Consider the following 48711-nt stretch of genomic DNA (forward strand, 5'->3'; position numbering starts at 1 on the left):
GGCGGGTCCGGGGCCCGCCGATCTCTCTCTGCGCGTCAGCGCGTTCGTTCACGAACCACCAGTGACGACCACCGCCAGAGCCGCGAAAGCTGCCAGAGCCGCCAGAGAGAGAAGAGAACAAACGAGCATGCCCAACGACGTCATCAACAGCTTCAATCAGCAGATCATCGAGGAGTTCCGCGCCAACCGAGGCCGCGTCGGCGGCCCCTTCGAGGGCGCCCGGCTCATCCTCCTCACCACCACAGGCGCCCGCTCGGGCGCCGAGCACACCACCCCCGTCGCCTACCTCCCTGACGGCGCCGAGCGCATCCTGGTCATCGCCTCCGCGGGCGGCGCCCCCAGGCACCCGGCCTGGTACCACAACCTCCTCGCCCATCCCCAGGTCACCGTCGAGAGCGGCGCGTTCACCTACCAGGCGCGGGCCGAGGTACTGGAGGGCGAGGAGCGCGACCAGGCCTTCGCGCGGGCCGTCGAGACGGACGCGGGCTGGGCGACGTACCAGGAGAAGGCGGGGCGGGTGATACCGGTCGTGGCGCTGTACAGCATCGCCGGCGGCGGCCCGGGGGACATCAACGCCGGTTCCATGGGCGAAGCGCTCAAGGTCGTTCATGATGCTTTCCGGCGCGAACTCGCCCTCATCCGGCAGGAGATGAACAAAGCGACGCAAGGCAGCGGCTCCCTCGCCGCTCAGCTGCGCGTCAACTGCCTCACCTTCTGCCACGGCCTGCACAACCACCACACCGGCGAGGGCCTCGGCCTGTTCCCCTTCCTCGCCGACCGCCACCCCACGGCCGCCCCCGCCGTCGAACGCCTCCGCGAGGAGCACGAACGCATCGCCGCCCTGGTGGAGGACCTGCGCGCGGCGGTCGCGACGGAGGACCCGGTCACCGCCCGCACCGAGGTCGAGCGCCTCACCGCGGAGCTGGAGGCGCATCTGACGTACGAGGAGGAGCAGTTGATCCCGCTGCTGGACGCCACCGCCTGACACGCAACAGGGCTGCAGCACGCGCGCGTACGCCCGTCAGAACGGCAGCACGCGCGCGTGCACCACCTCCAGCCGCGACACCGCCCGCGTCAGCACGACGTACAGCCGGTGCAGCCCCCGCCCCTCCGCCTGCTCCCCCGCCACGATCGCCGCGGGCTCGACGGCGACGACATGGTCGTACTCCAGCCCCTTGACCACACTCGCCGGCACCACCGTCACCCGCGCGCCGAGTTCCTCCGGCCCGGCGGCACCGATCCCGGCCGCCGTGAGCGCCTCCCGCACCCACCCGGCGTCCGCGTCCGCCGCGACGACCCCCACCGACCCCTCCCGCTCCAGCGCGTCGCGTACGGCCGCCACGACCGCGCCGGGCAGATCACCCGCCGCTTCCCGGATCCGCAGCTCGCCGTCCGCGCGCAGCGACCGCGCCTCCGGCACGTCCACGTCCAGCCGCCGCAGCAGCCGGTTCGCGAGCGCCACCACCGCCGCCGGCACCCGGAACCCGGTGGTCAGCGGCACCACCACCGCCTCCTGCTTCCCCAGATGCCGCAGCTGTACGTCCCACCGTCGCGCCGCCCACGGCGTGGTGCCCTGTGCGAGGTCGCCGAGGACGGTCAGCGAGCCGAAGGCCGAACGGCGGGCGATGGCGCGGCACTCCATCGGCGAGAGGTCCTGCGCCTCGTCGACGACGACATGGCCGTACCCCTCGGGGTGTGCGAGGAGCCCGGCCACCTCGTCGAGGAGGACGAGGTCGGCGGCCGACCAGCGCGCCGACTTCCACGACCGCGGCGGCCTCGCCCACAGCAGCGCCTTCTGCTCGTCACCGTCGAGCACCCCGTCGGCGTACCGCGCCAGTGCCTCCGGATCGGTGAGCAGTTCGGCGACGACCTCCTCCGGCCGCACGCGCGGCCATACGACGTCGAGGTACTCCCTGATCGTCCGTGATCGTTCGATCTGCCGAACCCAGGCGTTCGTACAGTGAGCGCCTCGCCGCTCGGCCTGAGCCCGCACCCGCGCCACGACCCGCGCCCGGACCCGCTCCCTCCCGACCTCGTACGGCGGCTCCTCCGCCCGCACGCCGCCGACGATCGCCCGCAGCTCATGGGCGGCGACCTGCCACCGGAGCGACCCGTCCGGTACGGCGAGACCGTCGTCGCCGTCGCCCCGCACGCGCGCGTACAGGGCGCGTCGCAGCACCTCGGCCATGCGCACGTCGTGCTTCACCTCGGCCGTGCGCACGTCGTCGGCGCCGGTGACCGGGTGCCGCGCGATCTCCTCGGCCAGGGTCGACTGCCGTACGCCGGTCTCGCCGAGGGCCGGGAGGACCTGCGAGATGTACGACAGGAAGGTGCGGTTGGGGCCGAGGATCAGCAGGCCGCCGCGCCGGATGCGCTGGGGGTGGGTGTAGAGCAGGTAGGCGGCGCGGTGCAGGCCGACGGCGGTCTTGCCGGTGCCGGGGGCGCCCTGCACGCACACGGAGACACCCAGGTCGCCGCGTACGAGATCGTCCTGCTCGGGCTGGATGGTCGCGGCGATGTCCCGCATGGGGCCGATGCGGGGCCGTTCGATCTCCCGGGCGACGATGTCGCTCGGCGCCGACTCGCTCCGGCCGAGGTGCTCGTCCTCCAGGGAGGTGAGGTCGGCGGAGTCGCCCCGGCTGCCGGGCGCCCAGCCGAAGCGGCGGCGGACGGCGACGCCCTGGGGGTCGCGGGCGCTCGCCTGGTAGAAGGCGCGGGAGACGGGGGCGCGCCAGTCGACGACGAGGGGTGGGGCGGCGGGGCGCTCGGCGATGCGCAGCCGGCCGATGTGCAGCGGCTGCCGATCGGTCTCCGGGCCCTGGTCGTCGCCCCGTCCGTCGAAGTCCAGCCGGCCGAAGAACAACGGCCCTTCGGGCAGTTCCCGCAGCTCCTTGGCCCGGCTGCGCAGCCGATAGCCGAGGACTTCGGCGTCGGCGCCGGACGCGGAGACGTCCTCGCCGGTGACGACGTGGTCCTGGGCGCCGTCGATCATGGCGGCGAGCGCGGCGCGGCAGGTGTCGTGGTGGGCGCGTTCCTGGTGGAGGGCGTGGTCGAGTGCCGTCATTCCGGCGAGCGTACCGGAATAACGTAACCGAGTCATATTTTTTACTCAGTCGCGAGAGTCGCGCGGCTCCGCAAGTTGCGGCTCCGCAAGCTGCGGCTTCGCGAGCCACGGCAACCCCGCTGCCAGCAACCCGAACGCCCGCTCCGCCGCCGCGACGGCCTCCCCCCGGACCGCCACCGCCCGCTCCCCCGCCGCCATCCGCCGCCAGTTCTCGTGCGCGAGCACCCGCTGTACGGCGATGATCTGCCCGGCGGCGAGCCGGGCGTCGAGACCCCCGCCCAGCGCCTCGGCCAGCGCCTCCTCCGAGCGCTCCAGGAACGGGTACAGGCGCGCGACCAGGGCCGGAGTCCCGTACAGCAGCGAGTGGAAGGCGAGCACGCCCGGCTCGTCGTTCAGCCCGGTGACCGGATCGAACCGCTCCAGCCCGTCCAGGAAGTGCCGCCGCAGCGCGACGAGCGGCGCCTCGGCCGCCGCGGCGACCACTCGCGCCGCCTCGCCCTCGTGATCGGCGATCTGGTGCAGGACGAGGTCCTCCTTGGCCGGGAAGTACCGGAACAGGGTCGGCTTGGAGATCTCGGCCGCGGCGGCGATCTCGGCGACGGAGACCGCGTCGAACCCCTTCTCCAGGAACATCCTGGTCGCGAGGTCCGACACCACCTGGTACATCCGCTGCTTCTTGCGCTCGCGCAGCCCGATCTCTGCCATGGGTCGAGCCTACGGGCCGGTCCCCGGACGTCGCCGCCGTCCCGGCCCCGCGAGGGCGCTCACCAGCAGGGGGTTGGCTTTCGGCAGCCCGAGCGAACCCGTCGCCGCCTCCAGGGTCATCGCGTACGAGTCCACCGCACGGCGGACGTTCGGGGCGTCCAGGCTCGCGCCGGTCACCAGGCGGTCCAGATCCACGTACGCCGACCGCACGATCTCGATCCACCGGTAGACCCGCCAGTCCTTGCGCCAGTCACGGGTGTACTCGGGGTCCAGCCGGCTCTCCCAGCGGCGGAACATGCGGTCCCGGATCTCCGGTCGGGTGCGGGTGAGATGCATGTGCCGGACCAGGTCGTACAGGGGGTCGCCGACCAGCGCCATCTCCCAGTCGATGATCGTCAGCGCCAGCCGGTCGGGGCGGCGTACGAGGTTCCACGGGTTCAGGTCCCCGTGCAGCAGGGCGGGCGCCCGGTGGGTCACCTGGTTCCGGGCGAGGATCTCGCGCAGGCGGGAGGCCTCGGGCAGGCCCAGCTCCCTGGCGAGCCGCCGCAGCTCCTGCGGCAGGTCGCGCACCAGCGCGACGAGCGACTCGCACAGCCAGGCGTGGAATCCTCCCTCGCCGGCCAGCGGGTCGACCCGCTTGTAGTCCACCCTGGTCAGCTCGCAGAGCTGGTCGACGAGCCCGTCCGCCTCGTGCGGCAGCAGGCCGTGCTCCGGGTGCCGGGGCGGCTCGTCGATGTCGTGCGAACCGACGTAGGTGTGGATGGTGAAGCGCTCCCCCTGGTGGTCCCGGCCCAGCGCGAGGGCTCTGGGGGCCGCCACCTGGACCCGCGACTCCTCGATGGCGCTCAGCACGGCGTGCTCGCTGAGGTAGCGCGGCTCGCGTGGGCACACGTTCGCCACCTTGCGGCGCACCACCACGGGGAAGTCGACGCCGTCCACCAGGACCACGGAGTTGAGGTGCGCGGTGCCCTTGAACACCCGACCGGCCGGCGCCGCGCCCTCCTCGCGCAGGGCCTCCGCCACCGCCTCGCGAGGGAAGTCGGGGCGCTCCGGCACCCGCTCGTCCGGCTTCCAGCGGAAGGCCCTCGGCACCCGCCCCCGGCCGCGGCGGGAGGCGCGCCACCGGTACAGGATCGACTCGATCTCGGAGACGCCCGGCGGGTTCATGAGCCGCAGGGGTTCGGCCGCCGCCGTCAGGGCCCGGTGCACCGACGCTGTCGCATCGTCCAGGCTCTTCTGGTCGAACGTGTCCTCCAGCCCGTTCACGGCTCGCATCACGTCGGGATAGACGGACTGCGCCCGTTCGAAGTCGACGTAGTGGCGCAGGTCCTTGGCCAGGCCGTTGACGGCCGACGGGCGGACCGCCCCCATGGCCTCGGCCCACGCGTCGATCACCTCGTCCCACTGGAAGGACGGGTACCGCATGCGCACCAGATGGGTCGCGAGGTCGTGCAGGGGGTCGCCGTATGTGGCCAGCTCCCAGTCGACGCAGATGAGCGGCGGGTCCCCGTCGTACGACACGATCAGGTTGTCGCGGTGCAGGTCCGCGTGGAGCAGGCTGTAGGGCCGCCGCGCCATGGCCGGCACCCGCTCGCCCAGCCGGACCAGGGCGTCCTCCGGGATGCCGAGAGCCTTGAACAGCCCACCGAAGGCAGTCCAATTGGACTGCCGGATCTGCCGGTCCGCGAGGTGGACGAGGGTCTGGAGGAAGGCCTGGCTGTCCGTGTCGTTGCCGGGCCAGTGCCCCGGCAGCGGCGGCAGCGCTCCGCGCCGTACCTGAGCCGTCTGCGCGACCAGCCGGGCCAGCTCTCTTATGAGCAGCGCGTCGACCGGCTTGTCGTTTCCGCAGACGCTGGAGAGCGGCACACCCTCCACAAAGCTGTGGATCGCGAAGCCGTTCCCCTGGGCCAGGCACTGAGGCACATGGGGCAGGACCCCGCGGATGGCATCGAGAATCTGCGCCTCGCTCTGCCAGGTCCTGATCACCACGGGCAGCGCGTCGCGGCGCCGGACCCGTACGGTCACGAGCGTGCCGGCCTCGCGGTTCAGCAGGATCGCCGGCTTCTCCGGCAGCGGCACCAGGTAGTTGCGGTTGTGGTGCCCGCTGATCATCTGCCCGTGCGCCTCGGCGTACGCCACGAGCTCCGTGACGGCGGCGTCGGGTGAGCGCTCCCCCCGAGCAGTACGAGGATGAGGAGGTGCGCCCACTGGCCGCTCCGGGGATCATTCACAGGATGGATGGGTACGGCAAACGCTAGAGGTCAGCAGACACCCGTACGACCTGGGCCGCGCGTCGAGTGGGCACAACGGGTGGTGTGCCGCTCGTCTGCGGGAGGCCGCTGGCGGGCCGGTTCGCCATGCCATACGGATGTACGAGAGCGATTGCTCATACGGTGCGGGCATGCTAGCGCACCGGTCAGCCCTACTCGGTGAGGTGGTCCCACACCGAGTCGAACCACGCCTGCATGCTGCCCACGAACACCGATCCCGGCGAGCCCGGATCCGCGTCCTTGACGTGGTGCGTCAGCGTGGCGCCGAGGCCCAGGACGTCCAGGGCGGTGACCTTCCGGCCGTCCCCCAGATCCAGCTGACGCTCCATCACCTCGTACGGGCCGTGCAGTGCCTCGGTGCCGTTGAAGAGATACAGCTTGAACACCGGCGTCAGCGGTACGTGGCGGATCTGCACGTCGACGGCCGGCACCAGACCCTCCGTCCGCAGGTCCGCCAGCACGCCCCGCAGTGACCCGGTGTGGTGCTCCGTGATGGCGTTCAGACGTGCCCGCATGCGCGGATCGTCCGTGTCGCCCTTGACCGTCGGATAGGGCAGCGGCAGCGCCCTGGAGGGCAGGAGCATGCGCAGGGCGATGCGCTGGGGTGCGATGAAACCACCGCGGATCCGCTCCGCCTGAAGGCGGATGTGCGCGTCCAGGGTCTCGGACGTCAAGGTGAAGACGTCCATCGACACCTGCGGCTGCTCGAAGGCCTCGCTGATGAGCGGGCCGAGGGTGACGCCCCGGCGCGACCTGGTCGCCCTGGCCGTCGAGGACTGTATGCGCTGGGTCTTCACAACCCGCGACCCGCTGCCCTGCTTGGACTCGATCCAGCCCTCGTCGGACAACTCCCGCAGGGCCCGCTGGACGGTGTCCCGCGAGACCCCGAACTCGTCCGCGAGGTTGCGCTGCGAGGGCAGGAAGGAGCGCAGGGGGTACGTCCCGTCGGCCATCCGGGCCCGCAGCTCGTCGGAGACCCGCTGGAACTCCCTGCCACCGCCGTCGCCCGCTCGGGGCTGCCGAACGCTCACGCGTCGACCGTACCGCCTACCGCATCCGGTCCACCAGCCCACCAATTTCGGTCAACTGGTCGACCGGAACGGTGGGTTGGTTAAGCGATCAGACGAGCCGGGGAGACCCACATCAGGCAACCAGTCCAATTGGACTGCCAGTTGATCGCTTGACTGGAAGCGGAGGGGGTGAAGGGGATGTGGATGCTTCTGTTCCAGACATTGCGGGGACTCCTGGAAGTCGGCGTCGGTCTGTTGGCACAGGCGCGGCTCGGCGTGGTGGGTGTGGCGCTGCTGTTCGTGATCGGCGTGGGCATACGCGCGCGCCACAGCGGACTGGCCGTGGGCGCCGTCGTGGTGCTGGCGCTGATGATGACTCAGGCCTGACGCCGGACCGCCTTCAGCACCGTCTCAAGCGAGTCGACGACGTCCGTGGCACCGGCGTCGCGCAACTCTGTCTCCTTGGCCTTGTTACGCGCGTAGCCGAGAAACGGAACGCCGGCCTTCCGCGCGGCCTCCAGGTCGGAGGGTGTGTCGCCGATCATCAGCGCCGCCGACGGAGCCGCGCCGAGGGCGTGCAGGGCGCGGTTGAGGCAGTGCGGGTGGGGTTTGAGGTGGTGGAGGTCCTGGGTGCGGCCGTAGATGTGCGGTGCGAAGCAAGCCAGGAGGCCGCGGCTCGTCAGGTACTCGCGGACCACGCGGGGGGAGTTGTTGGTGGTGATCGCCAGCCGGGATCCCACGGCCGTCCAGGTGCGTATCAGCGGGTCGGCGTACGCGGTGGGCATCGCCAGGGGCGCGGCCTTCAGTTCCTCTTTGGTGAGACGTTCCTCCAGCTCTGCCACCAGGTCACTGCCGCGCTGCCGCCGGTCTACGGCGCGCAGCACGGCGTGCGGGTCCAGGGACTGGCGCTCCCGTTCCGTCAACAGCCCCCGCAAACCTCTCCCCTCCAGCCACTCCACGAGGTCGCTCGCCACGCCCTCCGCCGAGTGGCCGGCGAAAAGCCGGCAGATCGGGCCGTCGAAGTCCCACAGAACTACGCGCGCGTCCGCGATCAGGGCCCGCAGTCTTTCCGTGTCGTCGCGGGTCTGTGAGGTCGCCGATGTCACCGGGCCAGTCTGCGTCGCATCAGAAGTCACTCAAAGAGTGTCAGGTCCGTCGTGATGGTTTCCCAGAGGGCGTCGAACCACAGCTGCGATTGCTCCACGAACGCGGCGTCCCGCCGGCCCGCCTGCCGTTCGAAGGAGAACAGGAGGGACTCGGTGCCCAGGACGTCGTACATGTCCAGGGTGCCGCTCGGGTCGTCCTCCGCGCGGCGCGTGACCATGTAGTACGCCATCAGCGCCTCCGCGCCGTTGAGCAGGTAGAGCTTCACCGGCGGGGTGAACGGCAGCGCGCGGAAGGTGACGTGTACGTCGATGCCGTGCGAGGTGCGCAGGGCGCGCAGGTTGTGCTGGAGGACCTGGCCCTGGGCGTTGCGCTGCGCGAGCCAGCGCTGATGGACCGGGTCCTCGTCGCCGCCACCCTCGACCGAGATCGGAAAGGCGAGGTTGATCTCCCGGGAGGGCAGCAGGATGCGCACGTCGATCGACTGGGGATGGACGCGGCCCTCGTGGATCGCTCGGACCGGCTCGCTCAGGGCCAGCATCAGGGTCTCGGCGGTCAGGCAGGCGGCGTCGATGCGGACGTGGGGGACGGCGAAGGCCGCCGTCAGGCGGGGTGCGAGGCCGACCATCGTGGGCTGGGGCTCGCCGCTCGGCAGGGCGGGTTCCGCGATGCGTGGCGGGCTGCCCTTGCTGACGTTGCTGAGCAGGCCGTCCTCCTGGAGGACGCGCAGGGCCTGGCGGACGGTGCCGCGTTCCACGCCGAACTCCTCGGCGAGCTCGGCCTGGGTGGGCAGGCGGTCGCCCGCCTTCAGGTCGCCGCTGCGGATGCGGTCCCGCAGGGTGTCGGCGATCTCCCGGGGCGAGAGTTTTCTGCCGCCGTTCACTGCCACGTTCTCCTGGGTCACGACCAAACGCTACAACTCAAAACCATCTGGCGGAAGTTGCTCACGAGTTGTTTATGGACATCTGCCAAGTGGGGACAACCTAATCAAAGTTGGTTGCCAACTTTCAAGTAACTCGCCCGAGTTGGCGGAAGGTTTGCCTCCCCGGCAGCCAGAAGGGGGAACCACCATGCCAGCCCTCGCTCTCCTCTCCGCGGTCTTCGTCATCGGCTTCGAGCAGATCGTCGCATGGCAGTACGGCGCGACCGGCGTGGTCGGCCTGCTCCTGCTCACCATCGGAATCAAGGCGAAGAGCCCGGCCGTCAGCTCCATCGGGGCGGTCGTGCTCGCGCTCCTGGTCACCGGCCCCGTCAGGTGACCGACCCGCAACCCCGGGAGGCGTCAGTTCGTGAGCACCAACTCCGAACTGATCGTCTCCCACAATGCGTTGAACCACAGGTGCGACTGCTCCACGAACGCCGCGTCGCGCGGCCCGGCGCCCTGCTCGAAGGCGAAGAGCATCGACCGGGTGCCCTCGGCGTCGTACAGCTGGAGCTGCTCGTCGTCGATCTCCTGCTCGCGGCGTCTGAGCGTGTAGTACGCGAACAGCGCCTCGGAGCCGTTGACCAGGTACAGCTTCACCGGTGGCGTGAACGGCAGGGCGCGAAAGGAGACCTGCACGTCGATCCCGTGCGTGGAGCGCAGCGCCAGCAGATTGTGCTGGAGCACCTGTCCCTGGGCGTTGCGCATCGCGAGCCACCGCTCGTGCAGCCGGTCGGCGTCCGCCGGGTCCACCGGTGCCGGGAAGGCGAGGTCGATGTCCCGGCTGGGCAGCAGGACACGTACGTCGACCTTGGCCGGTTTCAGCTCACCCGCGTGGATTCGGCGCAGTGGCTCGCCCATCGAGAGCGTGAGCGATATCGAGGTCAGGCAGATGGCGTCGATCGCCACGTGCGGGGCCGCGAAGGCGGCCGCTATCCGCGGGGCGAGCGCCACGGTGGTGGGCTGTGGCGGGGCTCCCGGGCCGGCCGGCGCCCGGTCGGGGGCGGGGGCCACTGTCGCCGGGCTCCCTTTGGACACGTTGGTGAGCAGCCGCTCCTGCTGCAGGATGCGCAGGGCCTGCCGGACCGTCCCGCGATCGACGCCGAACTCCTCGGCCAGCTGGGCCTGGGTGGGCATGCGCTGGCCCGGCTGCAGGACCCGGCCCCTGATCCGGGCGCGCAGCTCGTCGGCCACCTCGCGGTGTGACATCTGTGGCGGCTGTGGCCTCTTCCGTCCATTGACGGAGACGTGTTCCCGGTCCACAACCAAACACTACAACTTCCCGCCATCTTCCGGCAGTTCTGAAGTAGGTGGTTATGAGACGCTTCCAAGTGGAGATAAGTACAGAGGAGTTGGTCACCAACTTCGGCAACCTGGTCAAGCGTTCCGAGGGTTGGCTTGGGCCGACCGGGCTCCCTTCCGGAGGGGAGCCGGGAGCTCGGTCTGTCGGCACAGTCACAACCGAACAACGCCAACTGAACAAGCAGAGGGATCAGCCACAACTGAAGAGCACGCTACGGATAGCGGAAACACCCACCCGTCACCGGCAGGAGGGAGCACTCAGAACAGGTCCGGGCACCAAGGCCGCCTGGACGTGCGCAGCAGGGCGTCGGCCGAACGGGCGGCGCCCGCTCGTTCTTCCCGCACCCGGCCCAGCGCCCCCAGCCGCACCGCCGACTCGTCGCCCAGCCACAACGCCGCCAGATCAGCCACGTCCAGCGTGAGGTCGGCGCTCTCGGTGCTCGGCGCACAGGACGCCCCCTGCGCCGACGCCTCCAGCCGGTACCGCCCGCCCGCGAGCCCGCCCGCGTCGACGACCTCCAGCACCAGCGACCCCTCCCCCTCGTACGTCCGCGCCTGAAGCGCCCGTACGACGTCCAGGATCCGCACCCACAGCCAGTCGGCCTGCGCGGTGACACGGGCGGCACGCGGGTCCGGCAGGTAGAACGGCAGCAGGTCGTCCGGGGCCCGCCAGCCGGTCTTCACCTGGGTGATCCAGTCGATCGAGCAGAGGTAGTGCCACAGAGCGCGCTCGGCGGCCGGGGTCACCGCGATCAGCCAGTTCACGTCGGCGGTGTTGTGCGGCTGCTTGCCGTGCCAGTTGTCGTCGGCCTCGTAGGACACCATGCCCTCGACCTCGCCGGTGGCCGAGCGGTGGACGGCGTAGAAGGGCTCGGTCCAGGACCCGTTGTAGCGCAGGGCGCCGGTGTTGTATCCCCACCACCGATCGTTGCGGCTGACCGCGCCGGGCTGGGCGCGGCGCAGCCGTTCGTGCAGTTCGGGGCCGAGCTTGCGGATGTCCTCGCCGTCCACGACGTCGATCCGGCCGCCGTCCTCCGGGCCCGACCAGCGGGGGTCGAGGCCGGTGCGGGGCACGTCGATGGTCCACTCGGTCGTCCAGGTGGCCGGTCCGAAGCCGTAGCGGCCGTAGATCGGGTACTCGGCAGCGATCAGGGTCGCGACGACGTCCCCGCGTTCCTTCGCCGCCGCCAGGTCCTGGGTCATCATGCGGCTGAGCAGGCCGCGGCGACGGTGCGTGGGGGTGACGGTGACATTGGATATGGCGTCGGCCGGCACGGCCGCGCCGCCCACGACCGTGAGTTCCTGCGCGAAGGACCGGAACGTCGCGACACACCGCTCGCCGTCGAACGCACCGAGCAGCCTGCCCGGCACGAACTCGTGACGGCGGGCCTGAAGTTGCTCTTCCGTCAGCGTCGGCTCCCGCAGGAAGCCGACGTTCAGGGCCCGATGCCAGTCCTCGAACTCGGCTTCGATGATCGGGCGTACGGGCAGCTCGTCGCGACGCGTCATACCAGCACGGTAGGCCTACGACGGGGCAGGTGTCGCGGGGTTTTCACCGGCGCCGACACCGCCACATCAGCACGCCCTTGTCACAGCAGCAGGTCTTCGACCTGCGCCTCCCCCTCCCGATACCGCCGCGCGATCTCCGCGCTGCACTCGTCGGTGGTCCGCTGCAGCCGCTGCCGTCGCCGGGACACCTGCTGCTCGTACCGCACGAGCCGCCCCATCGCGGTGGTCAGCTCCAGGTCGGTACGCGCGTCCAGCGCGGACAGTTCGACCTCGGCCAGCATGTCCGCGGCCAGCCGCCGGTACTCCTCGTTGTGCGGGGTGCCCAGCGTCACATGGCGCGCGGAGGAGCGGTACCGGGCCGGGGCGTCCGTGAGGATCTCCGGCAGCCGCTCCACCACCGAGGCCTCGGCCGTGTCCGTGTCCACCGGGGACGCCGGTCCCCGGCGCGCCAGCTCCGCCCGCAGGATGTCGATCCGTCCCTGGAGCAGCCGTCGTACATAACTGAGATCCGCCTCGTCGCGCTGGGCGTCCCGGCGCAGGGTGCGCAGTTCGGCCAGGCTCAGCGCGGTCAGATCGGGCGCGGGCGGATCGGGCGGCAGCTGTGGGCTGTCGGTGCGCTGCACGGGCGGGCGGAGTGAGTCCTGGGCTCCCGCATGGGTCAACGAGACAGCCCCAGGCGGCTGCCCGGTACTCGGTGTTCTCATGTGCCTCTACCGTCCCCTCGACCGACTGTTGCAACATCGTGCCACCCCAAGTGGCCGCAATGTGACCGAGTGCCCCCGAACAGCCCCAGATGGGGGGTTAGGGCCTGTCGTCTGGATCAACTGGATCAAAAAGAGTGCTGGCCCGGACCACCCCGAAGCCCGGTGGCGGCGCCCGGCATGATGGTCGTATGCGTGCAGTGGTGCAGAGGGTGGACGGCGCGAGCGTCGTCGTTGACGGCGAGACCGTCGGGGAGATCATCGGCGAAGGGCTGTGCGTCCTGGTCGGTGTGACGCACGAGGACACCAAGGAGAAGGCGGCCCAGCTCGCCCGCAAGCTCTGGTCGCTGCGGATGCTGCACGACGAGAAGTCGTGCAGCGACATCGACGCCCCGCTCCTCGTGATCAGCCAGTTCACCCTCTACGGCGACGCCCGCAAGGGCCGCCGCCCCACCTGGAACGCGGCCGCGCCCGGCGACGTGGCCGAGCCGCTGGTCGACGAGGTGGTCGCGCAGCTGCGCGCACTGGGCGCGACAGTGGAGACGGGCCGGTTCGGCGCGAGGATGCGGGTGTCCCTGACGAACGACGGCCCGTTCACGGTCCTCATCGAGGTCTAGGGCCTGCCCTAGGGCGCTACGACGACTTCCTGAGCCGCGGCCGTCGTGTCCGCCACCAGCGGCGCGTCCACCGGCACGTTCCGCTTCACCAGCGCCAGCGCCACCGGACCGAGCTCGTGGTGCCGTACGGACGTCGTCACAAAGCCGATCTTGCGGCCGTCGGGGCCCTCGTCCGCGAGCCGGAGTTCGGTGCCGTGCGGCGGCAGATGCACCTCGCTGCCGTCTAGGTGGAGGAAGACCAGCCGGCGCGGCGGCTTGCCCAGGTTCTGCACCCGGGCGACCGTCTCCTGCCCCCGGTAGCAGCCCTTCTGCAGATGCACGGCGGTGCCGATCCAGCCCAGCTCGTGCGGGATGGTGCGGTGGTCGGTCTCGAAGCCGAGCCGGGGCCGGTGCTGCTCGACGCGCAGCGCCTCGTACGCCAGGATCCCGGCCGCGGGCCCGGCCTTCGCGGCGTAGGACTCCAGGTCGGCGCGCGGGAGGAACAGATCACGGCCGTACGCCGTCTCCCGTACGACGACACCCTCCGGCACCTCGGCGATGGAACCGGCCGGCAGGTGCACGACCCCGTAGTCTGCGGTGCGGTCGGCGACCTCGACCTTGTAGAAGAACTTCATCGACTCCAGGTACGCGATCAGCGCGTCCTGGGTGCCGGGTTCGACGTGGGCCCAGACGGTCGTGCCGTCGTCCACGAGGTAGAGCGCGTGTTCGATGTGGCCGTGCGCGGAGAGGATCAGCGCCTCGGTGGCCTCGCCCGCGGGCAGGTCGCTGACGTGCTGGGTGAGCAGCAGATGCAGCCAGCTCAGCCGGTCCTCGCCGGAGACGGCGATGACGCCGCGGTGCGAGAGGTCGACGAAACCGGTGCCGTCGGCGAGGGCACGCTGCTCGCGGAACAGGTCGCCGTAGTGCGCGGCGACGCCTTCGTCGACCCCTTCGGCGGGGACGGCGCCGGGCAGGGACAGCAGGGGGCTCTTCATACGCACAAGCCTACGACTCGGTAGCTGAACCCCCGGCCGTCGAACCCTTGTTGCCCTCGCTGCCCTTGTTGGTCGAACCCTTGGCCGCCGTACAGTCCTTGCACCGGCCGAAAATCGCGAAGTGCTTCATGTCGGTGTCGAAGTCGAACGTCTCGCGCAGCTTGGCGGTGAACTCGGCGGCGACGGAGACATCCGCCTCGATGACGTTCGTACAGTCGCGGCAGACCAGGTGGAGATGGTGGTGCCGGTCGGCGAGGTGGTACGTCGGCGCCCCGTGCCCGAGGTGCGCGTGGCTGACCAGCCCGAGCTCCTCCAGCAGCTCCAGCGTCCGGTACACCGTCGAAATATTGACCCCCGACGCCGTCTTCCGCACTTCCGCGAGGATGTCGTCGGGGGTCGCGTGCTCCAGGGTGTCCACGGCTTCGAGCACGAGTTGCCGCTGCGGCGTCAGCCGGTAGCCGCGCTGCCGCAGATCGCTCTTCCAGTCGGTGCTCACCACACCGGCCAGTCTAGGACTACCTGAAGAAAGCGATCCCGTCGTCCGGCATGTCGTCCGGCAGGGCCTTCGCCCAGCGCTCGACGTCCTCCGGGGTGACGACCTTCTTCAGCTGGGCCGACATGTACGGCCGCAGCTCGACCTCGGGGGTCTGCTTCTCGCCGACCCACATCAGGTCGCCCTTGACGTATCCGTACAGCCGCTTGCCCCCGCTGTACGGGCGGGAGGCGGCCGTGCGCGCGACCGCGTCCGTGGCCAGGTCGATCTGCGGCTTCTGGTCGGCCAGCTCGCCGTACCAGATCTCGATGACACCGTCGTCGCGGGTCATCGTGACCTCGACCTTGCGGTCGGCGTCGATGCGCCAGAAGCCGTGCTCGGACTCCAGCGGCCTGACCTTGGTGCCGTCCTTGTCGAGCACCCAGGTGTGGGAGTGGTACTCCAGGAAGTCCCGGCCGTCGTGCGTGAAGGTGACCTCCTGCCCGAAGTTGCACTTCTCGGCGCCGGGGAAGTCGTGTACGCCCGCGCCCGCCCAGTTGCCGAGCAGGAAGGCGAGGGGGACGAGGTCCTTGTGGAGGTCGGACGGGATCTCGATCATGAGCAGCTCAGACGTCTCGTACGTGGGTGGGGGTCAGCGCTGGCCCTGGTACAGCTTCTTCACGGCCAGACCGGTGAAGGCGAGGACGCCGACGCAGACCAGGACCAGCAGAATTTCGAAGAAGAGGATCACGGAGTGCTCCTTGGTGAGCGGGGTGCGTGGTGCACAAGGCCGTGCTCCAGCTTACGCGGCTGGGGCACGGCCCTCTTTGTGAGGTACGCCCTCAGCGCAGCAGCTGGCTCTGCAGGACGACCGTCTGCTGGAACGGGACCGCCGGCACGCCGCCCTTGCGGGACTGCACGATCACCGCATAGACGTCGCCCGCGGACAGATACGCCTGACGGACCTGTTCGGCACCGTACGGCTTCGGCTCGGCGTAGGCGGTGCGGGCGATCCCGGCGACCGAAGCGGCCTCCGGGAACTTCTCGTCGTAGACGGCGTCGTGCGAGCCGCGCAGCGAGTACGTGGGCCAGGCGAACGCCACGGCATCGGACGCGATCTTCGTGTCCACGGTCTGCGCGGTGTCGAACTGGAGCAGGTAGATCCGGGTCCGGGTGCCGTCCGGTGTGGTCCACCCGCGTGCGGCGATGTGTCGCAGGCCGGTGTCGACCAGCTTCTGCCGCAGCGCCTCCCGGTCCTCCTCGACCTCGTACTCCGCCAGGTAGTCCTTCGTCGCCAGCCAGCCGTCCGCGCCGCGCAGCGCCTTGTCCTCCCGCGCCCCGGCGGGGGCAGGCAGCACGAGAGCGCGCAGATCGGCGTAGTGGGCGCCGGCCGTGTTGCCGTCGGCGAAGGGTCCGGGGCTGCCGGAGGGCAGCGGCGGCCTGGTCAGCTCGGGGTAGTCCCAGCGCCCGTCCGATTCGGTGGCCAGGCCCGGTACGTCCGTGCGCGCCATGCCCGTGATCCCGTACGCCGTGGCCGTGCCGACGGCCGCGAACACTGCCACGGCCGCGGTCCAGCGCGCCACGGCCCTCAGGACGCGGCGGTCACGGGGCGCCGGGGCCAAAGCCGCGGGCGGCTGCGTCGGCTCGGTGAGCGGCTCGCTGAGCGGCTCGGCCTCTGTGGTCCCGTCGGTCATATCGCCTTCCCCGGCTCGGCGATCCGGTCGAGTTGGGTGCGCAGGAGCGTGGCCACTCCGGCGCTGTCGAGCTTGTCGGTTCCGTACGCGCTGGCCATGACCAGGACGTCACCGACATGGGCGGAGCAGAACATCGCCGTGAGGTCCTCCTCGCTTCCCTCGGGTGCCCGGAAGCACTCGGCGTCCTTGTGGCCCTTGATCTTCGGCCCCTTGCGTGCGCCCAGCGCGCCGAGGAGCTCCCTCTGGAACTCCGAGACATCACGGACCGCGGCCCTGTTCTCCATCTGCGTCAGCACGATGCTCACCGTGTAGATCTCCTCGTTGTGGAGATACGGCTTCGCATCCCCACTGAAGTAGCTGCGCATCGCAATGCCCTTGGGCCGCTGCCGGTCGATCTCCTTCTCCAGCTCCTTGCGCGCGGAGCGGGACAGACCGCGCAGGGACTCCTTGCGCAGCGCCGTGGCCTGGGCGCCGCTGAGCTGCGCATCGGAGCCGAACTCCGCGTAGTCGGGTCCGCGGACCCAGCCGTCGGTCCCGTACGGCACGAGCATCCCGGCGAGCCCGGTGGGAGCCGGGGCCTTCTTGTCCTCGGCCGTGGCCTTCGGGAACTTCCAGCGCGGGGCGCCCGCGTCCCGGTCCGCGCCCCGCACGGTCACAACGGTCGCGCTCACGCCGGCGATCAGCGCTCCGACGAGCAGCAGGCCGCCTGCGGCGGCTGCCACACGCCCACGCCTTCCGGGCTTGCGAACTGCTGCGTCCGCCGGTGTGTCCGCCGACTCCGGCTGCGGCTCCGGCTCGTTCGTCTGCGACCGCTCCTGCGGTACTTCGGTTCCGCTCACAGCCGCTCCATCTGCCGCTCGGCCAGGTCCATGATCGTCTTCTTGGGGATCCGCCGGTCGCCGTAGACCCAGATCTCCATCGCGATGTCCCCCCGCGAGGCGTGCGCCTCGGCGCGGTACATCGGCTCGTAGCCGGGCTTGGTGTCCGGCGGGGTGTGGACGTAGGCCATGCCGTCGCCGGTGCCCGGGATGTTCCAGCTCTCGACGCCGTCTTCGCTCTCCGCCCAGTCCTGGAGGTTGCTGACGGAGTCGGCCGCCGCCAGGGAGTCCTCGTGACGGAACTGCACGAGTCGGATCTCCACGCTGTACGAGCTGCCGACCTCCCAGCCGACGACGGCGGCCCGGCGGAACTCGTCCGAGACGAGGGAGCTGAACGTGGCGCCCGGCTCGGTGAAGGTGTCGGCGTATGCCGCGATGTCCATCCAGCCGTCGGACGCGGGCAGCCAGTCGGCCTCCTTCGTTCCGGCCGGCCTCTTCAGCAGCAGCTTGCGCAGGTCGCCGTCGGTGCGAACCCTGCGGTCCTGCGCGGCCGACAGCGGCTCCGGGGCCGGACCGGTCGCCTGCGGCAGCACGGGCTGGGACAGCGGCGGCAGCGGAACGGGTTCACGGTCGGCCTGCACCTGGTATCCGACGCAGGTGCCGGCGACGACACCGAGGACGGCCGCGCCGGCGATCAGCAGCGCGGTACGGCCACGACGGCGGGGCCGCGTCGCCGTCGACTCCGGCGCGACCGGTCTTTCAGAGTCTTCCAAGACGTCCCCCACAGGATGTGAAGCGCGGGTTCCGGTACCGCGCCGCACAGGAGACTCATGGCCAACGCCCTGGGTTGCAAGGATCTTGATTACGATTCAACCATGGCGAAGAAGCTGGTGATCAAGGTGACGGCGGGGACGGATGCCCCCGAACGCTGCTCGCAGGCGTTCACGGTCGCGGCGGTGGCCGTGGCGAGCGGCGTGGACGTCTCCGTATGGCTGACCGGCGAGTCCGCCTGGTTTGCCCTCCCGGGCCGGGCGGCCGAGTTCGAACTGCCGCACGCCGCTCCGCTGCCCGACCTGATCGAGTCGATCCTTGCGGGCGGCCGCCTCACCCTGTGCACCCAGTGCGCGGCCCGCCGCGACATCACGGAGAAGGACGTCATCGAGGGCGTGCGGATCGCGGGGGCGCAGGTGTTCGTCCAGGAGACGCTCGCGGAGGACACGCAGGCGCTCGTCTACTGAGGCTGCTGAGGCTATTGAGGCGTCTCCGTCCAGAGGCAGAACGGGTGCCCGGACGGGTCGAACAGCACGCGTACGTCGTCCTGGGGCTGGTACTCGGCGAGCGTGGCGCCCTCGGCGACCGCCCGCGCCGTCTCCGCCCGAAGGTCGTCGACCTCGATGTCGAGGTGGAGCATCATCTGCTGGTCGCCGGGGTACCGGGTGGGCCAGACCGGTCGTACGTACTCGGGCTCCGTCTCGAAGGCCAGGGACGTGCCCTCGTGGCCGGGCGGAGGGCCGATGAGCACCCAATGGGGCTCCTCGCGCCGCACCTCGTAGCCGAGCAGGCGCAAGTAGAAGCCGGCCAGTTCATGCGCGTCATGCGCGTCGAGCACCACCGTGGACAGCCTCGCAGGCGACATGCCCGCTTTCCTACCGCGGCTTCTTCTTGCCGTCCAGCTCGTCCCACCACTCGTCCGACTGGGGGTCGCCCGACGGATCGTCCCACCAGCGGTCGTCCGGCCCCCGCCGGTTGGCGATCATCGCGGCGACGGGCGGGATCACCATGGCGACCACGCACATGGCCACGGCCGCCGGCGTCGACCACAGGCGTACGACTCCCCAGGCCAGGACGAACAACGCGATGCAGGTGCCCATCATGGCGAAGTAGACGTGCCGACGCCGCGCGTACATACCTCCAGCGTAGGTCCGGACACGCCAAAGGGCCGCGTCCCAGGTGTCCAACCCGCGGGACGCGGCCCTTCGTGCTCAGCTGCTCGCGCCGGATCGTCAGACCGCGATCGCGACCTCCGCCAAGCCGCCCTTCTGGGCGACGACCGTGCGGTCGGCGGTGGCGCCACCGGGGACGAGGGCGCGGACGGTCCAGGTGCCCTCGGCCGCGTAGAAGCGGAACTGGCCCGTCGCGGAGGTCGGCACCTCCGCCGTGAACTCGCCGGTCGAGTCCAGCAGACGGACGTAGCCCGTCACCGGCTCGCCGTCGCGGGTCACCTGACCCTGGATCGTGGTCTCACCGGGCTTGATCGTCGAGGCGTCGGGGCCGCCGGCCTTCGCTCCGCACATGTTGAACTCCTTGAGGGGTAAAGGTCGGGGCTTACTTGTTGGCGCCGAGCTCGATCGGAACGCCGACGAGGGAGCCGTACTCGGTCCAGGAGCCGTCGTAGTTCTTGACGTTCTGCACGCCGAGCAGCTCGTGCAGCACGAACCACGTCAGCGCGGAGCGCTCACCGATACGGCAGTAGGCGATGGTGTCCTTGGCGAGGTCGACCTGCTCCTCGGCGTAGAGCTCCTTGAGCTCGTCGTCCGACTTGAACGTGCCGTCGTCGTTGGCGTTCTTCGACCACGGGATGTTGCGGGCGGTCGGGACGTGACCCGGACGCTGCGACTGCTCCTGCGGCAGGTGCGCCGGGGCGAGCAGCTTGCCGGAGAACTCGTCGGGGGACCGGACGTCGACCAGGTTCTGGTTGCCGATCGCGGCGACCACGTCGTCACGGAAGGCACGGATCGAGGTGTCCTGCGGCTTGGCCTTGTAGTCGGTGGCGGCGCGCTCGGGCACCTCCTCGACCAGCTCGCGGGCGTCCAGCTCCCACTTCTTGCGGCCACCGTCGAGCAGCTTGACGTTCTCGTGGCCGTAGAGCTTGAAGTACCAGTAGGCGTACGAGGCGAACCAGTTGTTGTTGCCGCCGTAGAGGATCACCAGCGTGTCGTTGGCGATGCCCTTCTCCGACAGCAGCTTCTCGAAGCCGGCCTGGTCGATGAAGTCGCGGCGGACCGGGTCCTGGAGGTCCTTGGTCCAGTCGATGCGGATCGCGTTCTTGATGTGGTTCTTCTCGTAGGCGGTGGTGTCCTCGTCGACCTCGACAATGGCGATGCTCGGGTCGTCCAGGTGCTCCTGCAGCCAGTCGGCGTCGACCAGGACGTCGCTGCGGCTCATGCTCTTTCTCCTCCGGGGCAGTTGCGGCGGGGCGTGCGAGTGCGAGGGTGCGCTGGTGCCGGACGGCCGACGCGGCGCACGAGTGCCCTCAGCAGGGCAAGGGGTGAATGCGGAAGTCGAGGGCTTCCGCTCAGAAAGTGCGACAGAGCATGGCGGCAACGCGGCACAGGTCTACTGCCCGCCGCTTCGTGAGATCCGCCTGTCGCTTCATGGCGTCGAGCTTAGGGACGGTCGGGCGGGCGTGTCACCGGTGTGTCGGATCGTGAGACGGGATCGTCCAGGATGCGGGAACGCAGAAGCGCCCGGTACGCCGTGACACGGCCTCCGGGCGCTTGCGTACGCCGTCACATCTGCGGTACGGACGAGGTGTCTCGCCTGTCGGACAGCTTGCGTGGTCGGACAGCCGGATGCCGCTCCCGCCCGGTCCTACCCGGCCAGCTGCACGTTCGAACCCTTCACCGAGATCTCCACCCCGTTCTGCGCCGCCTCGACCTTGTCGAGCTTGACGCCGCCCGGGAGGTCGTCGATGGCCTGCTGGAAGTCGGTGATCTCACGGACCGAGCCCTCGGCGAGGTCCAGGCCCGCCAGGTCCGGCAGGGAGTCGGTGCGCACCTCGACGGTGTCGCCCTTCACGCTGACCGTGCTGAGCACGGACATCTGCCGGGTGCCGATGACGGGTGCCTCGATCTCCACCCCGACCTTGATCTTGCCGTTGCCGCCGTCGGAGAGGCTCACCACGCGGGCGGTGATGCCGGGGGCGACCTCCGTCGGCTCGGACTTGGCGGCCTTGAGCAGCTCGCCGTACGCGATGGTCGCCGTGCCGGTCGCGGAGGCGGCGGTGGCAGAGCTGAAGTCGCCGGAGAAGTCGACGCCCTTCATGTTCGCCCGCAGGTCGTCGATCCGGATCTGCTCGCCGTCGGCCGCGGCTGCCTCGTAGTCCTGGATGCCCACCTCGACGTCGTCCAGCGTGCCGCCGGCGACCTGGGTGAGGAACGGGAAGCCGTTGATGGACACCTCGGGGGTGGCGGACAGGCCCTCGGTGGTGCGCAGCCGGTCCGCGACCTCGCCCTCGGCGAAGTTGACCGCGAGCCGGTCGGCGGCCACGAACAGCCCGCCCAGGATCACAAGGACGATCAGAAGTATTCGCAGCGCGCGCATGTTTCCCCACCCAGGCGGTCAGTCACGGACGACGGTCACCGTAACCCCAAAGGGAACACCGACCACGAAATTGTCGATCACCTGTGACAGGCGGTACGTCAGACCAGCGCGCGCCCCAGCACCCACAGCACCGGCGCCGCCGCGCTCAACGGCAGGGCCACACCGGCCGTGAAGTGGACGAACCGGGAGGGGTAGTCGTAGCTCGCCACCCGGTGCCCGATCAGCGCACACGCTCCGGCCGCCGCGCCGAGCAACGCACCGCCGTTCCCCACGCCGGTCATGCCGCCCACCGCGATGCCCGCCCCGGCCGCCGCGAGCAGCGCGACGACCACGGAGGCCGGCGTGGGCAGCGGCAGCGCACGGGCCAGGACAGCCACGGCCACGGCGGCGGCGCCGACGGTGACCGCGTCCGGTTCGGCGGCCAGATGGCCGGTGGCGACGATCGCCAGCGCGGCGGAGACGACGGTCGCCATCAGGCCGTACATCCGCGTGTCCGGGTCGGCGTGCGAGCGCAGTTGCAGCACGAGCGTCAGCAGCACCCACACCCCGAGCGTGCCGAGGATCGCGGCGGGCGCCTGCTCGCGGCCCGCGACCAGCAGCGCCACATCGGCGGTCAGCCCGCCCGCGAACGCCAGCGCGATGCCCTGCCGGGCCGGCCACATCCCGTTCAGCCGGAACCAGCCCGCGGCCGTGACGGCCTGCAACAGGACCAGCGGAACGAGCAGGGCGTACTCGCCGAGCGCCGCACCACCGGCCAGCAACAGGCCGAGCACCGCGGTGAGCGCGGCGGGCTGCAGCCCGGGCTCGATGATCGGCGACCGCCCTTCGAGCCGGGCTCGCTGAGCGGCCGTGAGCGGCGCTTCAGGGGCGGCGGGAGCGGCCGGGGGCTCGGGGGCCGGCCGGGACCGCTCGTACTGCTGCTGCGCCCACTGCCCGCTCTCCGGGGACTGCTGCGGGACGTACGCCGGGGTCGGCTGGACCTGGGTGTCCCAGGTCTGGCCCTCCCACTGCTGGGTGTACTGGGCGGCGGGGTGCGGCTGCTGGTACTGCGGGGGCTGCTGGTACTGAGGTTGCCCCTGCTGGGGGTACGGGGCTTGTCCCTGCTGGGGGTACGGGGCTTGTCCCTGCTGGTACGGGTCGTACCCGCCGTCGTACATGCCCTCGTACGGCTGGTTGCTCATCGGTGTGGTCACCCTCCTGCGAACGGCGGGAGCACCTCGACCGTGCCGCCCTCGGCCAGCCGTACCGTCTCATGCCCGCGGGTGCCCACGGGGTCACCGTCGACGAGGAACGAGCATCGCTGCAGGACGCGCGCCAGTTCACCGGGGTGTCGCGCGCGCACGGCGGCGAGCGCCTCGGCGAGCGTGGCCGCGTCGAACAGCTCTTCGGCGACCCCGGCCGCGGCCTTCGCGGCCGCCCAGTAGCGCACCGTGACCTTTGCCATCTCGTCCTCTAGTCCATTAGTCCATCTGGTTCATCTGGTTCATCGCTGGGTCAGTCGGCAGAACCCGGCTGTGATGAACGTCAGGCTAGCCCGCCGCACCGACAGCCCAGTCCCCGATCCGGGCCAGGAGTTCGTCGGTGGCCGCGTGTTCGGCGTGGCCCATGCCGGGCTCCAGCCAGAGTTCGCCGTGGTCACCGGCGGCCGCGGCCAGCATGTGGGGGTGATCGACCGGGAAGTAGCCGTCGCGGTCGCCGTGGACTAGGAGCAGCGGCGTCGGCGCGATCCGGGGGACCGCCTCCACCGGCGAGAGCGGGACGGGGTTCCAGCCCCGGTGGTGGATCCGGGTGCGCAGGCCGTAGCGGCCGAGCAGGCGGCCCTCGGGGCGGGTCACCAGCCAGTGGACGCGGCGCATGGGGGCCGTACCCCGGTAGTACCAGCGGGCCGGGGCGCTCACCGACACCACCGCCTCCGTCTGCCGGCCGTGCAGCGCCGCGTGCCGCAGCACCACCGAGCCGCCCATGGAGAAGCCGACGGTCACTACGCGCGCGTGCCCCTGTTCGCGCGCCCACGCCACCGCCGCCGCCAGGTCGAACACCTCACGATCACCGACGGTCGAGCGCCCGCCGGACGCCCCGTGCCCCCGGAAGGAGAACGTGACCACGGCGCCGTACCGCGCGAGCACCCCGGCGACCCGGCGTACGTGCGGCTTGTCGGCATCGCCGGTGAAACCGTGCGCCACGACGAACGCCGGATGGTCGGAGGGTGGCGTCAAGGTTTCGTATACGGCCGCACCCGGTTCGTATACGGCGTCGATCCGCACACCGTCTGCGGTGTGCAGAAACGTCCGCAAAGGTGCGGGTCTGCTCGCCCCGGGCGTCTCATACTTCGGACGAACAGTGGTGGATCGTGCCACTTGACCTGCCGGACCGTTGCTCATGTGGGCTATTCTGCTGTGCAGAGGACTCGGGCAGCGTAGCCCCCGGGTCCTTTTGTGCTTTCGGAAGCGTTGTATACGAGGCGGAGAACCGCAGGTGACCGCAGGTGTACGGGCCCCGGGATCGCAGAGCAGTGCCGCACCGCACAACGTCCTCGCAGGGACCGAGGAGGAACCAGACGTATGAGTTCTCTGCTGCTCCTGACCAACGCCCTCCAGCCGTCGACGGAGGTGCTCCCCGCCCTCGGCCTGCTGCTGCACAACGTTCGTGTGGCCCCGGCGGAGGGGCCCGCCCTCGTCGACACCCCGGGCGCCGACGTCATCCTCGTCGACGGCCGGCGCGACCTCCCGCAGGTGCGCAGCCTCTGCCAGCTGCTTCGTTCCACTGGCCCCGGCTGCCCGCTCATCCTCGTGGTGACCGAGGGCGGCCTCGCCGCGGTCACCGCCGACTGGGGCATCGACGACGTACTCCTCGACACCGCCGGACCCGCCGAGGTCGAGGCACGCCTGCGCCTCGCCATGGGCCGGCAGCAGATCGTCAACGACGACTCGCCGATGGAGATCCGCAACGGCGACCTGTCCGTGGACGAGGCCACGTACAGCGCCAAGCTCAAGGGGCGCGTCCTCGACCTCACCTTCAAGGAGTTCGAGCTCCTGAAGTACCTCGCACAGCACCCGGGCCGCGTCTTCACCCGCGCCCAGCTGCTCCAGGAGGTCTGGGGCTACGACTACTTCGGCGGCACCCGCACGGTCGACGTCCACGTACGACGGCTGCGCGCCAAGCTCGGCCCCGAGCACGAGTCGCTGATCGGGACCGTCCGGAACGTCGGTTATCGATTCGTTACGCCGGAGAAGGTGGACCGCGCCGCGGACGAAGCCAAGGCCAAGGCCGCCCGGCCAAAGCCGGAGGATGCGGACGAGAAGGCCCCGCTGGGCGCCGCCGAGGTCGCGGCCGACGCGTAACGGGCGCGCGGGCGCGCCCCCAGGGGAGCGCCCGCTTGCGCTGCGGTGCGCACAAGGCACCGTACGCCCTGCCCAGAGTGGGTCCATCCGCGTAGACTCCGCGCGTGGCCAAGGTGACTCGGGATGATGTGGCGCGGCTGGCGGGGACCTCCACCGCCGTGGTCAGCTACGTCATCAACAACGGACCCCGGCCGGTCGCCCCGGCCACGCGCGAGCGTGTCCTCGCCGCCATCAAGGAGCTGGGCTACCGGCCCGACCGGGTGGCCCAGGCGATGGCCTCCCGGCGCACCGACCTCATAGGCCTGATCGTCCCCGACGCCCGCCAGCCGTTCTTCGGCGAGATGGCGCACGCGGTGGAATGGGCCGCGTCCGAGCGCGGAAAGATGGTGCTCGTCGGCAACTCCGACTACGTCGGCGAGCGCGAGGTGCACTACCTGCGGGCGTTCCTCGGGATGCGGGTCTCCGGGCTGATCCTGGTCAGCCACGCGCTGAACGACCTGGCCGCCGCCGAGATCGAGGCCTGGGACGCCCGGGTCGTCCTGCTGCACGAGCGCCCCGAGGCCATCGACGACGTCGCCGTCGTGACGGACGACCTGGGCGGCGCCCAACTCGCCGTACAGCATCTGCTCGAACACGGCTACGAGTACGTCGCCTGTATGGGCGGCACCGCCGAGACCCCGGCCGTCGGTGACCCGGTCTCCGACCACGTCGAGGGCTGGCGGCGCGCGATGGCCGAGGCCGGGCTGCCGACCGAGGGACGGCTCTTCGAGGCGCCGTACAACCGCTATGACGCCTACCGGGTGGCCCTGGAGATCCTCTCCGGCCCGAACCGCCCGCCCGCGATCTTCTGCTCCACCGACGACCAGGCCATCGGCCTGCTGCGCGCGGCACGCGAGCTGCGCATCGACGTGCCCGGGGAGCTGGCGGTGGCCGGCTTCGACGACATCAAGGAGGCGGCGCTGGCGGACCCGCCGCTGACCACGGTCGCGTCCGACCGGTCCGCGATGGCGCGCGCGGCGGTGGACCTCGTCCTCGACGACGGGCTGCGGGTGGCGGGGTCGCGGCGGGAGCGGCTGAAGGTGTTTCCGTCGCGGCTGGTGGCGCGGCGGTCGTGCGGGTGTGCGTGAGCAAGCCTTTGTGAAGGCTTGCTGAGAGACCTCGGCGACCTGCGAGAAGCGGCTTTATATCGGGCATACGAGGTTCTGCCGGGCTTCTCAGGCAGCACTCAGGGAGCTCTCATGGTCGGGCGACAAGCTCATGGACATGACCGAGAGCCTCCGCCGAGACGGCGAGTACGAGAACCACGGGAACCACGGGAACCACGAGAACCCGTACCAGGGCGGGCAGCAGCACGCCTCCTCTCCTGTCGACCCCGAGTGGCCGCCCCCGCCGCAGTACCAGCCGACGGCCCTCCTCACGGAGCCCGTGGCCGCGCCTCCGCACTCGAAGAAGCGGCGCCGGGGACCGGTGGCGCTGCTCGCCGCCGTGGCGATCGTCGCCGCGGCCGTCGGCGGTGGCACGGCGTACGGCATCCAGGAGCTGGCCGGCAACGACACGGTGGCCTCCTCCAGCACCAGCACGAACGTCGTGCCGTCCAGCCAGAAGGGCACGGTCGCCGGGGTCGCCAAGGCGGTCAGCCCGAGCATCGTCGAGATCAACGCCACCTCGAACGCCGGTTCGTCCACCGGCTCCGGCGTGATCATCACGAGTGACGGCGAGATCGTCACCAACAACCACGTGATCTCCGGCGCCTCCCAGATCAAGGTGACGACCAGCGACGGCAAGTCGTACACCGCGCAGGTCGTCGGCACCGACAGCGCCAAGGACCTCGCCCTGATCAAGCTGGAGGACGCCTCCGGCCTGACCGCGGCCACCCTCGGCAACTCCGACGGCGTGCAGGTCGGCGACGAGGTCGTGGCGATCGGCTCGCCCGAGGGGCTGTCCGGCACGGTGACGAGCGGCATCGTCTCCGCGCTCGACCGCGACGTGACCGTCGCCACGGACCAGGGTCAGCAGCAACAGCAGCCGGGCGGCGGCTGGCCGTTCGAGTTCGGCGGCCAGGAGTTCAACGGCGACACCGGGTCGTCCACGACGACGTACAAGGCGATCCAGACCGACGCGTCCCTCAACCCCGGCAACTCCGGCGGCGCGCTGATCGACATGAACGGCAACATCATCGGGATCAACTCCGCGATGTACTCGGCGGCGGGCTCGTCGTCCGACGCGGGCAGCGTGGGCCTCGGCTTCGCGATCCCGATCAACACCGTCAAGGCCGACCTGGCGAAGCTGCGGGCGGGTTCGAGCGACTAGGACTACGGGAGTACAGCATGATCAAGCAGGTTTCCCACGATGTGCCCGGCGCGGCGGCGACGGATCTCGATCTCGCGCTGGAGGTGGCGTACGAACTGCACGCGCCGACGGTACGAAGGCGGGCGCCCGAGGTGGCGACGCCCGCCGCGCGCCCGAGCGCGGCCCGCCGCCGCCGTACCGCACGGGCCTGAACCCCGATTCCCTCTGGTCTTTCCGGCACCGCCCGTAGACATGCGAGGCTGAGAGCGTCAGCCCCCGCCTCCCACCGCACCCGAGGAACCCGAGCATGAGCCCCGCCGAAGGCGACCGTGACCCCCAGCGCATCCTCATCGTCGACGACGAGCCGGCGGTGCGCGAAGCACTCCAGCGCAGCCTCGCCTTCGAGGGGTACGACACGGAGGTCGCGGTCGACGGCGCGGACGCCCTGGAGAAGGCGACCGCGTACCAGCCCGACCTGGTCGTCCTCGACATCCAGATGCCCCGCATGGACGGCCTGACCGCCGCCCGCCGCATCCGGGGCGCCGGCGACACCACGCCCATCCTGATGCTGACGGCCCGCGACACGGTCGGCGACCGGGTGACCGGACTGGATGCCGGGGCGGACGACTACCTGGTCAAGCCCTTCGAACTGGACGAGCTGTTCGCCCGCATCCGCGCGCTGCTGCGGCGCAGCTCGTACGCGGCGGCGGTGGCGGCGGCCGAGGCGCAGGAGGACGAGGCGCTGGTCTTCGCCGACCTGCGCATGGACCTCGCGACGCGGGAGGTGACGAGGGGCGGGCGGCCGGTGGAACTGACGCGCACGGAGTTCACGCTGCTGGAGATGTTCATGGCCCACCCGCGCCAGGTGCTCACCCGGGAGCAGATCCTGAAGGCGGTGTGGGGCTTCGACTTCGAGCCGTCGTCGAACTCGCTGGACGTGTACGTGATGTACCTGCGCCGCAAGACGGAGGCGGGCGGCGAGCCTCGTCTCGTCCACACGGTGCGGGGTGTGGGGTATGTGTTGCGGCAGGGCGGCGCGGAGTGAACAGGCTTTCCCGCCGCTTCCGCGCGCTTCCCATCCGCTCCCGTCTGGCGTTGCTGGTGGCGGCGGCGGTGGCGTTCGCGGTGGCCGCGGTCTCGGTGACGTGCTGGTTCATCGTGCAGGGGAAGCTGTACGGCCAAGTGGACGAGCAGCTCGACTCCGTCAGCTTCAGGCTGGGCGAGGACCAGCTCGCAGCTCTCCTGGCGACCTGCCCGCAGGACGTGACCGAGTCGCCCACCGACCTGCGGCCCAGGGACTACTACATGCAGGTCGTGAAGTCGGACGGCACCGCCTGCGTCTTCTCCAATTCCGCGGGTGTCCTGAAAGTCACCTCCCACGACAGGGACGTGGCGGAGGACCCCGACCTGAGCGACCGCGCCATCCACAACAGCACCGACACGGAAGGCAATGACGTACGGGTCCGAACCTCCCCCATCATGCTGGGCATCGGCCCTGCCGCTCAGGCCTACCCCGACGTCGCGCTGGAAGTCGGCGTACCCCTCAAGGAGACCCACAAGACCCTCAACGAGCTGGCCCTGCTCCTCCTCATCGTCTCCGGCATCGGAGTCGTGGGCGCCGGAGCCGCCGGTCTCGCAGTGGCCCGAGCCGGTCTTCGCCCCGTGGACAAACTCACGGAAGCCGTCGAGCATGTGGCCCGCACTGAGGACCTGACCATACGCATCCCGGTCGACGAGGACAGTGAGGACGAGGTGGCCCGCCTCTCCCACTCCTTCAACTCGATGACATCGGCGTTGGCCAGCTCACGCGAACTGCAACAACAACTCATCGCGGACGCGGGTCACGAACTCCGCACTCCGCTCACCTCCTTGAGAACCAACATCGAACTCCTCACCCGCAGCGAGGAAACCGGCCGCCCCCTCCCCGAGGCCGACCGCAAGGCACTGCTCGCCTCGGTCAAGGCCCAGATGACGGAACTGGCGGCGCTGATCGGCGACTTGCAGGAACTGTCCCGCTCGGAGGGGCAGCGGGGTGAGCGCGTCCAGGTGATCTCGCTGGAGGACACCGTGGAGACCGCCCTGCGCAGGGCCCGCCTCCGTGGTCCCGAACTGACCATCACCGCCGACCTCCAGCCCTGGTACGTCCGGGGGGAGCCGACGGCGCTGGAGCGCGCGGTGGTCAACATCCTGGACAACGCGGTGAAGTTCAGTCCTGAGGGCGGCACGATCGAGGTGCAGCTCGACGGCGGTGTCCTGACGGTCCGCGACCACGGCCCCGGCATCCCGGAGGACGAACTCCCCCACGTCTTCGACCGCTTCTGGCGCTCACCGAGCGCCCGCGCCCTGCCGGGCTCGGGCCTGGGCCTGTCGATCGTGGCGCGCACGGTGCAGCAGGCGGGCGGCGAGGTCACCCTGTCCCGGGCGAACGGCGGCGGCACGGTGGCCACCGTGCGGCTGCCGGGGGCGCCTACTGCTCCGCCTGAGGCGCCCCCGGGGGTGTTCTAGGCTCCCTGCCAGAAGACCAGCTCCACGATGATCTGCGGGTCTTCTGCGCGCGGCACGAAAGTGTAGGTGAGCCAGCCGTTTCCGTGGTCCAGGTACATCACGTGAGGGCCCTTGGGCTGGCTGGACCGTGCCGGCTCCACCCATATGCCGTCAGGCGCGCCGCGTCGACCATCTCACGAACGTGATCAGGCAGGGCGTCGCGTGCAGCGAGGGCATCAAGCCGCCAGTCCATCTGCCATGGCGGCCCCATGAACTCGTCGGTCACTCGCCGGGCTCCGTCCTCAGAGCCTTGTGACGAATCTTCGACGCCTCTTCGAGGAGGGCCTTGGCCTCGGCGATGTCGGTGGACTCCGCCGCCCTGTGCTCCAGGTCGTGCAGGTGAGCGTCGAGCTTGGGATCACGGGCAATCGCGTACTCGATCCACCAGCGGGCCACGAATGCCGGAACCGGGCGAAGGTCATACGTGTCGGCGATGGCCCGCTTCCAGTGCGCGTCGAAATCAGGGAGGAGTTCGGGAGCGTGCTCGGCGATGGCCTCACGCAGCGCCTTCGGGGTCCGCTCGGGCATGGGGGGGACGTACGAGTCACGATCCGCAGCGTGGGCAACCATGATCGATGTCCTCCTTCGACGCGTCGTGTCTACGACCATAACCGCCTCGTACTTTCACATCAGTCGTTCGCGCCGGGTTTTCGCCCTACCTGGATGGCTGGGCCTCTGAGGTGTCCCAGGCGCTCCAATTCATGGATGTGACTGGACTGGTCTGACAGGGCCCCATGCCCTCCAGTCCCTGCCCAGTCACCCTCCTCCTCGCCCACTTCCTGGCCGACCCCCGGGCACCCGGCTCTGCTGACGCAAGCCACAAGCCCACCGGCCGAAAGCCACCAATCCCACCCGGCGTGCCCCCACCCAGGGGTCGCCCACCCACCGGCCGAAAGCCGCCAACCCCACCCGGCGTACCCCCCACCCACGGACCGCCCACCCACCGGCCGAAAGCCGCCAACCCCACCCGGCGTCCATGCGAAACGCTCACGCGCCCCCACCCCGGCCAACCGCCCAGCCCACCCCACCGGCCGGCCGACCTGGGCCCCCGCCTTCCGGGCCGCTCGCTCGCTTCTTCCCCGTGCTGGAACGAGCCGAGTCAAGGGGCGGCCGAAGGCCGATCGGCGTAGCCGACGCGGAACGCAGCGAAGCGGAGTGAGCGCCCTTTACTCGGGTCGTGGAAGCACGACCCTGGCAAAGAAGCGGGCGGCCCGAACAGCGCGCCGGCCAGCCCGTCAATGAAGGCCGAGCACGCCGGACGGACAGCCGTCCTCGCGTTCCCTGAGGGTCCCAACGGGTCGACGTGGATTCCGGGAGATTCCGGGAGCCCGGCAACCATCCACGCCCCAGCGGCAACTCCCCACCGACCAACCCCTCCACGAAACGGACCCGCACATGAGTGCCGCCCGCAGCAAGCCCCGTCACCGTCGGCGCAGAACCGCCCTCCTGATCGGCGTACCCGCTGCCCTCGCCGCCGCCGCGACCCTCGCCTACGGCACGGTATTCGGTGTCTTCGGTGACGACGCGCAGCCCACAGCGCAGGCCGCCGCCGCCCCCTCCTGGGCCACCGACACCGCCGACGGCTTCGCCTCCGTCAACAGCCGTGGCCAGAACGGGACTTACGGCGGGCGCGACGGCAAGACCGTCACCGTCAAGACGCTCGCCGACCTGGAGAAGTACGCCACCGCCACCGAGCCGTACGTCATCGTCGTCGCCGGGACCATAAACATGGCCCCCGTCGGCAAGGAGATCAAGGTCGCCTCCGACAAGACCATCGTGGGATCCGGGACCGCCGGGCAGATCGCCGGCGGTGGGTTCTTCCTCGGCAACGGCGTGCACAACGTGATCATCCGGAACCTGACCATCCGGGACTCGTACCAAGGCGTCTGGAACGACAAGGAACACGACTTCGACGCCATCCAGATGGACGGCGCCCACCACATCTGGATCGATCACAACGACCTGCGGCACATGGCCGACGGGCTCATCGACGTCCGCAAGAACAGCACCAACATCACCGTCTCCTGGAACAAGCTGAGCGACAACAACAAGGCCTTCGGCATCGGCTGGACCGAGAACGTCGTCACCGACATCACGATCCACCACAACTGGATCCGCGAGACCGAGCAGCGCAACCCGTCCACCGACAACGCCGCCCACGCCCACCTCTACAACAACTTCCTGGAGGACACGGCAGGCACCGCCATCAGCTCCTCCTACGGCAACTACGCCCGCGGAAAGACCAGCATGGTCCTGGAGAACTCCTACTTCCAGGGCTTCAAGAACCCCGTCATCAGGGACACCACCGCCACCCTCGTCCAGCGCGGCAACGTCTTCTCCGGCACCAGCGGCCGCAACGAGAGCGGCGGCGGCAGTGGCTTCGACCCGAAGGGTTACTACGGCTACAGCCTCGACCCGGCCGCAGACGTCCCCGCACTTCTCAAGTCCGGCGCGGGCCCTCGTACGTCCATCGGTACGACCACCAGGGCAGCAGCCGCCACCACCCTCACCGTCGCCAAGGACGGCTCCGGCCAGTACTCCACCGTCCAGGCCGCCGTCAACGCCGTCCCGGCGAACAACCCCTCCCGCGTCGTCATCGCCGTCAAGCCGGGCACGTACCGCGAGACCGTCAAGGTGCCGTCCAACAAGCCGCACCTCACCATCCAGGGCACCGGCGGCAGCCGTAAGGACACCGTCATCGTCTACAACAACGCCGCCGGGACGCCCAAGCCCGACGGTTCTGGCACGTACGGCACCAGCGGCAGCGCCACCGTCGCCGTCGAGGCCGACGACTTCCAGGCCCGCAACCTGACCATCACCAACGACTTCGACGAGAGGGCGAACCAGGGCCTCAGCGGGCATCAGGCCGTCGCCCTGCGCACCGCCGCCGACAAGGTGTTCCTGGACAGCATCATCGTCAACGGCGACCAGGACACCCTCCTCCTCGACACCGCCGCCAAGGACAGGCTCGGCCGGGTCTACCTGACCAACTCCTACGTCACCGGCAACGTCGACTTCGTCTTCGGGCGGGCCACCGCCGTGATCGACCGGTCGATCCTCACGCTGAAGAAGCGGTGGGACGGCACCTCCGCCGGGTACATCACCGCGCCGAGCACCCCGGCCGACCGCAAGGGCTTCCTCATCAACCGCTCGACCGTGAACGGCGACGTCTCCGCCGCGAGCTTCTTCCTCGGCCGCAACTGGCACGCCGGCGGCGACGCGTCGCTCCGCCCCCAGACCACGGTCCGCAACAGCACCCTGAGCGCCGCAATCAAGCCCACCCCCTGGTCCGACATGGGCGGCTTCTCCTGGAAGAGCGACCGCTTCGCCGAGTACCGCAACACCGGCCCGGGCGCCGGTCCCGCGAGCACCAACCGCCCGCAACTCACCGACGCCCAGGCGGCACAGCAGGAGGTCGCGGACTGGCTGGGCGACTGGACGCCTACGGCGTCCTGACGGCCCCGTCCGCCGGGCGCAGATGACCGACGAGTGCCCGGACCCGGCGCCGGGCCTCGTCTCGGCGGGGCTACCGGTAGCGGGCGCCGCGACGGCGGAGACGTCCGTGGTCAGGGGGACGACGTCGGTGGTGGCGGCCTCGGCCGGCCACACCGTGCCGCCAGGACGGTGACCAGGCGCCCGGCGAAGGAGCCCGCGAGGCGTCCAGCCTCCGGGTAATCACAGTAAAGGGGGCGAGGCTCAGTCCGTCCTCATGCCCGTCACGAACGCCGTCCACGAGGCTGCCCCGAACACGAGCACCGGGCCGTCCGGGGCCTTGCTGTCCCGGACGGGAACTTTGCCGGGCTAGCCGTCGGCGACCTCGACGCAGTCGTTGTCTCCGCCTTCGCTGTAGCTCGACCTGCGCCAGGCGGCGGTGCTGAGATCGGCGATCACGCCGTCTCCTTCACGCCGCCCACGAACGCGGACCACGACGACGCCCCGAACACCAGCACGCGACCCTCCGGGACCTTGCTGTCCCGGACGGGGACTATGCCGGGGTAGCCGTCGGCGACCTCGACGCAGTTGTTGTCTCCCCCGTCGCTGTAGCTCGACTTGCGCCACACGGCGGCGCTGAGATCGGGGGTGTGCTTCATGATCTGTGCCCCTCCAGTACGTCCCTGACGAACGCGAGCGAGTCCGACGGGGACAATGCCAGGTCCCGGAGCCGATCGTAGGACAGTCGGTGCCGCAGAACGCCGTCCGGTTCCTCGGTCAACTCACCCCGGGTGTTGCCCTCAACGTAGGCAACACCACCTCCGTCCTTCTGCCACAGCAGGGTCAGCGATCCGTGCATGTGGTGATGGACCCCGGCGGCGAAGGGCAGCACCTGGAGCGTCACGTTCGGCCACATCGCGACGGCCTCGATGCGCAGCAGCTGGTTTTCCCAGGTCTTCGGGAGGGCAGCGGGGCGGCGGAACGCGTACTCGTCCATGATGATGCGGACGTTGGGCTCCGGCTTCTGCTGCAGCACGTATTGCCGTCCGATGCGGGCCGCTACCTGCTCCTCGCCCCAGTCGTCGTCCTCCAGTGTTGTCTGGGGGCCGGACAACGCCTCCCGCGCGAAGTCCTCAGTCTGCAGAAGTCCTGGCACACCCGGCGTGAACATCCACATGATGCGCGCCGTCGCCTCCAGCGCCATGAACTCCTTGTACTGGTCCTTGAAGGCGTCCAGCCGTGCCGCCTCCCAGTGGCTGATCAGTAAGTCGCCGCAGCCGTAGTAGCTGTCCAGGTCCTCCATGACCGCCACTTTGGACAGCCGCTCGCACGACTCCAGGCGGCTCAAGTAGCTCTTGTCGTACCCCGTCTCCTCGGCCAGTTGCCCCAGCGACTTGCCGGCCTTCTCCCGAAGGAACTTCCACGTCCGCCCCAGTACAGCCCGCCCCGACTGCCGCTCCCCGTCAGCCACTTCGGCCACGTCACCCCTCCTTGTTGCCCAGGGCCCGCAGACAACCCTCGCCCTCTTCCGAAGCGTACGGGCAAGCAGTGACGATCGAGGCACGATCGGTAATCACCGCTCGTCAAAGCCGCCGTGACCCAAAGGACTCCGTATGCCCCACCCTCTCCGCCTCCTCCCCTGGACCACCCCCGAAGGCAAGCCCTGCTACCTCAGCCCCGACCGCGGCCGCGGGCTTCTCTCCAGGCTCCCCGATGACATCGAGGAGGCTCAGATCAGCTCGGGTGAGCATGTGTTGGCCGGCGCCAGGGCCGTCCTCGCCGACCACCGGGCGGGCGAGCGCGCGGTGCGGTTCGCGCTCACGCGGGCCACCGAGTCCCTGGAGGACGTACTACGGGTCGCCGTCAGCCGGGGCGCGCGCATCGAGGTGGGCGAACAGCGACCCCGTCACGACACCCTGATCGAGTGATCCGAGGCCATCGCCCCCGGTCAGCCCTGTCGCCGTATCTACGTGATCGCGAGGAGGCGCCGCCATGACCGCTCGCGCGCAAGCGAGGCCCACCAGCGCAAGGGATGGATTCCTGATGTCCTGATCGCCCCAGAGGACCTGGAGCCGCACTGCGACGACGAGGAGCTGGGTGTGGCCGCTTCCGTTCTCTCCCTCATCGTCGAGGTGGTCTCACCCGGCAAGCGCAACCAGGACCGTGACCGCATCCGCAAGCGTCGCGAGTACACCGCGTCCCCTACGGCACCGAGGTCACGATCTCCGAAGGCCCCGCCAAGGGGTTCGTGATCGATGAGGCGATCACCGGGCCGAAGCGGAGTTAGAGAAAAGACGAAGTCAGCGAAAAGCGGGGCCCCGGATCCGCTCCGGGGCCCCGCTTCACGGCAGGGAAAGCAACCGTCAGCTCACGACCGTGATCCGGTCCGCCTTCGGCGGTGCGATCGGGTTCGTGGCCGAGGAGTTGGTCGTCAGGTACTTCTCCAGTGCCGTCAGATCGTCAGCGCCGACCAGGTCGTTCGTGCCCTGACCCAGCGTCGGGAAGCCGTCGCCGCCGCCCGCGAGGAAGCTGTTGGTCGCGACGCGGTACACCGCCGACGGGTCGATCGGCGCGCCGTTCAGCCTCACCGAGTCCGCGAGCACCCGGTCAGCGCCCGTCTTCGTCAGGTCCAGCGTGTACGTCAGGCCCGAGGAGATCTGCAGGATCTTCGGCGACGCCGTGTTCGCGCCGCTCACCTGCTCCTTGAGCACCTGAATCAGCTGCTCGCCCGTGAAGTCCTGCAGGTTGACCGTGTTGGCGAACGGCTGGACCGTGAAGCCCTCCGCGTACGTCACCACGCCGTCGCCCTCACCGGCCTTGGCCGCGTAGGTGAGCGGCGCCCGGATGCCGCCGGGGTTCATCAGCGCCAGATCCGTCTCCGGGTCCAGCTCCTTGCCGTACGCGAGCTGCGCGTCGGCGATCAGGTCGCCGAGCGGGGACTCCGTGCCGGAGTTGCCGATGTCGGCGGAGATGTGTCCGATGGCGCGGTTGCCGATGGGGGCGGCGAGGGTGTTCCACTTGCTGATCAGCTCGGTCATGTCGGGCGCCTTGGGGACGTCCCGGGTGACCACGTGGTTCGCCGACTTCACGGCCGTACGGGCGATGTCACCCGTCCACCGGTCGTACGTGAGGGTCGTGTCGGTGTAGAGGCGGCCGAAGGAGGCAGCCGACGTGACCATACGGGGCTTGCCCGACGGGTCGTTGATGGTGCACACGTACGCCGCGTGGGTGTGGCCGGTGACCAGCGCGTCGACCTGCGGGGTGACGTTCTTGGCGATGTCGACGATCGGGCCGGAGATGCCGTCGCCCGCGCCCGGCGAGTCGCAGTCGTAGTTGTACGCCGAGGAGGCCGGGAAGCCGCCCTCGTGGACCAGGGCGACGATCGACTTCACGCCCTGCCGCTGGAGGAGCTTGGCGTACTTGTTGATCGTCTCGACCTCGTCCTTGAACACCAGGCCCTTCACGCCCTCGGCGGAGACGATGTCGGGGGTGCCCTCCAGGGTCACGCCGATGAAGCCGACCTTGACGCCGTTCTTCTTCCACACCCAGTACGGCTTGAGGATGGGCTTCTTCGTCTTCTCGTCGAGGACGTTCGCGGCGAGGTAGGGGAAGTCGGCGCCCTTGAACCTCTTGTCCGTGTAGCAGCCGTCGGTGGGGTGGCAGCCGCCGTACTGCAGGCGGGCCAGTTCCCTGGCGCCCTCGTCGAACTCGTGGTTGCCGACCGCCGTGACATCGAGGTCGAGCTTGTTCAGCGCCTCGATGGTGGGCTCGTCGTGGAACAGGCCCGAGATCAGCGGCGAGGCGCCGACCATGTCGCCGCCGGCCGCAGTGATCGAGTACTTGTTGCCCTTGCGGGCCTCACGCAGGTGCGTGGCCAGGTACTCGATGCCGCCCGCGTCGATCGTCTCGGTCGTGCCGTCCTCGTGCACGTGCGTGACCCGGCCGGAGGAGCCGGCCGGCGGTTCGAGGTTGCCGTGCAGGTCGTTGAAGGACAGCAGCTGCACGTCCTGGTAGCGGCTCGGCCGGTGGCCACCGCGGTGGTCGTCGGCGCTCGCGGTCGACGGCAGCGCGGCCGCCAACGCACCGACGGTGGCGAGTCCGGCGGCTGCGGCGAGCAGCCGGGTGGTACGACGTCTGCGGTGCGGGTGCGGCTGGGATGTGGCCGGCATGTGCCCCCCTGGTGGGTCAGCTGAGGTTCGTGGGACGTGGCTCCCGTCCGGCCGCAGCCTAGAGTCAACGCGCGTAGCGCGACAGGGGGTTCATGGTTACATCCTGGTATCCGCACGGGCTTTCGTACCGGTTTCCCCCAGCGCTCCCCGTACCGCCACTTTGCCGCCCCCGCCCCGTACCCTCATAGGCATGACCAGCGACGACAGCGCACGGCCCGGCGGCCCCCTCGCCCGCTCCATCGAGACCCACGCCGCGCTCGACCCGGAGCAGACCGAGGCCGTACTCGACCTGCTCGCTACGGCCGCGCGCAGCGACGGCCAGCAGGCGGTGTCCGAGCAGGGCCGGCTCCAGATCCGCGGCGGCGCCCGTGAGGGCGTGTCCCATCTGCTGCTCATCGTCGGCGGCGAACTCGTCGGCTATGCCCAGCTGGAGGACACCGACCCGGTGGAGGCGCCGGCCGCCGAACTGGTCGTCCACCCCTCGCACCGCGGCCACGGACACGGCCGCGCCCTCGGCTCCGCCCTGCTCGCCGCGTCCGGCAAGCGGCTGCGGGTGTGGGCCCACGGCGGCCACGCCGCCGCCCGGCACCTGGCGCAGGTGCTCGGCCTCACCCTGTTCCGCGAACTGCGCCAGATGCGGCGGCCGTTGGCCGGACTGGACCTGCCCGAGCCGGTCCTGCCGCAGGGCGTGACCGTGCGCACCTTCGTGCCGGGCCAGGACGACGCGGCCTGGCTGGCCGTCAACGCCGCCGCCTTCGCCCACCATCCCGAGCAGAGCTCGCTCACCCAGCGGGACCTCGACGACCGCAAGGCCGAGCCGTGGTTCGACCCGGAGGGCTTCTTCCTCGCCTTCCGCGGCGACGAACTCGTCGGCTTCCACTGGACGAAGGTGCACGCCGAGGAACAGCTCGGCGAGGTGTACGTGCTCGGGGTCGCGCCGGGCGCCCAGGGGACCGGGCTGGGCAAGGCGCTCACCTCGATCGGCCTGCGGCATCTGGCGGCGCAGGCACTGCCGACGGCGATGCTGTACGTCGACGCCGACAACAAGGCGGCGGTGAGCGTGTACGAGCGGATGGGCTTCACGACGTACGAGACGGATCTGATGTACCGCACCGAGACGTGAGGCATATCCGTACATAACAGCCGAATGAGCGCGGCGATCTTGACGCCGCCCCCTCACTTGCACCACCCTTTCACTACTCAAATAGTGAAAGGGTGGTGTCCGAGTGGTCGAGTACCGCATCGACCGGCGCAGCGGCGTCGCCACCTACGTCCAGATCGTCCAGCAGACCAAGCAGGCCCTGCGGCTGGGCCTGTTGCAACCGGGCGACAAGCTGCCCACGGCCCGCGAGGTCGTCGAGGCCACCGCCATCAACCCGAACACCGTCCTCAAGGCCTACCGCGAGCTGGAACGCGAGGGCCTGGTCGAGGCGCGGCGTGGCCTCGGCACGTTCGTCCGGCGGTCGCTGGGCGCCGCCCCGGCCGACTCCCCGTTGCGGGCGGAGCTGGTGGCGTGGGCGGAGCGGGCGCGCGGGGCGGGGCTGGAGCGGGAGGACGTGGCCGCGCTCTTCACCGCCGTACTCGATGAGCAGTTCACGGAACACCAGGGGCACCAGGAGCACGAGGGGGACCGGGCATGACCGACACCGCCATCGAGGCGGCCGCGCTGGGCAAGAGGTTCCGGCGGCGGGGACGGCAGGCGCTGGACTCCTGCACCTTCCGCCTGCCCACCGGCGTCGTCTGCGCCGTCGTCGGCCCCAACGGCGCCGGCAAGTCGACCCTCCTCGCCCTCGCCGCCGGGCTGACCACCCCCACCGAGGGCACCCTCACCATCCTCGGCGGCACCCCCTCCGAGGCCCGCGAGCGCCTGGCGTACGTCGCCCAGGACAAGCCCCTGCACCCGCAGCTCACCGTCGGCGAGACCCTGCGCCTGGGCCGCGAGCTCAACCCCCGGGTCTGGGACGCGGCCGTCGCCGAGCGGGTCGTCGCGGGCGGCGAGCTGGACCCGGACGCCAGGATCAGCACCCTGTCCGGCGGCCAGCGCAGCCGGGTCGCGCTCGCCCTCGCGCTGGGCAAGCGGCCCGCACTGCTGCTGCTCGACGAGCCGATGGCCGACCTCGACCCGCTCGCCCGGCACCAGCTGATGGGCATGCTGCTGGCCGACGCCGCCGAGCGCGGCACCACGGTCGTGATGTCCTCGCACGTCGTCGCCGAGCTGGAGGGTTCCTGCGACCACCTGCTTCTGCTCGGCGCGGGCCGGATCCGCCTGTCCGGCCCGCTGGACGACCTGCTCGCCGCGCACACCCTCGTCACCGGCCCGGCGACCGGCGACCTCGGCCCGCACACCGTCGTCGAGTCCCGTACGACCGGCCGCCAGCTCACCGCCCTGGTCCGGCCGCGGGGCCCGGTCGGCGGCGACTGGGGGACGGCCGAGCCGTCCCTGGAGGAGCTGGTGCTGTCCCATCTGCGTTCCCCCGAGGCGCCGGAACTCCGCCTCGACGCCCCCGAGGAGGCCGCCGTATGACCGCCGTGACCCGTCCCCGAGGAGGCCGCCGTATGACCGCCGTGACCGTCCCCGCGCGCAGCGGCCGCCTGCACGGCCTGACCTGGGCGATGTTCCGTCTGCACCGCTCGGCGCTGTGGTTCTGGGTAATGCTGGTGGCCGTCGCCGCGGGCGCCCTGCTGTGGGCGTACGGGCCCGGCGTGACCGCGGCCGAGGAGGTGTACCGGAAGCTGGGCTGCGGCCAGGGGCTGTGCGGCACGAGCGACACCGCCTTCCAGCGCTACGAACTCGCCGCCACCGTCGGCAGCGGCCTGCTCACCGTGGCGCCGGTCCTCATCGCGGCCTGGGCGGGCGGCTCACTGATCGGCCGCGAGCTGGAGCAGGGCACCGCCCGGCTGGCCTGGACCCAGTCCGTGACGCCGGTCCGCTGGCTGGCGGCCAAGCTCGCCGTCCCCGCCGCCCTGATCACCGCGGGCACCCTGCTCCTGACCCTGCTGCACCGGCTGCTGTGGTCGGCCGACGGCACACTGCGCGCGGCGACCGGCACCCGCGACTGGTACGACAGCGTCGCGTTCACCGCCAACGGGACCCTCGCCACCGCCTACGCCCTGCTCGCGCTGGCCGTCGGCGCGCTCGCCGGCCTGCTCACGCGCCGCACCACGGCCGGACTCGGCGTCGGCGTGCTGGGCCTGCTGACCCTGACGGTGGCCGTGTCCGAGCTGCGCCCGCGGCTGTGGCCGACCGAGACGGTGACCGGCACCACCGGCTACCCCGCGATCGGCGGGGCATTCGTCGACGAGGGCGCGCTCACCTCCACCGGCGCCCGCGTCCAGGACCCGCTGTGCATCGACGACGCCCAGTGCCTCGCCGACCACGACATCGTCGGCTTCTACCGCGACTACCACCCCAGCTCCCACTTCTGGCCACTGCAGCTGGTGGAGACCGGCATCGTCCTCGCCGTGACCGCCCTCGCGGTCCTGGCCGCCTTCCAGCTGCTGCGCCGCCGCACCACGTGAGCGGCGTGCGGGCGGGCGGCGTACTGGGAGGGTGCTAGTACGCCGTCCCCGCCCCCGCGGACGCCGGGGGGCCGCCCCCCGCTATCCCGCACGTCATGTCTCCGTAACCATTGATTCAGCCAAGCTTGCGACGCTCGGCCAATGACGCCCGCTGTGCCACAGCCTTCGCCGCCCCCGGAGGGCCTCGCGGTGAACGGGGCCGTGACGATCCCGCCCGCTCGGTCCGACGCGCCCGTTTCGCCCCAGGCGCGGAACAATGGGGCCATGAGCCAGCAGAACGCCCAGGCAGAGGTCCAGCACGCACAGCCCTCCGTGGGCTCCATCGCCGCGCACCGCCCCCACACGGTCTCGGCCACGGTCTCCGACCTGGAACCCGACCTCGACGCCGACCTCGATGTGTACGAGGAGACCACGGTCGACGGCGTCCAGCTGCCGCAGGGCCGGTTCCTCGACCGGGAGCGCAGCTGGCTGGCGTTCAACGAGCGTGTCCTGGAACTCGCCGAGGACCCCAACACGCCCCTGCTGGAGCGCACCAACTTCCTGGCGATCTTCGCCAGCAACCTGGACGAGTTCTTCATGGTCCGGGTGGCGGGACTGAAGCGCCGTATCGCCACCGGCGTGGCCACCCGCTCCGCCTCCGGACTGCAGCCGATGCAGGTGCTGGAGATGATCTGGGCCCGCTCGCGCGAGCTGATGGCCCGGCACGCCGCCTGCTACCACGAGGACGTCGCCCCCGCGCTCGCGGAGGAGGGCATCCACCTGGTCCGCTGGAGCGAGCTGACCGAGAAGGAACAGGCCCGTCTGTTCACGCTCTTCCGGCACCAGATCTTCCCGGTGCTGACCCCGCTGGCCGTGGACCCCGCGCACCCGTTCCCGTACATCTCCGGCCTGTCCCTGAACCTGGCCGTCGTGGTCCGCAACCCGGTCAGCGGCCACAAGCACTTCGCCCGCGTCAAGGTGCCCCCGCTGCTCTCCCGCTTCCTGGAGGCCGCCCCCGGCCGGTACGTCCCGCTGGAGGACGTCATCGCCGCGCACCTGGAAGAGCTCTTCCCCGGCATGGAGGTGCTGGAGCACCACGCCTTCCGGCTGACCAGGAACGAGGACTTGGAGGTCGAGGAGGACGACGCCGAGAACCTGCTCCAGGCGCTGGAGAAGGAACTCATGCGGCGCCGTTTCGGCCCGCCGGTCCGCCTGGAGGTCGAGGAGTCCATCGACCGCGAGGTGCTGGACCTGCTGGTGCGCGAGCTGAAGATCAGCGAGGCCGAGGTCTATCCGCTGCCCGGCCCGCTCGACCTCACCGGCCTGTTCCGCATCCACAGCCTGGACCGGCCCGAGCTGAAGTACCCGAAGTTCATCGCCGGCACCCACCGCGACCTGGCCGAGGTCGAGTCCGCCTCAGCGCCCGACATCTTCGCCGCGCTGCGCGCCCGGGACGTCCTGCTGCACCACCCGTACGACTCCTTCTCCACCTCCGTGCAGGCGTTCCTGGAGCAGGCCGCGTCCGACCCGGACGTCCTCGCCATCAAGCAGACCCTGTACCGGACCTCCGGCGACTCGCCCATCGTGGACGCACTGATAGACGCCGCCGAGTCCGGCAAGCAGGTCCTCGTCCTGGTCGAGATCAAGGCCCGCTTCGACGAGCACGCCAACATCAAGTGGGCGCGCAAGCTGGAGGAGGCCGGCTGCCACGTGGTCTACGGCCTGGTCGGCCTGAAGACCCACTCCAAGCTGTCGCTGGTGGTCCGCCAGGAGGGCGACACGCTACGGCGGTACAGCCACGTCGGCACCGGCAACTACCACCCGAAGACGGCCCGCCTCTACGAGGACCTCGGCCTGCTCACCGCCGACCCGCAGGTCGGCGCGGACCTGTCCGACCTGTTCAACCGGCTGTCCGGCTACTCCCGCCGGGAGACCTACCGCCGGCTGCTGGTCGCCCCCAAGTCGCTGCGCGACGGCCTGATAGCGCGGATCAACAAGGAGGCCCAGCACCACCGTGCCGGACGTCCCGCCTACGTCCGCATCAAGGTCAACTCGATGGTCGACGAGGCCGTCATCGACGCCCTGTACCGCGCGTCCATGGCGGGCGTGCCGGTCGACGTCTGGGTGCGCGGCATCTGCGCGATCCGGCCGGGAGTGACGGGCCTGTCGGAGAACGTCCGGGTCCGCTCGGTGCTCGGCCGCTTCCTCGAACACTCCCGGATCTTCGCCTTCGGCAACGGCGGCGAGCCCGAGGTGTGGATCGGCAGCGCCGACATGATGCACCGCAACCTCGACCGCCGTATCGAGGCCCTGGTCCGCGTCGTCGACCCGGCGCACCGCGCCGCGCTCAACCGGCTCCTGGAGACCGGCATGGCCGACTCCACCGCCTCCTGGCACCTGGGCCCGGAAGGCGAGTGGACCCGGCACGCGATGGACGCGGACGGCCAACCCCTGCGGAACATCCAGGAGATGCTCATAGACGCCCGGAGGCGCCGGCGTGGCACAGCAACACCTTGACCCGACGGACCCGGTGGCCGGGCCGGTGACAGGAGACGCCCTCGCGGGCTACCTGCGCGCCCAGGCCACGGAGTTCCTCCGTGCGCTCCGGCAGCACCGGGAGACCGGTGCCGGGGCCAACAACCACAACGGCACGGAGGAGACCGTCGACGCGGCGCGCGCCCTGCGCCGCTCGGCCCGCCGCATGAGCGGCAGCCTGCACACGTTCCGTCCGCTGCTGGACACCGACTGGTCGGAGGGCATGCGCCCGGAACTGGCCTGGCTGTCGGGGACCCTGGCCCTGGAACACTCCTACGCGGCCCGCCTGGAGCGGCTGCTCCAGGCCCTGCACCGGTTGTCGGGGGCGACGTTCCCGACCCAGTCGGCGGCCACGGCGGCCGGCGTGGCCGCGGGCAGCCGGGCCGCCGGCGCGGCACGGGTGGAACCGGCGGCGCCTCCCACCGCCGGTCCCCCGGCGGCCCCGGAACGCGGCAACCTCACCGTCGGCGCGGCCAAGGCAGGCGCGCTGCTCGAACGCCAGCTCACCCTCGCCCGGACCCGGGCCCACTCCAGCGCCCTGCAGGCGCTCGGCTCCTCCCGCTTCCACGCGGTCGCCGACAAGGTCGCCGTACTCGCCAGCGAGGTCCCGCTCACCCCGGCCGCGGCCACCGCCGACCTGCGTCCGCACGCGGCGGCGGCCGAGGAACGCCTCACGGACGCGGTGGCCGCCCTGCCCCTGGTCACCGCGGGCCACCCGTACAACGCGGAGGCCCTGATCCACGGCCTCTCCCCGGACCCCGCCCCGCACCCGCAGGACGCCCCCTGGCACCAGGTCCGCCTGCTGCTGCGGCTGCACCGCTACGCCCGCGAGGTCCTCCTCGGCGAGGACGCCCCGGTCGACGTCCGTCTGCTGGCCGCGGGACAGGCCCTCAACCGGCACCGCGACGCCTCCGAGGCGGCGGCGGCAGCGGCGGCCGCGGCCCGTACGCCGCGTATCGCACCGGCGACGGCGTACGCGCTCGGCGTGCTGCACGCCGACCAGCGGCACGAGGTGGAGGCGGCCCGGTTCGAGTTCCAGCAGTCGTGGCAGAAGCATGCGGTAGGCACGTCCTGAGGGCCCGAGGGGGCGGTGAGCGGCGTTGACCGGTACCAGGGACACCCCGGTCCAGGCGGCCGGCTGCGTGCTGTGGCGCCGCTCCCCCGGCGGCGGGGGACTGGAGATCTGTCTGGTCCACCGTCCGAAGTACGACGACTGGTCCCACCCCAAGGGCAAGCTGAAGCGCGATGAGGACCCGCTGGCGGGCGCGCTGCGGGAGGTCGGCGAGGAGACCGGCTACACCGCGACGCCCGGCGCCGAGCTGCCCACGCTGCACTACCTGGCGAACGGCCGCCCCAAGCAGGTCCGTTACTGGGCGGCCGAGGCCACCTCGGGCGGCTTCACCCCGAGTACGGAGGTCGACCGCATCCTGTGGCTGCCGCCCACGGCGGCCCGGCTGCGCCTGACCCAGCCCCGTGACCGCGAACTGGTGGACGAACTACTGGCGACCATGCGCCACGCCTGAGAACGAGCGGGACCGTCGGGATTGCGCCACGCCGGAGAACGCTCGAGACCGTCAGGATCCGGCCACATGCCCCGCCGCGTCCGTCCGAGCCTGACTCCGCGCCCGGCGCGCGGGCCCACGCCAGCCGCAGACACAGCGGGCCACACAGAAGGGCCCCTGCTCAACGGTGTTGGTGCGATGCTCCGGACGGTCCTGACCTCGGACGAACCGATCCTGCTCTGTCACTCCGACGACGTTACCCAGGCCAGGTAAACAGCCGGCCAGCCGGGAGTAAGCGCCTTCTATGCACCGGCCCGGCCGCATCCGCGAACCGCCGTCGAACACGCCCCGCGCACCCCTCCACGACCCCGGGCTCCGCGTGACGGCTCAACCTACCCGTCGTTAACCGGAACAACAGGGGGCCCGAGACGAACGTACGGCTGGGGGTAGGCAGACGATGGCGGAGCAGTACGGCAGGACAGGCGGAGCGGTCGCGGCGGCAGGACTCACGGCCTGCGTCTGCCTTCTCGCCTCCGGATGCGCGGGCAGCGGCGCCGCCGCCGAGGACGCCCGCCCCGCCGACCCGGTCCGTACGCTGCACCAAGCCGCCGACACCCTGGTCGACGCGGGCACGTCCAAGGCCCGGACGTCGATGGAGATGGCGACCGGCGGCACCCGCGTCACCATCCGCGGCGAGGGCGTCTACGACTACACCCGCCAGCGCGGCCGACTGAAGGTCATGCTCCCGCAGGACCCGTCCGGCCAGACCGAGCACCGCCCGATCACCGAACTCCTCGCACCGGGCGCCCTCTACATGAAGAACCGGGGCGCCGGAGTCCCGGCGGACAAGTGGGTACGGGTCGACACCAGCACCCTCTCCGACGGCAACCTGGTCACCGGCGGAGCCACCGACCCCTACGCCGCCGCCGAGGTGCTGCGCGGCACCCGCACCGCGCAGTACGTCGGCCGCACCGAGATCGCCGGCACCGAGGTGAACCACTACCGGGGCACCGCCGACCTCACCGAAGCCGCCAGGACCGCGTCCCCCGAGGGCCGGGCGTCACTCGCGGCGGCGGCGAAAGGGTTCGCCAAGGCCGAAGTCCCGTTCGACGTATACCTCGACGACGAGGGCCGCATCCGCAAGATCAGGCACCGCTTCAGCTTCGTCAACGGCCGGCAGCAAGCCACCGTGGCGGTCGCGTCGACGACCCTGCTCTACGACTTCGGCGCCCCCGTCGACGTACGCCTGCCGCCCGAGGAGGACATCTACGCCGGCCGGATCGCCGAGGAGTGACCGGCGTGAACTAGCCCGTCCGTGCCATGCGCGTTGTGTAGGCCACTCCCTACTCTAGGAAGCCGGTGACGGCAGAGAAGAGGTGATGCACGTGGCTCCGGTCGGCGGTACGGCAGTTCAGGACCACGTGGCCCTCGCCGAGATCGAGCTGTGCGGAGAGCTGATCATCGCGGCCTCCGCGGCGGGCGAGGACCGGCTGAGCCTGGAGAGCATCGACGAGGTCCTGAGGGTGGCCGAGGAACGCGGGGACAACGCCCCCCGCACGTGAGCGAAAGCTCACGTCCGCAGCAACCGCCCAATGGCCTTCGTGGCCTCCTCGACCTTGGCGTCGACCTCGTCCCCGCCCTTCAGCGCGGCATCGGCGACGCAGTGCCGCAGATGCTCCTCCAGCAACTGCAGGGCAAAGGACTGCAGAGCCTTCGTGGAAGCAGAGACCTGCGTGAGTATGTCGATGCAATAGACATCCTCATCGACCATCCTCTGCAACCCCCGGATCTGTCCCTCGATCCTCCGCAGCCGCTTCAGATGCTCGTCCTTCTGCTTGTGGTACCCGTGGATGCCCCGGTCATGGTCGGTCACCACGCCCTCGCCGGCCTCGGTGGTCGTCATCCCGCACCCTCCATCCACATACCCCTACTGGGTATATCGTACCGAACTTTGCTGGGTATGGGCCCCTTGGCCCCTGCCCGAAGCCGGCCACCGAACCGCCCCCGTACAGATGCACGGAATTCATGGGCGACACTGGAGGACGGCCCATTAGCCGTGGCCGGATGATGCGCCTAGCATCAGCCTGACCGAAACCGAAGCACCCCGAGGACCCCACGTGCGCTTTCGTCTGACCCCCAGGGAGACGAGCTTTTACGACATGTTTGCCGCGTCCGCGGACAACATCGTCACCGGCTCGAAACTCCTGATGGAACTGCTCGGGGCGGACGCTTCCGCCCGGGCCGAGATCGCAGAGCGTATGCGGGCAGCGGAACACGCCGGTGACGACGCCACGCACGCGATCTTCCACCAGCTGAACTCCTCGTTCATCACGCCCTTCGACCGCGAGGACATCTACACCCTCGCATCGTCCCTCGACGACATCATGGACTTCATGGAGGAGGCCGTCGACCTGGTCGTCCTCTACAACATCGAGGAACTCCCCAAGGGCGTCGAGCAGCAGATCGAGGTCCTCGCCCGCGCAGCCGAACTGACGGCCGAAGCAATGCCGCACCTGCGCACCCTCGACAACCTCACCGAGTACTGGATCGAGGTCAACCGCCTGGAGAACCAGGCCGACCAGATCCACCGCAAGCTGCTCGCCCACCTCTTCAACGGCAAGTACGACGCGATCGAGGTCCTCAAGCTCAAGCAGATCGTGGACGTACTGGAGGAAGCGGCGGACGCCTTCGAGCACGTGGCGAACACGGTGGAGACCATCGCCGTCAAGGAGTCCTGACCCGTCCATGGACACCTTCGCCCTGGTCGTGACCATCCTGGTCGCCCTCTTCTTCACCTACACCAACGGCTTCCACGACTCGGCGAACGCGATCGCCACGTCCGTGTCGACGCGCGCCCTGACGCCGAAGGCCGCTCTCGCCATGGCCGCGGTCATGAACCTGGCCGGCGCGTTCCTCGGCAGCGGCGTGGCCAAAACGGTCAGCGAGGGCCTGATCGAAACGCCCAAGGGCTCCACGGGGATGGGCATCCTCTTCGCCGCCCTCCTCGGCGCGATCACCTGGAACCTGGTCACCTGGTACTTCGGCCTCCCGTCCTCCTCCTCCCACGCCCTCTTCGGCGGCATGGTCGGCGCGGCCCTGGCGGGCGGCACGCAGGTCTACTGGGACGGCGTCCTCGACAAGATCATCATCCCCATGTTCGTTTCCCCCGTCGTCGGCCTGATCGTCGGCTACCTGGTGATGACGGCGATCATGTGGATCTTCCGCCGAGCCAACCCGCACAAGGCCAAGCGCGGCTTCCGCATAGCGCAGACCGTCTCCGCGGCCGGCATGGCACTGGGCCACGGCCTCCAGGACGCCCAGAAGACGATGGGCATCGTCGTCATGGCCCTGGTCATCGCGGACGTGGAGGACTACGGCGACCCCATCCCCGTCTGGGTCAAAATCGCCTGCGCGGTCATGCTCTCCCTCGGCACCTACGCCGGCGGCTGGCGCATCATGCGCACCCTGGGCCGCCGCATCATCGAACTCGACCCCCCGCAGGGCTTCGCCGCCGAAACCACCGGCGCGTCGATCATGTTCACCACGGCCTTCCTCTTCAAGGCCCCCATCTCCACGACCCACGCCATCACCTCGGCCATCATGGGCGTCGGCGCAACGAAGCGCGTGAACGCGGTCCGCTGGGGCGTGGCCAAGAACATCATCCTGGGCTGGTTCATCACGATGCCCGCAGCAGCAGCGGTAGCGGCGTGCGCATTCGGGCTCGTACACCTGGCGTTCCTCTAAAACCCCGGCGTTGCAGCTGCCCCCCGGCGTCACGCACCCCGGCGCAACGGGGTGCCGCTGCGCCCACCCGTGCCGCCCAAGCGGCACGACTGCCCGCAGCTAGGCGCGCCCGCAGCCAGGCAGGCATGCTGAGGCCGCCACCACCGCGATAGCCGCACTCGCGTACGCACGG

General features: G+C 70.5%; 53 protein-coding genes and 1 pseudogene. 24 read left to right on the top strand and 30 right to left on the bottom strand.

Annotated elements, in window-relative coordinates:
• Window positions 1-127 precede the first annotated feature (127 nt).
• Window positions 128-985 carry a nitroreductase/quinone reductase family protein gene (locus SSP24_RS34300; protein WP_141313884.1) on the top strand — a complete coding sequence of 286 codons (858 nt, stop codon included), beginning with the start codon at window positions 128-130 and terminating at the stop codon, window positions 983-985.
• Window positions 986-1021: 36 nt separating this feature from the next.
• Here SSP24_RS34300 and SSP24_RS34305 read toward each other — a convergent pair whose 3' ends face one another.
• The 4 genes from SSP24_RS34305 to SSP24_RS34320 form a co-directional block, all read right to left on the bottom strand.
• Window positions 1022-3064 (bottom strand): HelD family protein, encoded by a 2043-nt coding sequence (locus tag SSP24_RS34305; protein WP_141313885.1) that lies wholly within the window; start codon window positions 3062-3064, stop codon window positions 1022-1024.
• A gap of 45 nt (window positions 3065-3109) precedes the next feature.
• Window positions 3110-3769 carry a TetR family transcriptional regulator gene (locus SSP24_RS34310; protein ID WP_141313886.1) on the bottom strand — a complete coding sequence of 220 codons (660 nt, stop codon included), beginning with the start codon at window positions 3767-3769 and terminating at the stop codon, window positions 3110-3112.
• A gap of 9 nt (window positions 3770-3778) precedes the next feature.
• Window positions 3779-5977: a phosphotransferase gene (locus SSP24_RS34315; protein WP_373306667.1), complete on the bottom strand. Its 2199-nt coding sequence runs from the start codon at window positions 5975-5977 to the stop codon at window positions 3779-3781.
• 214 nt (window positions 5978-6191) lie between these two features.
• Window positions 6192-7070: a winged helix-turn-helix domain-containing protein gene (locus tag SSP24_RS34320; RefSeq protein WP_229864912.1), complete on the bottom strand. Its 879-nt coding sequence runs from the start codon at window positions 7068-7070 to the stop codon at window positions 6192-6194.
• Between the two features lie 183 nt (window positions 7071-7253).
• Here SSP24_RS34320 and SSP24_RS34325 point away from each other — a divergent pair, with 183 nt between their 5' ends.
• Window positions 7254-7436, top strand: coding sequence for a hypothetical protein (locus tag SSP24_RS34325; protein WP_141313888.1), 183 nt, complete (start codon window positions 7254-7256; stop codon window positions 7434-7436).
• Here the strand turns inward: SSP24_RS34325 and SSP24_RS34330 are convergent.
• Both SSP24_RS34330 and SSP24_RS34335 read right to left on the bottom strand, forming a co-directional pair.
• The gene (locus tag SSP24_RS34330) at window positions 7427-8155 is read right to left on the bottom strand and encodes an HAD family hydrolase (RefSeq protein ID WP_141313889.1); all 729 of its coding nucleotides are present in this window, start codon (window positions 8153-8155) and stop codon (window positions 7427-7429) included. The genes SSP24_RS34325 and SSP24_RS34330 overlap by 10 nt on opposite strands.
• Before the next feature lie 26 nt (window positions 8156-8181).
• Entirely contained in the window at window positions 8182-9063 is an 882-nt protein-coding gene (locus tag SSP24_RS34335; RefSeq protein WP_141313890.1) for a GntR family transcriptional regulator, read from the bottom strand.
• A 160-nt stretch (window positions 9064-9223) separates the two neighbouring features.
• Here SSP24_RS34335 and SSP24_RS34340 point away from each other — a divergent pair, with 160 nt between their 5' ends.
• Complete coding sequence (locus SSP24_RS34340; RefSeq protein ID WP_141313891.1) at window positions 9224-9412, top strand: hypothetical protein; 189 nt, start codon at window positions 9224-9226, stop codon at window positions 9410-9412.
• Window positions 9413-9435: 23 nt separating this feature from the next.
• Here SSP24_RS34340 and SSP24_RS34345 read toward each other — a convergent pair whose 3' ends face one another.
• The 3 genes from SSP24_RS34345 to SSP24_RS34355 form a co-directional block, all read right to left on the bottom strand.
• A complete protein-coding gene (locus tag SSP24_RS34345) occupies window positions 9436-10344 on the bottom strand; it encodes a winged helix-turn-helix domain-containing protein (protein ID WP_141313892.1) in 909 nt (302 codons plus the stop codon).
• Window positions 10345-10635: 291 nt separating this feature from the next.
• Window positions 10636-11886: a GNAT family N-acetyltransferase gene (locus SSP24_RS34350; RefSeq protein WP_141313893.1), complete on the bottom strand. Its 1251-nt coding sequence runs from the start codon at window positions 11884-11886 to the stop codon at window positions 10636-10638.
• Window positions 11887-11966: 80 nt separating this feature from the next.
• Window positions 11967-12590: an RsiG family protein gene (locus tag SSP24_RS34355; RefSeq protein WP_141313894.1), complete on the bottom strand. Its 624-nt coding sequence runs from the start codon at window positions 12588-12590 to the stop codon at window positions 11967-11969.
• 188 nt (window positions 12591-12778) lie between these two features.
• Here SSP24_RS34355 and dtd point away from each other — a divergent pair, with 188 nt between their 5' ends.
• A complete protein-coding gene (gene dtd, locus SSP24_RS34360) occupies window positions 12779-13204 on the top strand; it encodes a D-aminoacyl-tRNA deacylase (protein ID WP_141313895.1) in 426 nt (141 codons plus the stop codon).
• An 8-nt stretch (window positions 13205-13212) separates the two neighbouring features.
• Here the strand turns inward: dtd and ygfZ are convergent, their stop codons facing one another.
• From ygfZ to SSP24_RS34395, 6 genes are all read right to left on the bottom strand, one after another.
• Window positions 13213-14178, bottom strand: coding sequence for a CAF17-like 4Fe-4S cluster assembly/insertion protein YgfZ (gene ygfZ, locus SSP24_RS34365; protein ID WP_141313896.1), 966 nt, complete (start codon window positions 14176-14178; stop codon window positions 13213-13215).
• Window positions 14179-14188: 10 nt separating this feature from the next.
• Complete coding sequence (locus SSP24_RS34370) at window positions 14189-14677, bottom strand: Fur family transcriptional regulator (protein ID WP_141313897.1); 489 nt, start codon at window positions 14675-14677, stop codon at window positions 14189-14191.
• A gap of 16 nt (window positions 14678-14693) precedes the next feature.
• Complete coding sequence (locus SSP24_RS34375; protein WP_141313898.1) at window positions 14694-15269, bottom strand: heme-binding beta-barrel domain-containing protein; 576 nt, start codon at window positions 15267-15269, stop codon at window positions 14694-14696.
• A 223-nt stretch (window positions 15270-15492) separates the two neighbouring features.
• The gene (locus SSP24_RS34385) at window positions 15493-16344 is read right to left on the bottom strand and encodes a hypothetical protein (protein WP_141313900.1); all 852 of its coding nucleotides are present in this window, start codon (window positions 16342-16344) and stop codon (window positions 15493-15495) included.
• Window positions 16341-17183 carry a hypothetical protein gene (locus SSP24_RS34390; RefSeq protein ID WP_229864911.1) on the bottom strand — a complete coding sequence of 281 codons (843 nt, stop codon included), beginning with the start codon at window positions 17181-17183 and terminating at the stop codon, window positions 16341-16343. Before SSP24_RS34390 ends, SSP24_RS34385 begins: the two co-directional genes overlap by 4 nt.
• Window positions 17180-17935, bottom strand: coding sequence for a hypothetical protein (locus SSP24_RS34395; RefSeq protein ID WP_167529789.1), 756 nt, complete (start codon window positions 17933-17935; stop codon window positions 17180-17182). Before SSP24_RS34395 ends, SSP24_RS34390 begins: the two co-directional genes overlap by 4 nt.
• A 102-nt stretch (window positions 17936-18037) precedes the next feature.
• On the opposite strand from SSP24_RS34395, the gene SSP24_RS34400 reads away from it, so the two are divergent.
• Window positions 18038-18400, top strand: coding sequence for a DsrE family protein (locus SSP24_RS34400; protein ID WP_141313901.1), 363 nt, complete (start codon window positions 18038-18040; stop codon window positions 18398-18400).
• Window positions 18401-18411: 11 nt separating this feature from the next.
• Here the strand turns inward: SSP24_RS34400 and SSP24_RS34405 are convergent, their stop codons facing one another.
• From SSP24_RS34405 to SSP24_RS34440, 9 genes are all read right to left on the bottom strand, one after another.
• Window positions 18412-18798 carry a VOC family protein gene (locus SSP24_RS34405; protein WP_141313902.1) on the bottom strand — a complete coding sequence of 129 codons (387 nt, stop codon included), beginning with the start codon at window positions 18796-18798 and terminating at the stop codon, window positions 18412-18414.
• A 10-nt stretch (window positions 18799-18808) separates the two neighbouring features.
• Window positions 18809-19069, bottom strand: a complete 261-nt coding sequence (locus SSP24_RS34410; protein WP_141313903.1) for a DUF3099 domain-containing protein — start codon at window positions 19067-19069, stop codon at window positions 18809-18811.
• A 96-nt stretch (window positions 19070-19165) separates the two neighbouring features.
• A complete protein-coding gene (locus SSP24_RS34415; RefSeq protein ID WP_039654704.1) occupies window positions 19166-19456 on the bottom strand; it encodes a DUF1416 domain-containing protein in 291 nt (96 codons plus the stop codon).
• Between the two features lie 31 nt (window positions 19457-19487).
• Entirely contained in the window at window positions 19488-20327 is an 840-nt protein-coding gene (locus SSP24_RS34420) for a sulfurtransferase (protein WP_141313904.1), read from the bottom strand.
• Between the two features lie 130 nt (window positions 20328-20457).
• The gene (locus SSP24_RS45365) at window positions 20458-20538 is read right to left on the bottom strand and encodes a putative leader peptide (RefSeq protein ID WP_350310325.1); all 81 of its coding nucleotides are present in this window, start codon (window positions 20536-20538) and stop codon (window positions 20458-20460) included.
• A 215-nt stretch (window positions 20539-20753) separates the two neighbouring features.
• Window positions 20754-21485 (bottom strand): LmeA family phospholipid-binding protein, encoded by a 732-nt coding sequence (locus SSP24_RS34425; protein WP_141313905.1) that lies wholly within the window; start codon window positions 21483-21485, stop codon window positions 20754-20756.
• A 98-nt stretch (window positions 21486-21583) separates the two neighbouring features.
• Window positions 21584-22666, bottom strand: coding sequence for a hypothetical protein (locus SSP24_RS34430; RefSeq protein WP_141313906.1), 1083 nt, complete (start codon window positions 22664-22666; stop codon window positions 21584-21586).
• Window positions 22667-22674: 8 nt separating this feature from the next.
• Entirely contained in the window at window positions 22675-22929 is a 255-nt protein-coding gene (locus tag SSP24_RS34435) for a MoaD/ThiS family protein (RefSeq protein ID WP_141313907.1), read from the bottom strand.
• An 85-nt stretch (window positions 22930-23014) separates the two neighbouring features.
• Window positions 23015-23866 carry an alpha/beta hydrolase gene (locus tag SSP24_RS34440; RefSeq protein ID WP_141313908.1) on the bottom strand — a complete coding sequence of 284 codons (852 nt, stop codon included), beginning with the start codon at window positions 23864-23866 and terminating at the stop codon, window positions 23015-23017.
• Between the two features lie 180 nt (window positions 23867-24046).
• On the opposite strand from SSP24_RS34440, the gene SSP24_RS34445 reads away from it, so the two are divergent.
• The 6 genes from SSP24_RS34445 to SSP24_RS34465 all read left to right on the top strand — a co-directional run bounded on the left by SSP24_RS34445 (window position 24047) and on the right by SSP24_RS34465 (window position 29620).
• Window positions 24047-24826 (top strand): response regulator transcription factor, encoded by a 780-nt coding sequence (locus SSP24_RS34445; protein WP_141313909.1) that lies wholly within the window; start codon window positions 24047-24049, stop codon window positions 24824-24826.
• Window positions 24827-24930: 104 nt separating this feature from the next.
• Window positions 24931-25953, top strand: a complete 1023-nt coding sequence (locus tag SSP24_RS34450) for a LacI family DNA-binding transcriptional regulator (RefSeq protein ID WP_141313910.1) — start codon at window positions 24931-24933, stop codon at window positions 25951-25953.
• 136 nt (window positions 25954-26089) lie between these two features.
• Window positions 26090-27136 carry a S1C family serine protease gene (locus SSP24_RS34455; protein ID WP_174864773.1) on the top strand — a complete coding sequence of 349 codons (1047 nt, stop codon included), beginning with the start codon at window positions 26090-26092 and terminating at the stop codon, window positions 27134-27136.
• 17 nt (window positions 27137-27153) lie between these two features.
• Window positions 27154-27327: a hypothetical protein gene (locus SSP24_RS43155; protein ID WP_167529790.1), complete on the top strand. Its 174-nt coding sequence runs from the start codon at window positions 27154-27156 to the stop codon at window positions 27325-27327.
• A 95-nt stretch (window positions 27328-27422) separates the two neighbouring features.
• Entirely contained in the window at window positions 27423-28160 is a 738-nt protein-coding gene (locus SSP24_RS34460; RefSeq protein WP_141313912.1) for a response regulator transcription factor, read from the top strand.
• Window positions 28157-29620, top strand: coding sequence for a HAMP domain-containing sensor histidine kinase (locus SSP24_RS34465; RefSeq protein WP_141313913.1), 1464 nt, complete (start codon window positions 28157-28159; stop codon window positions 29618-29620). Before SSP24_RS34460 ends, SSP24_RS34465 begins: the two co-directional genes overlap by 4 nt.
• A 261-nt stretch (window positions 29621-29881) precedes the next feature.
• On the opposite strand, the gene SSP24_RS34475 is transcribed toward SSP24_RS34465, so the two are convergent.
• Window positions 29882-30229 carry a DUF6247 family protein gene (locus tag SSP24_RS34475; protein WP_141313914.1) on the bottom strand — a complete coding sequence of 116 codons (348 nt, stop codon included), beginning with the start codon at window positions 30227-30229 and terminating at the stop codon, window positions 29882-29884.
• A gap of 825 nt (window positions 30230-31054) precedes the next feature.
• On the opposite strand from SSP24_RS34475, the gene SSP24_RS34480 reads away from it, so the two are divergent.
• Window positions 31055-33115: a pectinesterase family protein gene (locus tag SSP24_RS34480; protein WP_141313915.1), complete on the top strand. Its 2061-nt coding sequence runs from the start codon at window positions 31055-31057 to the stop codon at window positions 33113-33115.
• Between the two features lie 240 nt (window positions 33116-33355).
• Here the strand turns inward: SSP24_RS34480 and SSP24_RS34485 are convergent.
• The 3 genes and pseudogenes from SSP24_RS34485 to SSP24_RS34495 form a co-directional block, all read right to left on the bottom strand.
• Window positions 33356-33550 (bottom strand): annotated as a pseudogene (locus SSP24_RS34485) (DUF397 domain-containing protein).
• Complete coding sequence (locus tag SSP24_RS34490) at window positions 33547-33750, bottom strand: DUF397 domain-containing protein (RefSeq protein ID WP_141313916.1); 204 nt, start codon at window positions 33748-33750, stop codon at window positions 33547-33549. Before SSP24_RS34490 ends, SSP24_RS34485 begins: the two are co-directional and overlap by 4 nt.
• Window positions 33747-34571 (bottom strand): helix-turn-helix domain-containing protein, encoded by an 825-nt coding sequence (locus SSP24_RS34495; RefSeq protein ID WP_141313917.1) that lies wholly within the window; start codon window positions 34569-34571, stop codon window positions 33747-33749. The genes SSP24_RS34490 and SSP24_RS34495 overlap by 4 nt, the downstream gene beginning before the upstream one ends.
• 133 nt (window positions 34572-34704) lie before the next feature.
• On the opposite strand from SSP24_RS34495, the gene SSP24_RS34500 reads away from it, so the two are divergent.
• On the top strand, window positions 34705-35019 hold the full coding sequence (locus SSP24_RS34500) for a hypothetical protein (RefSeq protein ID WP_141313918.1): 315 nt from the start codon (window positions 34705-34707) through the stop codon (window positions 35017-35019).
• Window positions 35020-35454: 435 nt separating this feature from the next.
• On the opposite strand, the gene SSP24_RS34510 is transcribed toward SSP24_RS34500, so the two are convergent.
• On the bottom strand, window positions 35455-37260 hold the full coding sequence (locus SSP24_RS34510) for a bifunctional metallophosphatase/5'-nucleotidase (protein ID WP_141313919.1): 1806 nt from the start codon (window positions 37258-37260) through the stop codon (window positions 35455-35457).
• 190 nt (window positions 37261-37450) lie between these two features.
• Here SSP24_RS34510 and mshD point away from each other — a divergent pair, with 190 nt between their 5' ends.
• The 9 genes from mshD to SSP24_RS34555 all read left to right on the top strand — a co-directional run bounded on the left by mshD (window position 37451) and on the right by SSP24_RS34555 (window position 46357).
• On the top strand, window positions 37451-38383 hold the full coding sequence (gene mshD / locus SSP24_RS34515) for a mycothiol synthase (RefSeq protein ID WP_141313920.1): 933 nt from the start codon (window positions 37451-37453) through the stop codon (window positions 38381-38383).
• A gap of 103 nt (window positions 38384-38486) precedes the next feature.
• Window positions 38487-38900, top strand: coding sequence for a GntR family transcriptional regulator (locus SSP24_RS34520; protein WP_141313921.1), 414 nt, complete (start codon window positions 38487-38489; stop codon window positions 38898-38900).
• Window positions 38897-39784: an ABC transporter ATP-binding protein gene (locus tag SSP24_RS34525; RefSeq protein WP_141313922.1), complete on the top strand. Its 888-nt coding sequence runs from the start codon at window positions 38897-38899 to the stop codon at window positions 39782-39784. Before SSP24_RS34520 ends, SSP24_RS34525 begins: the two co-directional genes overlap by 4 nt.
• Before the next feature lie 32 nt (window positions 39785-39816).
• Entirely contained in the window at window positions 39817-40779 is a 963-nt protein-coding gene (locus tag SSP24_RS34530) for an ABC-2 membrane transporter-related protein (protein WP_141313923.1), read from the top strand.
• Between the two features lie 264 nt (window positions 40780-41043).
• The gene (locus tag SSP24_RS34535) at window positions 41044-43275 is read left to right on the top strand and encodes an RNA degradosome polyphosphate kinase (RefSeq protein WP_167529791.1); all 2232 of its coding nucleotides are present in this window, start codon (window positions 41044-41046) and stop codon (window positions 43273-43275) included.
• Window positions 43256-44368: a CHAD domain-containing protein gene (locus SSP24_RS34540; protein ID WP_141313925.1), complete on the top strand. Its 1113-nt coding sequence runs from the start codon at window positions 43256-43258 to the stop codon at window positions 44366-44368. Before SSP24_RS34535 ends, SSP24_RS34540 begins: the two co-directional genes overlap by 20 nt.
• Before the next feature lie 25 nt (window positions 44369-44393).
• Window positions 44394-44816 (top strand): NUDIX hydrolase, encoded by a 423-nt coding sequence (locus SSP24_RS34545; RefSeq protein WP_141313926.1) that lies wholly within the window; start codon window positions 44394-44396, stop codon window positions 44814-44816.
• Window positions 44817-45252: 436 nt separating this feature from the next.
• On the top strand, window positions 45253-46089 hold the full coding sequence (locus SSP24_RS34550) for an SCO4651 family lipoprotein (protein WP_141313927.1): 837 nt from the start codon (window positions 45253-45255) through the stop codon (window positions 46087-46089).
• Window positions 46090-46174: 85 nt separating this feature from the next.
• The gene (locus SSP24_RS34555) at window positions 46175-46357 is read left to right on the top strand and encodes a hypothetical protein (protein WP_141313928.1); all 183 of its coding nucleotides are present in this window, start codon (window positions 46175-46177) and stop codon (window positions 46355-46357) included.
• An 8-nt stretch (window positions 46358-46365) separates the two neighbouring features.
• Here the strand turns inward: SSP24_RS34555 and SSP24_RS34560 are convergent, their stop codons facing one another.
• Window positions 46366-46698 carry a metal-sensitive transcriptional regulator gene (locus tag SSP24_RS34560; RefSeq protein ID WP_141313929.1) on the bottom strand — a complete coding sequence of 111 codons (333 nt, stop codon included), beginning with the start codon at window positions 46696-46698 and terminating at the stop codon, window positions 46366-46368.
• A 214-nt stretch (window positions 46699-46912) separates the two neighbouring features.
• Between SSP24_RS34560 and SSP24_RS34565 the strand changes: the two genes are divergently transcribed.
• Complete coding sequence (locus SSP24_RS34565) at window positions 46913-47533, top strand: DUF47 domain-containing protein (RefSeq protein ID WP_141313930.1); 621 nt, start codon at window positions 46913-46915, stop codon at window positions 47531-47533.
• Between the two features lie 7 nt (window positions 47534-47540).
• Entirely contained in the window at window positions 47541-48539 is a 999-nt protein-coding gene (locus tag SSP24_RS34570; protein ID WP_141313931.1) for an inorganic phosphate transporter, read from the top strand.
• Window positions 48540-48711: the final 172 nt, after the last annotated feature.

It is taken from the genome of Streptomyces spinoverrucosus, from assembly GCF_006539505.1.
GTDB classification, from domain to species: Bacteria; Actinomycetota; Actinomycetes; order Streptomycetales; family Streptomycetaceae; genus Streptomyces; species Streptomyces spinoverrucosus.

Bases quoted from the DNA above. Each gene is read 5' to 3' on its own strand.
- SSP24_RS34430 (WP_141313906.1), bottom strand. From the start codon at position 22,666: ATGAGCAACCAGCCGTACGAGGGCATGTACGACGGCGGGTACGACCCG.
- SSP24_RS34525 (WP_141313922.1), top strand. From the start codon at position 38,897: ATGACCGACACCGCCATCGAGGCGGCCGCGCTGGGCAAGAGGTTCCGG.
- ygfZ (WP_141313896.1), bottom strand. From the start codon at position 14,178: ATGAAGAGCCCCCTGCTGTCCCTGCCCGGCGCCGTCCCCGCCGAAGGG.
- SSP24_RS34445 (WP_141313909.1), top strand. From the start codon at position 24,047: ATGAGTTCTCTGCTGCTCCTGACCAACGCCCTCCAGCCGTCGACGGAG.
- SSP24_RS45365 (WP_350310325.1), bottom strand. From the start codon at position 20,538: ATGAAGCGACAGGCGGATCTCACGAAGCGGCGGGCAGTAGACCTGTGC.
- SSP24_RS34560 (WP_141313929.1), bottom strand. From the start codon at position 46,698: ATGACGACCACCGAGGCCGGCGAGGGCGTGGTGACCGACCATGACCGG.
- SSP24_RS43155 (WP_167529790.1), top strand. From the start codon at position 27,154: ATGATCAAGCAGGTTTCCCACGATGTGCCCGGCGCGGCGGCGACGGAT.
- SSP24_RS34350 (WP_141313893.1), bottom strand. From the start codon at position 11,886: ATGACGCGTCGCGACGAGCTGCCCGTACGCCCGATCATCGAAGCCGAG.
- SSP24_RS34410 (WP_141313903.1), bottom strand. From the start codon at position 19,069: ATGTACGCGCGGCGTCGGCACGTCTACTTCGCCATGATGGGCACCTGC.
- mshD (WP_141313920.1), top strand. From the start codon at position 37,451: ATGACCAGCGACGACAGCGCACGGCCCGGCGGCCCCCTCGCCCGCTCC.
- SSP24_RS34405 (WP_141313902.1), bottom strand. From the start codon at position 18,798: ATGTCGCCTGCGAGGCTGTCCACGGTGGTGCTCGACGCGCATGACGCG.
- SSP24_RS34305 (WP_141313885.1), bottom strand. From the start codon at position 3,064: ATGACGGCACTCGACCACGCCCTCCACCAGGAACGCGCCCACCACGAC.
- SSP24_RS34425 (WP_141313905.1), bottom strand. From the start codon at position 21,485: ATGCGCGCGCTGCGAATACTTCTGATCGTCCTTGTGATCCTGGGCGGG.
- SSP24_RS34460 (WP_141313912.1), top strand. From the start codon at position 27,423: ATGAGCCCCGCCGAAGGCGACCGTGACCCCCAGCGCATCCTCATCGTC.
- SSP24_RS34340 (WP_141313891.1), top strand. From the start codon at position 9,224: ATGCCAGCCCTCGCTCTCCTCTCCGCGGTCTTCGTCATCGGCTTCGAG.
- SSP24_RS34500 (WP_141313918.1), top strand. From the start codon at position 34,705: ATGCCCCACCCTCTCCGCCTCCTCCCCTGGACCACCCCCGAAGGCAAG.
- SSP24_RS34310 (WP_141313886.1), bottom strand. From the start codon at position 3,769: ATGGCAGAGATCGGGCTGCGCGAGCGCAAGAAGCAGCGGATGTACCAG.
- SSP24_RS34300 (WP_141313884.1), top strand. From the start codon at position 128: ATGCCCAACGACGTCATCAACAGCTTCAATCAGCAGATCATCGAGGAG.
- SSP24_RS34375 (WP_141313898.1), bottom strand. From the start codon at position 15,269: ATGATCGAGATCCCGTCCGACCTCCACAAGGACCTCGTCCCCCTCGCC.
- SSP24_RS34480 (WP_141313915.1), top strand. From the start codon at position 31,055: ATGAGTGCCGCCCGCAGCAAGCCCCGTCACCGTCGGCGCAGAACCGCC.
- SSP24_RS34475 (WP_141313914.1), bottom strand. From the start codon at position 30,229: ATGGTTGCCCACGCTGCGGATCGTGACTCGTACGTCCCCCCCATGCCC.
- SSP24_RS34550 (WP_141313927.1), top strand. From the start codon at position 45,253: ATGGCGGAGCAGTACGGCAGGACAGGCGGAGCGGTCGCGGCGGCAGGA.
- SSP24_RS34385 (WP_141313900.1), bottom strand. From the start codon at position 16,344: ATGACCGACGGGACCACAGAGGCCGAGCCGCTCAGCGAGCCGCTCACC.
- SSP24_RS34530 (WP_141313923.1), top strand. From the start codon at position 39,817: ATGACCGCCGTGACCGTCCCCGCGCGCAGCGGCCGCCTGCACGGCCTG.
- SSP24_RS34555 (WP_141313928.1), top strand. From the start codon at position 46,175: ATGCACGTGGCTCCGGTCGGCGGTACGGCAGTTCAGGACCACGTGGCC.
- SSP24_RS34415 (WP_039654704.1), bottom strand. From the start codon at position 19,456: ATGTGCGGAGCGAAGGCCGGCGGCCCCGACGCCTCGACGATCAAGCCC.
- SSP24_RS34325 (WP_141313888.1), top strand. From the start codon at position 7,254: ATGCTTCTGTTCCAGACATTGCGGGGACTCCTGGAAGTCGGCGTCGGT.
- SSP24_RS34435 (WP_141313907.1), bottom strand. From the start codon at position 22,929: ATGGCAAAGGTCACGGTGCGCTACTGGGCGGCCGCGAAGGCCGCGGCC.
- SSP24_RS34400 (WP_141313901.1), top strand. From the start codon at position 18,038: ATGGCGAAGAAGCTGGTGATCAAGGTGACGGCGGGGACGGATGCCCCC.
- SSP24_RS34355 (WP_141313894.1), bottom strand. From the start codon at position 12,590: ATGAGAACACCGAGTACCGGGCAGCCGCCTGGGGCTGTCTCGTTGACC.
- SSP24_RS34535 (WP_167529791.1), top strand. From the start codon at position 41,044: ATGAGCCAGCAGAACGCCCAGGCAGAGGTCCAGCACGCACAGCCCTCC.
- SSP24_RS34440 (WP_141313908.1), bottom strand. From the start codon at position 23,866: ATGAGCAACGGTCCGGCAGGTCAAGTGGCACGATCCACCACTGTTCGT.
- SSP24_RS34420 (WP_141313904.1), bottom strand. From the start codon at position 20,327: ATGAGCCGCAGCGACGTCCTGGTCGACGCCGACTGGCTGCAGGAGCAC.
- SSP24_RS34455 (WP_174864773.1), top strand. From the start codon at position 26,090: ATGACCGAGAGCCTCCGCCGAGACGGCGAGTACGAGAACCACGGGAAC.
- SSP24_RS34570 (WP_141313931.1), top strand. From the start codon at position 47,541: ATGGACACCTTCGCCCTGGTCGTGACCATCCTGGTCGCCCTCTTCTTC.
- SSP24_RS34490 (WP_141313916.1), bottom strand. From the start codon at position 33,750: ATGAAGCACACCCCCGATCTCAGCGCCGCCGTGTGGCGCAAGTCGAGC.
- dtd (WP_141313895.1), top strand. From the start codon at position 12,779: ATGCGTGCAGTGGTGCAGAGGGTGGACGGCGCGAGCGTCGTCGTTGAC.
- SSP24_RS34510 (WP_141313919.1), bottom strand. From the start codon at position 37,260: ATGCCGGCCACATCCCAGCCGCACCCGCACCGCAGACGTCGTACCACC.